The 55,603-nt window shown below is 66.0% G+C and carries 51 protein-coding genes and 1 pseudogene (1 of these 52 only partly in view); 28 read left to right on the top strand and 24 right to left on the bottom strand.

The window, feature by feature from the left end; genetic code table 11:
- Positions 1-1,133 carry the 3' portion of a Gfo/Idh/MocA family protein gene (locus tag NNX35_RS12070; protein ID WP_255867882.1) on the top strand. 67 nt of this gene lie to the left of the window's left edge, so the window shows 1,133 of its 1,200 coding nt (coding positions 68-1,200); its start codon lies off the left edge, out of view; it ends in the stop codon at positions 1,131-1,133.
- Positions 1,134-1,186: 53 nt separating this feature from the next.
- Positions 1,187-2,188 carry a sugar phosphate isomerase/epimerase gene (locus tag NNX35_RS12065; protein WP_255766762.1) on the top strand — a complete coding sequence of 334 codons (1,002 nt, stop codon included), beginning with the start codon at positions 1,187-1,189 and terminating at the stop codon, positions 2,186-2,188.
- 79 nt (positions 2,189-2,267) lie between these two features.
- Here the strand turns inward: NNX35_RS12065 and mmsB are convergent, their stop codons facing one another.
- The 4 genes from mmsB to NNX35_RS12045 form a co-directional block, all read right to left on the bottom strand.
- Positions 2,268-3,470 (bottom strand): multiple monosaccharide ABC transporter permease, encoded by a 1,203-nt coding sequence (gene mmsB / locus NNX35_RS12060; RefSeq protein ID WP_370647042.1) that lies wholly within the window; start codon positions 3,468-3,470, stop codon positions 2,268-2,270.
- Entirely contained in the window at positions 3,467-5,014 is a 1,548-nt protein-coding gene (gene mmsA, locus NNX35_RS12055) for a multiple monosaccharide ABC transporter ATP-binding protein (protein WP_255867881.1), read from the bottom strand. Before mmsA ends, mmsB begins: the two co-directional genes overlap by 4 nt.
- Before the next feature lie 102 nt (positions 5,015-5,116).
- Complete coding sequence (chvE, locus tag NNX35_RS12050) at positions 5,117-6,232, bottom strand: multiple monosaccharide ABC transporter substrate-binding protein (RefSeq protein WP_255766760.1); 1,116 nt, start codon at positions 6,230-6,232, stop codon at positions 5,117-5,119.
- A gap of 422 nt (positions 6,233-6,654) precedes the next feature.
- Positions 6,655-7,461, bottom strand: a complete 807-nt coding sequence (locus NNX35_RS12045) for a helix-turn-helix domain-containing protein (protein WP_255867880.1) — start codon at positions 7,459-7,461, stop codon at positions 6,655-6,657.
- Positions 7,462-7,564: 103 nt separating this feature from the next.
- On the opposite strand from NNX35_RS12045, the gene NNX35_RS12040 reads away from it, so the two are divergent.
- The gene (locus NNX35_RS12040; RefSeq protein WP_255867879.1) at positions 7,565-8,101 is read left to right on the top strand and encodes a glyoxalase/bleomycin resistance/extradiol dioxygenase family protein; all 537 of its coding nucleotides are present in this window, start codon (positions 7,565-7,567) and stop codon (positions 8,099-8,101) included.
- 58 nt (positions 8,102-8,159) lie between these two features.
- On the opposite strand, the gene NNX35_RS12035 is transcribed toward NNX35_RS12040, so the two are convergent.
- Positions 8,160-8,582 (bottom strand): VOC family protein, encoded by a 423-nt coding sequence (locus tag NNX35_RS12035; RefSeq protein ID WP_255766757.1) that lies wholly within the window; start codon positions 8,580-8,582, stop codon positions 8,160-8,162.
- Positions 8,583-8,732: 150 nt separating this feature from the next.
- On the bottom strand, positions 8,733-9,122 hold the full coding sequence (locus NNX35_RS12030; RefSeq protein ID WP_255867878.1) for a hypothetical protein: 390 nt from the start codon (positions 9,120-9,122) through the stop codon (positions 8,733-8,735).
- Between the two features lie 272 nt (positions 9,123-9,394).
- On the opposite strand from NNX35_RS12030, the gene NNX35_RS12025 reads away from it, so the two are divergent.
- Positions 9,395-10,471 carry a thermonuclease family protein gene (locus NNX35_RS12025; RefSeq protein ID WP_255867877.1) on the top strand — a complete coding sequence of 359 codons (1,077 nt, stop codon included), beginning with the start codon at positions 9,395-9,397 and terminating at the stop codon, positions 10,469-10,471.
- 97 nt (positions 10,472-10,568) lie between these two features.
- Here the strand turns inward: NNX35_RS12025 and NNX35_RS12020 are convergent, their stop codons facing one another.
- Positions 10,569-13,337 (bottom strand): glycoside hydrolase family 3 C-terminal domain-containing protein, encoded by a 2,769-nt coding sequence (locus tag NNX35_RS12020; RefSeq protein WP_255867876.1) that lies wholly within the window; start codon positions 13,335-13,337, stop codon positions 10,569-10,571.
- A 381-nt stretch (positions 13,338-13,718) separates the two neighbouring features.
- Here NNX35_RS12020 and NNX35_RS12015 point away from each other — a divergent pair, with 381 nt between their 5' ends.
- The 5 genes from NNX35_RS12015 (at position 13,719) to NNX35_RS11995 (ending at position 17,369) form a co-directional block, all read left to right on the top strand.
- Positions 13,719-15,113 carry an FAD-binding oxidoreductase gene (locus NNX35_RS12015; protein WP_255766753.1) on the top strand — a complete coding sequence of 465 codons (1,395 nt, stop codon included), beginning with the start codon at positions 13,719-13,721 and terminating at the stop codon, positions 15,111-15,113.
- A 443-nt stretch (positions 15,114-15,556) separates the two neighbouring features.
- A complete protein-coding gene (locus NNX35_RS12010) occupies positions 15,557-15,907 on the top strand; it encodes a helix-turn-helix transcriptional regulator (RefSeq protein WP_255767241.1) in 351 nt (116 codons plus the stop codon).
- A 14-nt stretch (positions 15,908-15,921) separates the two neighbouring features.
- Positions 15,922-16,428, top strand: a complete 507-nt coding sequence (locus NNX35_RS12005) for an SRPBCC family protein (RefSeq protein WP_255766752.1) — start codon at positions 15,922-15,924, stop codon at positions 16,426-16,428.
- The gene (locus NNX35_RS12000) at positions 16,428-16,919 is read left to right on the top strand and encodes an SRPBCC family protein (RefSeq protein WP_255766751.1); all 492 of its coding nucleotides are present in this window, start codon (positions 16,428-16,430) and stop codon (positions 16,917-16,919) included. Before NNX35_RS12005 ends, NNX35_RS12000 begins: the two co-directional genes overlap by 1 nt.
- Before the next feature lie 9 nt (positions 16,920-16,928).
- Positions 16,929-17,369 carry a VOC family protein gene (locus NNX35_RS11995; protein ID WP_255766750.1) on the top strand — a complete coding sequence of 147 codons (441 nt, stop codon included), beginning with the start codon at positions 16,929-16,931 and terminating at the stop codon, positions 17,367-17,369.
- An 87-nt stretch (positions 17,370-17,456) separates the two neighbouring features.
- On the opposite strand, the gene NNX35_RS11990 is transcribed toward NNX35_RS11995, so the two are convergent.
- On the bottom strand, positions 17,457-18,326 hold the full coding sequence (locus tag NNX35_RS11990; RefSeq protein ID WP_255766749.1) for a DUF4352 domain-containing protein: 870 nt from the start codon (positions 18,324-18,326) through the stop codon (positions 17,457-17,459).
- 497 nt (positions 18,327-18,823) lie between these two features.
- Between NNX35_RS11990 and NNX35_RS11985 the strand changes: the two genes are divergently transcribed.
- Positions 18,824-20,197, top strand: coding sequence for an amino acid permease (locus tag NNX35_RS11985; RefSeq protein WP_255767240.1), 1,374 nt, complete (start codon positions 18,824-18,826; stop codon positions 20,195-20,197).
- Positions 20,198-20,210: 13 nt separating this feature from the next.
- On the opposite strand, the gene NNX35_RS11980 is transcribed toward NNX35_RS11985, so the two are convergent.
- A complete protein-coding gene (locus tag NNX35_RS11980) occupies positions 20,211-20,519 on the bottom strand; it encodes a hypothetical protein (protein WP_255766748.1) in 309 nt (102 codons plus the stop codon).
- A gap of 77 nt (positions 20,520-20,596) precedes the next feature.
- On the bottom strand, positions 20,597-20,848 hold the full coding sequence (locus NNX35_RS11975; RefSeq protein WP_255766747.1) for a hypothetical protein: 252 nt from the start codon (positions 20,846-20,848) through the stop codon (positions 20,597-20,599).
- A gap of 158 nt (positions 20,849-21,006) precedes the next feature.
- Here NNX35_RS11975 and gluQRS point away from each other — a divergent pair, with 158 nt between their 5' ends.
- Entirely contained in the window at positions 21,007-21,906 is a 900-nt protein-coding gene (gluQRS, locus tag NNX35_RS11970; protein WP_255766746.1) for a tRNA glutamyl-Q(34) synthetase GluQRS, read from the top strand.
- On the opposite strand, the gene NNX35_RS11965 is transcribed toward gluQRS, so the two are convergent.
- Positions 21,903-22,919: a DUF1524 domain-containing protein gene (locus NNX35_RS11965; protein WP_255766745.1), complete on the bottom strand. Its 1,017-nt coding sequence runs from the start codon at positions 22,917-22,919 to the stop codon at positions 21,903-21,905. The genes gluQRS and NNX35_RS11965 overlap by 4 nt on opposite strands.
- A 151-nt stretch (positions 22,920-23,070) precedes the next feature.
- Between NNX35_RS11965 and ppk2 the strand changes: the two genes are divergently transcribed.
- Positions 23,071-24,108 carry a polyphosphate kinase 2 gene (ppk2, locus tag NNX35_RS11960; protein ID WP_255766744.1) on the top strand — a complete coding sequence of 346 codons (1,038 nt, stop codon included), beginning with the start codon at positions 23,071-23,073 and terminating at the stop codon, positions 24,106-24,108.
- A gap of 84 nt (positions 24,109-24,192) precedes the next feature.
- Positions 24,193-25,008, top strand: a complete 816-nt coding sequence (locus tag NNX35_RS11955) for an alpha/beta fold hydrolase (RefSeq protein WP_255766743.1) — start codon at positions 24,193-24,195, stop codon at positions 25,006-25,008.
- Here the strand turns inward: NNX35_RS11955 and NNX35_RS11950 are convergent.
- Positions 25,005-25,577, bottom strand: coding sequence for a GNAT family N-acetyltransferase (locus NNX35_RS11950; protein WP_255766742.1), 573 nt, complete (start codon positions 25,575-25,577; stop codon positions 25,005-25,007). The genes NNX35_RS11955 and NNX35_RS11950 overlap by 4 nt on opposite strands.
- A gap of 263 nt (positions 25,578-25,840) precedes the next feature.
- Here NNX35_RS11950 and NNX35_RS11945 point away from each other — a divergent pair, with 263 nt between their 5' ends.
- The 3 genes from NNX35_RS11945 (at position 25,841) to NNX35_RS11935 (ending at position 30,220) form a co-directional block, all read left to right on the top strand.
- Positions 25,841-29,179 carry a DEAD/DEAH box helicase gene (locus tag NNX35_RS11945; RefSeq protein ID WP_255766741.1) on the top strand — a complete coding sequence of 1,113 codons (3,339 nt, stop codon included), beginning with the start codon at positions 25,841-25,843 and terminating at the stop codon, positions 29,177-29,179.
- 217 nt (positions 29,180-29,396) lie between these two features.
- Positions 29,397-29,657, top strand: coding sequence for a hypothetical protein (locus tag NNX35_RS11940; protein WP_227923117.1), 261 nt, complete (start codon positions 29,397-29,399; stop codon positions 29,655-29,657).
- Positions 29,658-29,767: 110 nt separating this feature from the next.
- Positions 29,768-30,220, top strand: a complete 453-nt coding sequence (locus NNX35_RS11935; RefSeq protein WP_255766740.1) for a MarR family winged helix-turn-helix transcriptional regulator — start codon at positions 29,768-29,770, stop codon at positions 30,218-30,220.
- A 16-nt stretch (positions 30,221-30,236) separates the two neighbouring features.
- Here NNX35_RS11935 and NNX35_RS11930 read toward each other — a convergent pair whose 3' ends face one another.
- Entirely contained in the window at positions 30,237-30,860 is a 624-nt protein-coding gene (locus NNX35_RS11930) for an FMN reductase (protein ID WP_255766739.1), read from the bottom strand.
- 270 nt (positions 30,861-31,130) lie between these two features.
- Between NNX35_RS11930 and NNX35_RS11925 the strand changes: the two genes are divergently transcribed.
- A complete protein-coding gene (locus NNX35_RS11925; RefSeq protein WP_255766738.1) occupies positions 31,131-31,664 on the top strand; it encodes a hypothetical protein in 534 nt (177 codons plus the stop codon).
- Positions 31,665-31,747: 83 nt separating this feature from the next.
- Here NNX35_RS11925 and NNX35_RS11920 read toward each other — a convergent pair whose 3' ends face one another.
- Complete coding sequence (locus NNX35_RS11920; protein WP_255863797.1) at positions 31,748-33,418, bottom strand: FAD-binding dehydrogenase; 1,671 nt, start codon at positions 33,416-33,418, stop codon at positions 31,748-31,750.
- A gap of 187 nt (positions 33,419-33,605) precedes the next feature.
- On the opposite strand from NNX35_RS11920, the gene NNX35_RS11915 reads away from it, so the two are divergent.
- Positions 33,606-33,749, top strand: coding sequence for a hypothetical protein (locus NNX35_RS11915; protein ID WP_255766736.1), 144 nt, complete (start codon positions 33,606-33,608; stop codon positions 33,747-33,749).
- Between the two features lie 123 nt (positions 33,750-33,872).
- Here the strand turns inward: NNX35_RS11915 and NNX35_RS11910 are convergent, their stop codons facing one another.
- On the bottom strand, positions 33,873-34,109 hold the full coding sequence (locus NNX35_RS11910) for a DUF1508 domain-containing protein (RefSeq protein WP_255766735.1): 237 nt from the start codon (positions 34,107-34,109) through the stop codon (positions 33,873-33,875).
- Positions 34,110-34,236: 127 nt separating this feature from the next.
- Here NNX35_RS11910 and NNX35_RS11905 point away from each other — a divergent pair.
- The 3 genes and pseudogenes from NNX35_RS11905 to NNX35_RS11895 all read left to right on the top strand — a co-directional run.
- Positions 34,237-34,650 (top strand): annotated as a pseudogene (locus NNX35_RS11905) (very short patch repair endonuclease); the annotation flags it as partial.
- A gap of 163 nt (positions 34,651-34,813) precedes the next feature.
- Positions 34,814-35,506: an HAD family hydrolase gene (locus NNX35_RS11900; RefSeq protein WP_255766734.1), complete on the top strand. Its 693-nt coding sequence runs from the start codon at positions 34,814-34,816 to the stop codon at positions 35,504-35,506.
- 13 nt (positions 35,507-35,519) lie between these two features.
- On the top strand, positions 35,520-35,738 hold the full coding sequence (locus NNX35_RS11895; protein WP_255766733.1) for a hypothetical protein: 219 nt from the start codon (positions 35,520-35,522) through the stop codon (positions 35,736-35,738).
- Positions 35,739-35,767: 29 nt separating this feature from the next.
- Here NNX35_RS11895 and NNX35_RS11890 read toward each other — a convergent pair whose 3' ends face one another.
- On the bottom strand, positions 35,768-38,278 hold the full coding sequence (locus tag NNX35_RS11890) for a Tex family protein (protein ID WP_255867873.1): 2,511 nt from the start codon (positions 38,276-38,278) through the stop codon (positions 35,768-35,770).
- Between the two features lie 54 nt (positions 38,279-38,332).
- Positions 38,333-38,626 carry a DUF503 domain-containing protein gene (locus tag NNX35_RS11885; RefSeq protein ID WP_255863793.1) on the bottom strand — a complete coding sequence of 98 codons (294 nt, stop codon included), beginning with the start codon at positions 38,624-38,626 and terminating at the stop codon, positions 38,333-38,335.
- A 78-nt stretch (positions 38,627-38,704) separates the two neighbouring features.
- On the opposite strand from NNX35_RS11885, the gene NNX35_RS11880 reads away from it, so the two are divergent.
- The 5 genes from NNX35_RS11880 (at position 38,705) to NNX35_RS11860 (ending at position 43,186) form a co-directional block, all read left to right on the top strand.
- Entirely contained in the window at positions 38,705-39,193 is a 489-nt protein-coding gene (locus NNX35_RS11880; protein WP_255863792.1) for a DUF2243 domain-containing protein, read from the top strand.
- Positions 39,186-39,965 carry a cytochrome c oxidase assembly protein gene (locus NNX35_RS11875; RefSeq protein ID WP_255766729.1) on the top strand — a complete coding sequence of 260 codons (780 nt, stop codon included), beginning with the start codon at positions 39,186-39,188 and terminating at the stop codon, positions 39,963-39,965. The genes NNX35_RS11880 and NNX35_RS11875 overlap by 8 nt, the downstream gene beginning before the upstream one ends.
- 95 nt (positions 39,966-40,060) lie before the next feature.
- Positions 40,061-41,275, top strand: coding sequence for a type III polyketide synthase (locus tag NNX35_RS11870; RefSeq protein WP_255867872.1), 1,215 nt, complete (start codon positions 40,061-40,063; stop codon positions 41,273-41,275).
- Positions 41,272-42,003, top strand: a complete 732-nt coding sequence (locus NNX35_RS11865; protein ID WP_255867871.1) for a class I SAM-dependent methyltransferase — start codon at positions 41,272-41,274, stop codon at positions 42,001-42,003. The genes NNX35_RS11870 and NNX35_RS11865 overlap by 4 nt, the downstream gene beginning before the upstream one ends.
- Positions 41,978-43,186 (top strand): FAD-dependent oxidoreductase, encoded by a 1,209-nt coding sequence (locus NNX35_RS11860; RefSeq protein WP_370647039.1) that lies wholly within the window; start codon positions 41,978-41,980, stop codon positions 43,184-43,186. Before NNX35_RS11865 ends, NNX35_RS11860 begins: the two co-directional genes overlap by 26 nt.
- A 4-nt stretch (positions 43,187-43,190) precedes the next feature.
- Here NNX35_RS11860 and NNX35_RS11855 read toward each other — a convergent pair whose 3' ends face one another.
- The 4 genes from NNX35_RS11855 to speB all read right to left on the bottom strand — a co-directional run bounded on the left by NNX35_RS11855 (position 43,191) and on the right by speB (position 48,171).
- Positions 43,191-44,852, bottom strand: a complete 1,662-nt coding sequence (locus NNX35_RS11855; RefSeq protein WP_370647049.1) for an MDR family MFS transporter — start codon at positions 44,850-44,852, stop codon at positions 43,191-43,193.
- A 41-nt stretch (positions 44,853-44,893) separates the two neighbouring features.
- Entirely contained in the window at positions 44,894-45,406 is a 513-nt protein-coding gene (locus tag NNX35_RS11850) for a MarR family winged helix-turn-helix transcriptional regulator (RefSeq protein ID WP_255867870.1), read from the bottom strand.
- Between the two features lie 117 nt (positions 45,407-45,523).
- The gene (locus NNX35_RS11845) at positions 45,524-47,206 is read right to left on the bottom strand and encodes a thiamine pyrophosphate-binding protein (RefSeq protein WP_255867869.1); all 1,683 of its coding nucleotides are present in this window, start codon (positions 47,204-47,206) and stop codon (positions 45,524-45,526) included.
- Positions 47,203-48,171: an agmatinase gene (gene speB / locus NNX35_RS11840; RefSeq protein ID WP_255766723.1), complete on the bottom strand. Its 969-nt coding sequence runs from the start codon at positions 48,169-48,171 to the stop codon at positions 47,203-47,205. Before speB ends, NNX35_RS11845 begins: the two co-directional genes overlap by 4 nt.
- A 122-nt stretch (positions 48,172-48,293) precedes the next feature.
- Here speB and NNX35_RS11835 point away from each other — a divergent pair, with 122 nt between their 5' ends.
- On the top strand, positions 48,294-49,991 hold the full coding sequence (locus tag NNX35_RS11835; protein ID WP_255867867.1) for an FAD-dependent monooxygenase: 1,698 nt from the start codon (positions 48,294-48,296) through the stop codon (positions 49,989-49,991).
- Between the two features lie 25 nt (positions 49,992-50,016).
- On the opposite strand, the gene NNX35_RS11830 is transcribed toward NNX35_RS11835, so the two are convergent.
- Positions 50,017-50,592 (bottom strand): helix-turn-helix domain-containing protein, encoded by a 576-nt coding sequence (locus NNX35_RS11830; RefSeq protein WP_255766721.1) that lies wholly within the window; start codon positions 50,590-50,592, stop codon positions 50,017-50,019.
- 150 nt (positions 50,593-50,742) lie between these two features.
- On the opposite strand from NNX35_RS11830, the gene NNX35_RS11825 reads away from it, so the two are divergent.
- Positions 50,743-52,275 (top strand): sodium:solute symporter, encoded by a 1,533-nt coding sequence (locus tag NNX35_RS11825; protein ID WP_255867866.1) that lies wholly within the window; start codon positions 50,743-50,745, stop codon positions 52,273-52,275.
- A 7-nt stretch (positions 52,276-52,282) separates the two neighbouring features.
- On the opposite strand, the gene NNX35_RS11820 is transcribed toward NNX35_RS11825, so the two are convergent.
- Both NNX35_RS11820 and NNX35_RS11815 read right to left on the bottom strand, forming a co-directional pair.
- Positions 52,283-53,449 carry an AI-2E family transporter gene (locus NNX35_RS11820; RefSeq protein WP_255766719.1) on the bottom strand — a complete coding sequence of 389 codons (1,167 nt, stop codon included), beginning with the start codon at positions 53,447-53,449 and terminating at the stop codon, positions 52,283-52,285.
- Between the two features lie 16 nt (positions 53,450-53,465).
- Positions 53,466-55,298, bottom strand: coding sequence for a long-chain-fatty-acid--CoA ligase (locus tag NNX35_RS11815; RefSeq protein ID WP_255867864.1), 1,833 nt, complete (start codon positions 55,296-55,298; stop codon positions 53,466-53,468).
- Positions 55,299-55,603: the final 305 nt, after the last annotated feature.

Here is a 55,603-nt window from a genome sequence, read left to right as displayed (position 1 = left end):
AGGCCTGGCGGGTGGCGCCCCGGTTCTTCGACCTGCCCCTGCAGCCGCGGATGGACCTGCTGGTGGGCCGGGACGCGGACCGGACCTCCGCCGCAGCCCGGAAATGGGGCTGGGCCGAGTCCGCCACCGACTGGCGGGAGGCGGTCACCCGGGAGGACATCGACGTCGTGGACATCGTGACGCCCGGTGCTTCCCATGCCGAGATCGCCATCGCAGCGCTCGACGCCGGCAAGCACGTGCTCTGCGAAAAGCCGCTGGCCAACACGGTGGAAGAGGCGCAGGCGATGGCCGACGCCGCCGCCCGCGCCGAGGCCCGGGGCGTTCGGGCGATGGTGGGCTTCACCTATCGGCGGCTGCCCGCCACCACCCACGCCCGGAACCTCGTGGCCGCCGGTGCGATCGGCACGGTCCGGCAGGTGCGGGCCGTGTACCTGCAGGACTGGCTGGTGGACGAGGACTCCCCGCTGACCTGGCGGCTGCAGCAGGACGAAGCCGGGTCCGGTGCCCTCGGGGACCTGGGCGCGCACGCCATTGACCTGGCCCAGTACATCACCGGGGTGCCGCTGGCCGAGGTCAGCGGCACCCTCGCCACCCTGGTCCCCACCCGCCCGGTGCCCGAAACGGACCAGCGGGGCACGGGCCTGGGCGGAGGCAGCGCTGGTTCGGGCAACGACGCCGGCCCCCGCGGACCGGTGACCGTCGACGACGTCGCGCTGTTCCTCGGCCGCTTCGAGGACGGTGTGCTCGGGTCCTTTGAAGCCAGCCGGATGGCCACCGGCCGCAAGAACGCGTTCCGGCTGGAAGTCTCCGGCAGCAAAGGTGCCATCAGCTTCGATCTGGAGGACCTGAACTTCCTGGGCTTTATGGATTACACGGTTCCGCCGGACCGGCAGGGCTTCACCCGCATCATGGTGACCGAACCGGACCACCCCTACGTCTCCGCGTGGTGGCCGGCCGGCCATTCGCTCGGCTACGAACACGGCTTCGTGCACCAGGCGAAGGACTTCGTGGAGGCCATCGCCGCCGGAACCGCGCCCGCGCCGTCGTTCGCCGACGGCCTGCAGGTCCAGGAAGTCCTCGACGCCGTGTCCCGCAGCGCCGCTAAATCCAGCGTCTGGCTGCCCGTGCGCTGACCGTCCCGTCCCGACTCACCATCCCCCCGTCCACGCAGGCAAAGGAGCCCGTCATGTCCCGACCAGTCACTCTGTTTACCGGCCAGTGGGCCGACCTGCCCCTTGAAGAAGTGGCCCGGCTTGCCTCCGGCTGGGGGTACGACGGGTTGGAAATCGCCTGCTGGGGCGACCATTTGGACCCTTGGCGGTGGGATGACGAGGAGTACGTGCAGAGCCGCCGCGACATCCTGGAGAAGTACCGCCTGAAGGTGTTCGCCATTTCCAACCACCTCAAGGGGCAGGCGGTCTGTGACGATCCGATTGATCAGCGGCACCGGGACATGGTGTCCGACGCGGTCTGGGGCGACGGCGATCCGGAGGGCGTCCGGCGCCGAGCCGCAGAGGAAATGAAGCACACCGCACGGCTCGCCGCGGCCCTCGGGGTGGACACCGTGATCGGCTTTACCGGTTCGTCCATCTGGAAATACGTGGCCATGTTCCCGCCGGTCTCGGCGGACGCGATCGACGCCGGGTACCAGGACTTTGCCGACCGGTGGAATCCGATCCTGGACGTCTTTGACGAGGTGGGCGTCCGCTTTGCCCACGAAGTTCATCCCAGCGAAATCGCCTACGACTACTGGACCACTGTCCGGGCGATGGAGGCCATCGGGCACCGGCCGGCGTTCGGCCTGAACTGGGACCCGAGCCACTTTGTCTGGCAGGACCTGGACCCGGTGGCGTTCCTCTGGGACTTTCAGGACCGGATCTACCATGTGGATTGCAAGGACACGAAGAAGCGGATGACCAACGGCCGCAACGGCCGGCTCGGCTCGCACCTGCCTTGGGCCGATCCGCGGCGCGGCTGGGACTTCGTGTCCACCGGCCACGGAGACGTTCCGTGGGAGGACGCCTTCCGGATGCTCAACAGCATCGGCTACGCCGGCCCGATCTCGGTGGAATGGGAGGATGCCGGAATGGACCGGTTGGTCGGAGCCCCGGAGGCACTGGCGTTCGTCCGTTCACTGGCGATGGATCCGCCCGCTGCCGCGTTCGACGCTGCGTTTTCATCGCGGTAGGCCCGGAAACGACGACGGCGGCCTCCTCCTTCGGGAGGTGGCCGCCGTCGTCGTTAGTTGCCGTGAAGCGAGCGGAACCCTACCGGGCGTTGCGCTTACGGCTGAGTCCGAACACGACGGCCGCCAGCAGCACCAGCCCCTTGATGATCTGCTGCCATGCCGCATCGACGGACAGGATGGACAGGCCCTGGTTCAGCACGCCCATCACCAGGCCGCCGATCACGGCACCCACCACGGTGCCCACGCCGCCCTGCACCGAAGCGCCGCCGATGAACACCGCGGCAATGGCGTCCAGCTCAAACCCGCCGCCGGCCGAAGCCACGGCTCCGCCGGCCCGGGCGGTGCTGACCACGGCGGCAAGTCCGGCCAGGAAGCCCATGTTCACGAACACCAGGAAGTTCACCCACTGGGTCTTCACGCCGGACATCATGGCGGCGTTCAGGTTTCCACCCATCGCGTAGATGTGCCGGCCGAACACTGTGCGGCCCAGCAGGAACGAGTAGGCCAGCACCAACCCGGCCAGGATGATCAGGATGATCGGCAGGCCGCGGCTGTAGGCCAGCAGGTAGCAGAGGTACATGATGGCGAACACGGCGACGGCGTTCTTGAACACGAACGAGCCCGTCCGTTCCCGCGGCAGGTCGAGCCGGCGCAGGTCCGCGCGGCCCTTCAGCTGCTGCACCACCAGGGCAATCGACGCCAGCGCGCCGATGCCCAGGGTCAGCAGGTCCGGAGTGCCGGTGGAGGGCAGGGCGCCGGAGCCGATGGCGTTGAACGGCCGCGGCAGGCCGCTGACCGTGCCGCCGGTCAGCAGGACCAGGGCCACGCCGCGGAAGACGAGCATCCCGGCGAGGGTAACGATGAAGGCGGGGATCCCCACAAACGCCACCCAGAAGCCCTGCCAGGCTCCGATCAGCGCACCAGCCACCAGTGAAAGCACTACGGCCGCCCACCAGGGCATCCCCCAGTCGTTCATGGCCAGGGCGGCAATGGCGCCCACCGCGGCCACCACGGAGCCGACGGAGAGGTCAATGTGTCCGGCAATGATCACCATGACCATGCCGATGGCCAGGATCAGCACATACGCGTTTTGCTGGATGAGGTTGCTGACATTGCCCGGGTAGAGCAGCCGGCCGCCGGTGAGCACCTGGAACAGCAGGATGATCACAACAAGTGCGGCCAGGATGCCGTATTGGCGCAGGTCTATCCGGCGGCGCGTCTTCGCGGCTGCGGCTTGCGGCGGCAGCGGTGCCTTCGCCTGTTCTGGGGTCGTGGTGGTCACTGGACTTGTACTCCTTGGGTCCTGGCAGCGGTCATGTGGCGCATCAGTTCTTCCTGGGTGGCGTCGGCGCGGTCCACTTCCGCGGTGAGCCGGCCCTCGGCGATGGTGTAGATGCGGTCGCAGAGCCCGATCAGTTCGGGCAGTTCGCTGGAGATGACGATTACGGCTTTGCCCTGGGCCGCCATCTCGTTGATGATTCCGTAAATTTCGTACTTGGCGCCGACGTCGATCCCGCGGGTGGGTTCGTCAAGGATCAGCACGTCCGGGCCGGAGTAGATCCACTTGCTGAGGACTACTTTCTGCTGGTTTCCGCCCGAGAGGTTGCCGACGGTGGACGTGACGCTGGGCGTGCGGATGTTCATCCGCTGCCGGTACTCGTCCGCCACGGCGTATTCCCGGTGCCGGTCAATCACGCCCAGGCGGGCCAGCTTGCCCAGTGCGGCGGCGGAGACGTTGACGGCCACGTTGCCGATCAGGTTCAAGCCGTAGCGCTTGCGGTCCTCGCTGACGTAGGCAAGGCCGTTGCGGATTGCCTCACCCACGGTACGGGTGCCGATTTCGACGCCGTCCTTGAAGACCCGCCCGGAAATCCCGGTGCCGTAGGAGCGGCCGAAGATGCTCATGGCCAACTCCGTGCGGCCGGCACCCATCAGGCCGGCGAACCCGATAATCTCCCCGGCCCGGACGTTGAAGGACGCGTCCCTCACCACCACGCGGTCCGGATCCACCGGGTGGTGCACCGTCCAGCCTTCCACCCGGAACTTCTCCTCGCCGATGTCCGTTTCGCGGGGCGGGAACTGGTGGTCCAGCGGACGTCCGACCATGGCACGGATGATCCGGGTTTCAATCTCGTCGGTGTCCTCCACCGGGAAATCTTCGATGGTGCGCCCGTCGCGGATCACCGTCACGGTATCGGCGATCGAGCGGATTTCCTTCAGCTTGTGGGAAATGATGATCGAGGTGATCCCCTGGCCGCGCAGCTGGTCGATCAGGCCCAGCAGGTGGGCGGAGTCGTCGTCGTTCAGCGCTGCGGTGGGCTCGTCGAGGATCAGGATCTTCACCTCTTTGGACAGTGCCTTGGCAATCTCCACCAGCTGCTGTTTGCCCACACCGAGTTCAAGGATCTTCGTGGCCGGATTTTCATCCAGGCCCACGCGTTTCAGCAGTGCCGCGGCCTGCAGGTTGGTCTGGTTCCAGTCGATCACCCCGCCGCGGGCCACCTCGTTGCCGAGGAAAATGTTCTCGGCAACGGACAGGAACGGGCTCAGGGCCAGCTCCTGGTGGATGATCACGATGCCGTCGCGCTCGCTGTCGTTGATCGAGCTGTAGTTGACGGGCTTGCCGTCGAGGGTGATGGTCCCGGCAAAGCTGTTGTGCGGATAGACCCCGCTGAGCACCTTCATCAGGGTGGATTTGCCGGCGCCGTTTTCGCCGCAGATCGCGTGCACTTCGCCGCGTTCAACACTGACCGAGACCTCGTCGAGGGCCCGGATGCCGTTGAACTCCTTCACTATGCCGTCCATGGACAGGATGACGTCAGTCATGTGGTTCTCGCTTCAGTAGCTTCAATACAGGCGGCAGCGGCGTGCGGCGGTTTTCCGCCGTCGCACGCCGCTGCTTTCGCCCGTCGAAAGTAACGCCCGGGATCAGAGACCGACGTCGCCGGCTTCCATGAACCCGGAGTCCACCAGGGCGGACTGGACGGTGTCCTTGGTGACCACCTGCGGATCGAGGATGTAGGTGGGGACCACCTTGACCTCGTTGTTGTAGGTCTCGGTGTCGTTGACCTCCACGTCCTCGCCGTCAACGAGGGCCATGATCATGCTCTCCACCTGGGTGCCGAGCTCGCGGGTGTCCTTCCAGACGGTCATGGACTGCTGGTCTGCCAGCATGGCCTTGACGTTTGCGACGTCGGCGTCCTGGCCGGTGATGAGCGGCCAGTCCGAGCCGGGCTCATATCCGGCGGAATTCAGCGAGGCCTCGATGCCCAGCGCCAGGCTGTCATTCGGGGAGAGTACGACGTCGACTTTCTCGCCTCCGGTGTAGAAGGACTGAAGCCGGTTGTCCATTTCCGCCTGTGCATCGGCGGACTGCCAGCCAAGGATGCCGATGGACGTCCACTCGTCATTGCTCGCCGGGGACTTGCCGGAGGGAACCACCAGCTGGCCGCTTTCCACGTAGGGAAGCAGGACGTCCCATGCGCCGGAGAAGAAGAACGAGGCGTTATTGTCGTCGGGGCTGCCGGCGAAGGGCTCGAGGTTGAACGGGCCCTTGCCCTCGGCCAGGCCGAGCTGCTCTTCGATGAACTCGCCCTGGAGCTGGCCCACCTTGTAGTTGTCGAACGTGGCGTAGTAGTCCACGGCGTCGGTGCCGTTGATCAGGCGGTCATAGGCGATGACCTGTACGTCCTGGTCCTTCGCGTCCTCGAGCGCCGGGCCGAGGGTTTCGCCGTCGATGGCCGCGACCACAAGGATCTTGGCGCCGCCGGCGACCTGGTTCTGGATCTGGCTGATCTGCTGGTCGGTCTTGTCATCCGCGTACTGGAGGTCAACGGTGCAGTCCTGGGCTTCAAGTTTTTCCTTGAGCCCCTCGCCGTCATTGATCCAGCGCTCGAGGCTGCGCGTGGGCATGGAGATCCCGACGTTGCAGGAGCTGGCTTCCCCGTCACCGTCTGTATTGGAGCCCGCGGGTGCACAGGCCGACATGCCTGCCGCCAGGCCAACGGCCAGGAAGACGGCCGAGACATTTTTGATTCTGGTCATGCTGCAAAACCTTCGAAAAGGATCCTGCCGGTGCGGAGCCGTTCCGCCCGCTGTCGGCGGAACGGCCACGGGTCCGCTGCAGGCTGGATCGAGCGGATACAACGCTGTAGCGCCCTGTCGACGCATGGCATCAACAATTTGTAGGCGAAGACAACATATCCCGAAGTGGCATCCATCACAATAGAATCTCGAAAAGTTACCGCATCGAATTCCGCGGGATCGGGAACCCGGCTCCGACCGAAATGTTCCCCGCAGGCAGCACCCCGGCCATCCCGTATTGACGCCCGTGCCCCGCACCCATACCGTCCCCCATACACTCGCGCCGCCGCACCGTCACTGGGTGCGGCACACCGCGGACCCCGCCGGCCGGTCGAAGGTGGCCGGCCGGCGTCGTCCGCACCGCCGCACGCCGGGGCGCTCCCTTATTCCTGGGACGCGGAGTGCCGGTACCCGCTGGGCGTGAAGCCCAGGACTTCCCGGAACGCGTTGGCCAGATGTGCATGGTCGGCGTAACCGAGATCGGCGGCAACATCGGCAATGGAGAGTTCGGTGTTGTCGCGCAGCCGTTCCGTAGCCTCCTGCAGCCGGTAGCGGCGGATCATTGCCAGGGGCGGCAGACCCACAAACCGGCGCGCCAGGCGCTGCAGGGTCCGGACGGAGACGCCGAGCTGGTCGGCGGCCTGGTCAACCCGGGTCAGCTCCCGGTCGGATTGGATCAGGTCCTCCAACCGGTTGGCCGCTTCGGCTTCGGCGGTAGGTAGCGGGACCCGGGCCGCCAGCCACTCGGCTACCGCCGCCGCAGCGCGCTCCCGGCAGCAGGCGCCGTCGTCGTCATTATTCGCGGCGCCGCTGCTCATGGCCACCGTCACCGCGGCATGCAGGTCCGGCGCGTGGAACGGGATTTCCGCGTCGCGGAGGCTGCCCGGGTCATCAGTAAAGCCCGGTACGGCGGCCGGCCGCAGCAGCATCCCGACGGCCCAGCCCCGCCCCGCCAAGTCGCGGAACGAACGCCGCGTGGCAGGGCCGGACAGGCTGACACCCTCCGGCTGCACCACCAGGTTCAACGCCGGGAACGGCAGGACCTCCTGCCGGGAGACCTTGCCGGGTGCCAGGTCCCATTCCGGAATCCAGACCCACCGCAAGCGGTCCCGGAGGGCGTCCGGCGGGAGCAGCCGGTGAAAGGTCGGCAGCCGGGCGGGATAAAGCAGCCCGCGCCACTGGTCCTCCATAGCCTGCTCATTTCTCCGGTTATTCGGCTGCTGCCGGCGGTCGTGAATCGTATTGTCGCGAATCTCCAAGCGCCGGCCTACTGCTGCTGCCTAGCTTTGCAGCATGACATTCATAGACAACACCGCTTCAGACGAAACCATCACCGGCCTCACCGGACAACACACCACCGGCGGGATTCCGCACGGTGCCACCAGCCTGACCCCATTCCTGGCTGTACCGGATGCCCGAAACGCCATTGCGTTTTACCGCGACGTGTTCGGGGCCCGGGTAATGGACGTGACCGAGATGGACGGCGTGGTGGTGCACGTCGATCTGGACTTCGGCCTGGGCCGGCTGCAGCTGGGCGAGCCCAATCCCGCTTTCGGGTTGGTGCTTCCCCCGGAAGGGGACAACGACTGCTACTCGCTCGGGCTCTACTGTGCCGATGCGGACCAGACCGTCTCCCGGGCGGTGGCGGCCGGCGCCGTTATCCGCGAACCACTGACGACCTTTGTCTCGGGAGACCGCTTCGCCAGTATCCGTGACCCGTTCGGGGTCCGCTGGTCGGTGATGTCCCGGGTGGAGGACCTTTCCGAAGAGGAGAGCGCCCGCCGGGTCGCGGAGTGGGCGGCGACGCAGTCCGGCGGAGACAGCAGCTGAGCCGCCGCCGTGAAGGCGGCGGCTCAAAGCGCCGGGCGGTCCAGCGGCTAGAGGCAGTTCAGCGGCTAGAGTCCTCAGTCTCAATGCTGATCATCCAGCTGGTTCCGAACCGGTCGGTCAGCATGCCGAACATGTCTCCCCACGGCGCCTTTTCCAGCGGCATGGTCATCTGGCCGCCGTCGAGCAGTTTGTCCCAGTACCCGCGCAGCTCCTCCCCGTTATCCCCGCTGAGGGAGATGGAGTAGCTGCTGCCCTGGTCCATGTTCATGCTGTTCGGCGTGTCCGAAGCCATTAACACCAGGCCGTTGTCAGTGGTCAGGGAGGAGTGCATGATCTTGTTTGCCTCGGACGGATCCTCGGCCATGTTCATGTCACCGAAGGTGGAGCTTTCCAGCGTTCCTCCGAAAACGTCCTGGTAGAACGCCATCGCTTCGGCGGCGTTGTCCCGGAAGCTGAGGTAGGGGTTCATCAGGGTGGACATGGTTGTCTCCTTACGGGTGACGGATCGGACGCTCCCGAGTATGCGCCGACCTCCATCCCTGCGGAACCCGCCGGACCTAATTCCGCAGCGATATTCCGCAGCGAAGCTGCGCGGTCCGGCCCGGAGGATTCCCCGCTTTACTTCCCTGCTTTACTTCCCCGCGGGCCGCCCGCGCACGGCAGACCACTCGCTGCTGAGCACGACGTCGCCCACCGGCTCCCAGTCATTCGTTTCGACCAGGGAAGCCACGGTGTCCCGGTTCAGGTCCGGCGCGCCGCCGTCGACCTCCGCCGTCGGATAGCAGACCCAGAGGGATCCGCCGGGCTCAACGGCGGCGGCCGCCTTGGCCAGTTCATGTGCCAGATCGGCCGCGGAAGCTACGAACAGCAGCACGACGTCGGCCGGGAAGCGCCCGTCATCCTCGGCGAGGAACGCGGAGTCCGGCAGCAGCCCGGCCACCTCGGGAAAGTTCTTCGCACCGTAGACGGTGACGCGGTCCGTTTCGGAAACTTCAAACGGCTGGGCTGATTCGGGTGACACTTGGGGGGCTCCATTCCTGGGCACGAGACTCTGGTGGTACGGGCGGCATCGAACAAGTAACCAGTAAGCCGCCTTCCCTATTGTTTCAGTTACAGCCCCCGGATTGCCCCGGTTTCGGCGATTCGGAAGCACCGAAACTGTAACGACGGCACCTTCCGAAACGCCTGGCACTCGCCGTTCAGGTGACCCAAAACACTTCGGCTCCCCTACCGGGTGAACAGCCCCCGGCCGATAGGTTCTGAGGGATAGTTTCAACAGTTGGGGAAAAATTAATGATCAGCAGCAAAGCAGCGCTGGCCGCAGCCGCGGCCGTCGTCGTTGCAGCTTCGGCGGTGGGATGCTCCTCTGCATCGACCGCGGATAAGTCGAACACAGCGGAAGTCGTCCGCGTCATTGACGGCGACACCCTCGTGGTCGACTTCGAGAACGAGGAACTCACCGTCCGTCTGCTCAACGTGGACACTCCGGAAACCAAGGATCCCGACAAGGCTGTCGAGTGCCTGGGTCCGGAAGCAACAACCTTCCTGGAGGAGGCCCTGCCTCCCGGCAGCACGGTGACTTTGGAGTTCGACGTCGAGCGTGAGGACCGCTACGGACGCACCCTCGCCGGGGTGTACGACGCCGATGACCGCCTTATGAACGCAGAGGTGGCCCGCCACGGTTTCGGTATTCCCGTGACCTACGAGCCGAACGCCAAGTTCCGCCCTCCCGTGGACGCAGCCTACGAAGAAGCGCGGGACAATCAGTCCGGGCTGTTCAGCCCGGAGGTTGAGTGCACTGTGCCTGCCCAGGTCAGCGCGCTTGAAGACGCCGCCGAGGAGGCCGTCTCCAATGGCACCTCGGCAGGGGTCGCTGCGGCCGTAACCGCTGCCTACGCTGTCGCGAAAACCGTAGACGAGGGCTTCGACGCCCTTGAAGCCGCGTCCAAGGCCGGCGAATCGATGGTCTGGGCTGCGCTTTCCGAGACGGAGCGGGCTTCACTTATGGGCCGTGCTGCAGCGGCGAAAACCAAAATCCATTCGCAGCATGAAACGCTGGTTGCCCTGGATGAGGAGCGCCTAGCCGCGGAGGAAGCTCAGCGCCAGGCCGCTGAAGCCGAAGCCCAGCGCGTGGCCGCGGCTGAAGAAGAACGGATCGCGGCGGAACAGGCTGAGGCAAACCGGATAGCGGCCCAGGCCGAAGCGGACCGGCAGGCTGCGGCCCAGGCGGAAGCAAACCGGCGGGCGGCGGCACCGGCACCGGCACCTGCACCGCAGTATGTGGCGCCCCCTGCGGAGACCAACCCGTACCCGGGCTACACCGGACCGCGTTGCTACGCGCCCGGCGGCAAATCCTGGAAGCCCTGCTAGAGGCGCACCGCATTCAAAAGTAAAGGGCCTCCCGGACGACGAATAGTCGTTCCGGGAGGCCCTTTACTTTCCAGTTCGGGTTCAGCGGTAACCGATCCTAGCCGCGGCCTCCCCCGTGCCCTCCGCCGCCCCAGCCAGCGTGGTGGCTCGGATGGCCGTGGTGTCCGTGGTGGCCGTGATGGCCGCCGTGCCTGTCACTGACGTAGAGACTTCCGGCCAGCCGGAGATCCTCCACCGAGCGGCCCACATAGATAGGGACCTCCCCGGTGGGGGTTACCCACGCGCTCTCCGTCTCGTCCCAGTACTGCAGCGACCGCGGATCCAGTTCGATCTCCACCCGGTCCGACTCCCCCGGTGCGAGCGTCACGCTGCCGTACCCGGCGAGCTGCAGGTCCGGCGTCGGAACATCGGTGGGCAGGTTGCCCACGTACACCTGCAGTGTTTCTTCACCGGTGTAGTGTCCCGTGTTCCATACCCGCACCGAAACCGCTGCCTCCGGATCGGAGGCGTCCACCTTGTGCGTGGTCCGCAGTTTCCCGTAGTCGAACTTGGTGTAGGACAGGCCGTGGCCGAAGGGGAACAGTGGTGTCAGCCCCTGCTCGAGGTAGCCCTTGTAGCCCACAAACACACCCTCAACGTAGGGCACCTCGGGGTCCACAATCTCAATGAGTGAGAACGGGTTAGGCGGTGCCACCTGGACGGCCTGCTCATCGCTGGCCGGGAAGGTGACCGGCAGCTTGCCGGACGGGTTCGCGTCGCCGAACAGCAGCGCTGCCGTCGATGTCCCCTGTGCTTGCCCGGGGTACCAGATTTCCATCACCGACGGGACGTCCTCGATCCACGGCATAGTCACCGGACCGCTCGTCGCCAGTACGACGACGGTATTCGGGTTTACTGCCGAGACCGCCGAAATGAGCCGGTCCTGGTCCTGCGGAAGCACCAGCGACCCGCGGTCAGCGGCCTCCCCGGTGTAGTCCCGCGCCACGATCACGGCCACTTCGGATTCGGTGGCGAGAGCCACCGCTTCGGCCATGGCCGGCGGCAGGACGTCCTCCGGCGGCGTCCAGCCGAAACGCATCATAGCCCCGGGCTGGTCGTTGAGTCCGCCGTTGAACTGGTTCGGCGCGTCCGTGGTGTAGTCGATCCGCACGGCCACGTTCTGTCCGGCGGTCAGGTCCACGGTCGCTTCCTGGGTGCCGAAGGGCGCCGCCGGTCCGGTGATGACTTCCTGGTCATCCAGGAACAGCCGGGCGGTGCCCAGATGGGTCAGGGACAGGGTGTAGCTTCCCGTGGTCGGAGCCGCCAGGGTGCCGGTCCAACGGACGGAAATCGGCTGGGATGCCAGCTGCGCCCCGATCCCCGGTACCTGGGAGGTGTTGATGGTATCGGCCGAGATGCCGGTCCGCAGATTCACCTGCAGCTCATCCCGGGCCAGCGCCGGTTCGCCTTCGAAGGTATTGATCCCGGTCCAGTAGCTCGCGGACACGTCCGTCAGCACTCCGCTGGGAACCGGCGGCGGGCCGGGAATCGTGTCGCCCAGGGACACCGGATCCGTACCGGGCGCCCACTCGACGGCTGATCCGGCAGCCCGCGCGGTGATCCCGTCCAGGATGGTGGTCAGCCGGGCGGGGTTGGGAATCGCACCGCTGCCGCCGCCGTCGATGTACCAATCGGCGTCGGAACCGATGACCGCCACGGAGCCGGCGTCGTCGTCCAGCGGCAGGGTCCTGTCCTCGTTCTTCAAAAGCACCGCCGCTTCCAGGGCGGCCTGTTCCGCCACAGCGGCGTGCTCGTCGAGCATTTCCGCGGGCACCGGCGGGTCGGCAGGCTGCGGGTTGATGAAGGAGCCGGCCGGCGGGTCATCCACGATGCCCTTGGCGAACATGGTGCGGGCCACCCGGCGGGCGGCATCGGTCACCCGTTCCTCGGAGACCTGGCCGTTCTGCACCGCCGCCAGGAGCGCGGGCCCGGAGAATTCGAGGCCCGGCCCGGCGACGTCGAGCCCCGCCGCGTAGTCCTCGAAACTGTGGGCGGCGTTGAAGTCCGAGGAGACGAATCCCGGGAAGCCCAGCTGGCCCTTGAGGATCTGGTTGAGCAGCGTGTCATTGCCGCAGGCGAACGGCCCGTTCACCCGGTTGAAAGAGCACATAATGGCGCCGGGATCACCCTCGCTCACCATGGTTTCCCAGGGTCGGGTGTAGGTCTCCTGCAGGGTCCGCTCGTCCACCAGGACATTCACGTGCCCGCGGCGGGTCTCGAAATTGTTCAGGTTGTAGTGCTTGGGAAGCGCCGAGATGTCCGCGCTCTGCTCCCCTTGGACCTGCCCCGCGGCAATGTCGCCGCTCAGCATCGGGTCCTCGCCGAGGTCTTCCCACATCCGCCCGTTGAAGGGCGTCCGGACCAGGTCCATGGTGGGGCCGGCGATGGCGTTGTAGCCGGTCGCCCGGGCTTCTTCCCCGCCCACGGCACCGTAGGCCTGGGCGAGTTCCGGACTGAAGGAGGACGCAAGTCCCACTCCGGCCGGCAGCGCCGTGGTGTCCTGGGTTTCCAGGGCGAGTCCGCAGCAGCCGTCCTTGCTGCGGATGGGCGGCAGGCCCAGTTCCGGCAGTCCCGGCCCGCCGCTTTGGATCAGGTAGGTCACCTTTTGTTCCAAGGTCATCACGGCGACCACCAGGTCCGCCCGCTCATCCGGCGTCAGTTCCGGGTCCATCCACGGCATGCCCGGCGGCGCCTGGGACGGGAGCGCCACCCGGGCTTCGGGTGTTAAAGGTGCCGCAGCGGCACCGGCTGGATAAAGGCTTCCGGCAACCAGCATCGCCGCAAGCGACGCCAGCCCGAGTCGTACTGATTTCTTTCGTTGATGCATGGCGGTTCCCTCATACTGGGCCGCGTTCACCCCCAGGGGCGCAGCGGTGTCAGTTGCCGCATCCGGCAAAGATGCGAGAGTTCGCAGAACGGGTTGGCCCCTCCCCGACGGGCGGCCCGTGTAGCTGACGTGCCGTTCCGGGTGGCGGGACGGCGGTGCGAGTGCAGGAAGGACGCTATGGGGCGGGAGGGGAAGGGACAACCAAGGTTCGCGGTATCGATTGCGGGAGGCGCGAATTAGCCCGGCGACCCTAAGGTTGCGGGCCGCCCTTGATTCCCCGCCGTACCAGGCGAAGAATTCTTCCCAAGCGCGGCAGGAAAACCAAAGGACCGGACACCATCCCGGCGTCCGGCGGTGTGCCGCCCAAAGGTGGTGGGCCGAATGGTCCCCGAACTCTCCCCTGGCGCCGTCGCAGCCCTGCGGACGTCCCTGTCCGGTTCCGTTGTCCTGCCCCAGGACGAGACTTACGACGACGCCCGCCGCGTCTGGAACGGCATGATCGACGTCCTGCCGGCGATGGTGGTGCGCGTTGCTTCCGTCGAGGATATTGCCGCGGTCCTCGCCTTTGCGCAGCAGTGGGACCTGCCGCTGGCGGTCCGCGGCGGAGGGCACAATGTGGCCGGCAACGGCACGGTCGCCGACGGCGTCGTGCTGGATATGGGTGGCCTGCGGGACGTCAGCGTAGACGCGGACAGCGGCACCGTTACGGTGCAGGCGGGAGCCACCATGGGCGATGTCGACGCCGCCACCGAACCCTACGGCCTGGCCGTTCCCATGGGCGTCGTCTCCGGCACGGGGGTGGCCGGGCTGACCCTCGGCGGTGGTGTCGGCTGGCTGACCCGCGTGCATGGACTGAGCATCGACAACCTGGAGGCTGCCGACGTCGTCACCCCCGGCGGCGAAGAGGTCCACGCGTCCGCCGATGATCATTCGGAACTGTTCTGGGGGCTTCGCGGCGGCGGCGGGAACTTCGGTGTCGTGTCGTCTTTTACCTTCCAGGCGCATCCGCTGCCCCCGCAGGTCCTCACCGGGAACCTGGCGTACGGCAATATGCACTGGCGCTCTGCGCTGCGCGCCTATGACGCGTGGGCGGCCGGCCTGCCCGATGAAATGACCACCATCATCAGCTGCCTGGTACCGATCGAGGAATGGGACATGGGAGACCAGCCGCTGATGGTGATCGGACTCGCGTGGGCTGACCCGGATCAGGAGGCCGGCGCCGCGTTGATCCGGCAGCTTACCGCGGCAGCTCCCCCTGACATCGAAGCGGTGGAAGCGGTGCCCTGGTCCGACTGGCAGACGGCCATGGACTCAACCTTCCCGCCAGGCTCACGCGCCTACTGGAAAAACGCCTCCATCGACCGGCTGGATGACGCCGCCATCGACGCCCTGGTCCGCGCCGGCTGCGAGCAGACCTGGCACGGGACCGGCTTTGACATCCACCATCTGGGCGGCGCCTACGGCCGGGTCGCGGACGACGCCACCGCCTTTCCCACCAGGGATGCCCCCTATTGGCTGAACATTTACGGCTTCTGGCAGGACCCGGCGGACGACGCCGCCCGTACGGCTTTTGTCCGAGGGGTGGCGAAGGCAGTGGAGCCGTTCTCCTCCGGCGCGCAGTACGTGAACTTCATGGGCGCCGAGGATCCGGTGGCGCAGGGCACCGTCCCGTCCGTCTACGGCCCGGACAAGCTGGCCCGGCTCACCGCGCTGAAGACCGCCTACGACCCGCAGAACCTCTTCCGGCGGAACCACAACATCGTGCCGACCGGGTAACGACTTAGGGTGCGTTCCGGGAGACGTCGTTCTGCATGGACGGATGGCTGGAGCACTCCCCGTGCAGGGTTATTGCCCGGTGGCCCGTGCTGACGGCATAGTCGACCATCAGCCCGTCCTCCCCTCGTCCGAAGGCGTTCCACGCCGCGCCGTCCGGATACGAAGGATCTCCGAGGACACCGCTGACTACCGCGGCCTGCCGACATCAGCAACAAACCATAGAGGAGGCCTGCGCCCGGATGCCGCTGAGGCGCCTGCGGCACCGGACTCCTCGCCTCCGGGCTCTCCGGACGCCCCTCCTAGCGGTCTTTCCGCCCACCCTAACCGACCGAAATTACCCAAAACCCCTTGACCCGGCCCCGGCGCCGTCGTACGTTCGTAATCAACCGCAAGGTTGAACAACCAGTACCTTGATTACACGTCTACAGAAGCTGACCGACCGCATGGACTCCCACAGCGACGAACCCCTTCTGGACAAGGCCTTCCTGGCCCTGGCCGATCCGGCCCGCCGCCAGATCATCGCCCGGCTTTCCCGGGGCCCTGCCACGGTCAACGAACTGGCGGAACCCTTCGAGATCTCCAAACAGGCCATCTCGAAGCACATCCAGGTCCTCGAACAGGCGCAGCTGGTCACGCGCAGCCGTGACGCCCAGCGCCGGCCCGTTCACCTGAATCCCGCACGGTTGGAGGCACTCACCGCATGGATCGGCCAGTACCGGCTGGTCCGCGAGGAGCAGTTCCGCAGCCTTGACGCCGTGCTCAACGCACAGGCCGCAGCGAAAGGCGGCCCGTAGGCAAAGGATTCATCATGACCAACGCACTGCAGCTCACCGTCCCGGAGGGTGTCCCCTTCATCGATTTCAGCCGCGAGGTGGACTATCCCGTGGAGCAGGTCTTCCGGGCGTACGCCGAACCGGACCTGCTGGTCCAGTGGCTGGGGCCCCGGGGAATGAAGATGGACATCAACCACTACGATTTCCGCACGGGAGGCTCCTACAGCTATATCCATACCGGGCCGGAGGGCGTGCCCTACGAATTCCGCGGCATTTTCCACACCGTGCGGGAAAATGAATCCGCGATCCAGACCTTCGAGTTCTCCGGCTATCCCGACGTCACCAGCTTGGAGTTCATGACGCTCGAGGCGCTCGACGGCGGCCGTACCCGGATCACCGCCCACGCGGTCTACCCCTCGATGGAGGCACGGGACGGCATGGCGGCCTCCGGCATGGAGTCCGGCGTCTCCGAGGGCTTTGACCGGATGGATGAGCTCCTCGCCCAGCTCCAGCCGGAGGCCCTGCAGGGAAGGGGCGCGTGATGAGCAAAAATCCCCTGACCTTGAGTGCCCCCGCGGGGGAACCCTTCCTGGAGTATCAACGCGACTTCGATTTCCCGGTCAGCGCTGTGTTCCAGGGACACACGGATCCGGACCTGTATCTCCAATGGATCGGCCCGGAGGAGCTGACCACTCGGATGGACGTGTTCGAGCCCCGGTCCGGCGGTGCCTACCGAGTAGTCCAGTCCACAGGCGACGGCGAGGAATATGCCTTCCACGGCATGTTCCACACGGTGCGCGAGAACGAGTTTCTGCTGCAGACCTTCGAATTCGAGGGCTATCCGGACGTGGTGACGCTCGAATACAGCACCTTCACCGAACTGCCCGGCGGCAGGAGCCGGGTGAGCGGCCGTTCCCTGTACCCCTCGGTTGAATCCCGGGACGAGTTCCTGGGCAACGGCATCGAAGAGGGCATGTCTGACGGCTACAACCAGCTGGATGATCTGCTCGCCTCCGTCCGGATAGGAAGGTAGGTGCTGAGCATGGACTGGACCCTTGAGGTGATGATCGTCCCGGTCAGTGACCAGGACCGGGCGATCGCTTTCTACCGCGACCAGGTGGGTTTTCGCCTGGATCACCGCACGTCCACCGAGCAGATGGACTTCGCGCAGCTGACACCGCCCGGCTCCGGCTGCTCGATTGTGCTCGGGGATCCGAGCTCCCAGCAGGGCATGGTGCCCGGTTCCCTGCGCGGACTGCAGCTGGTGGTGCCGAATGCGCAGGCGGCCCGGCAGGAACTGCTGGACCGCGGCGTGGAGGTTGGCGACGTCACCGTCTTTGACGAGCGCGACGGCGGAACCTTCTTCAGCTTCGCGGATCCGGACGGCAACGCCTGGACCGTGCAGGAGATGAAGGTCCGGGCGGACAAGCCACTGATTCCGCATGAGGCGCGGATCAGCTATCCGGCGGAGCAGCAGGCCTAAGCCGGGTCTTTTAACCTATGTCGCCGGGGCCTCCATCATGGAAGCCCCGGCGACTAGTACGCGCCGCTGGCGCAGGGAAGGGAAGGTTTACTGCACGGCCCAGTACACGCCGTCGTTGCCCTGCATCGAGAAGGTCGGCTCGACCAAGACCTTTCCACCGGACACCGCGTCAGCCGGGACGTCCATGCAGACCTGGTATTGGGCAGTGCCGCCCTTTTCCAGAGTCGGTACGTCGTAGTCACGCAGCGCTACCACTACCCCGGTCGCCGAGTCGTACTGCTTGGCATCGGTTCCCACGAACTTGGTTTCCAGATCCAGCCAGGGATCTCCTTCCTCATTGCCCACGTACTCAACCGTCAGGTCAACCAGCACATATTGTCCCGCTGGATCATCGTTGAGCGGGTTGACGGCCAAGACCTCCTGGGTGGCGTTGGTGTCCACACCGGTCACGGTGACGTTGTACTCCCCGACCCGTGCTGTTTCTCCCAATGCCTCAGTCTGCCCGGCGTGGCTGGAATCGGCCGCCTCAGCGGTGTCGTCTGCAGCGGGCTGCTCGCTGCCCCCAACGGATTCCGTGACCTCATCGATGACGTGCCCGTAATAGGCCTGTGTTGCCACCACCCCGACCAGGGACAGGACCACGAGGATGAGGCCCGCAATCGACATCCCTTTGGACCGTGACTTGTTCCTGACGGCAATCACCACCGCGGGGATAGCGAATCCCAGTCCGATTAGGCCAAGGAGGAATACGAGGTTATTGACGATGGGAACCCAACACAGCAGCAGGGACACAAGCCCGATGACCAGCGCCGTGATGGCCAGGCCCCGTCCGGCATCCGGGTTGCCGACAGCTTTGCCGGGCTGTTCAGGTCCACCGGAGAGGGGAGCATCAGGAACAGGCCCTTCGTCCTGTTGCCGGTCGGGAGCGGATTGCTTGAACGTGGTGTTGTTGTCCATTTGAATCTCCCCGTGTCGTGAAAACAGTCCCATGAATGCGCCACGTCTGCAGGGGTCCCGCGCTTCGACTCCGGGAAGGACCCAGTGGCGTTGAACTTTCTTGTTTCAAACAGGGGTGGAGGTTGGGGTATCTTCACGGTTCAGCGACGCTGGACAGCTTCATGACGGATAACCGTCGAATACCGTTCATCAGCGCCGAATACACCCAACGTACCCATGTGTGTGCATTTCCGCTTGCACAGTTAAAGATTAATTCTTCAACAATTGAGGCTCCATGAGATCGATCACGCAGACCCGCCACGGAGCTATGAGATGGCTCACCCTGCCCTTTAGTGCCCGGGGCGTGGGACGTAACGCAAAATCCGGGTGGCGCCAGCAGGCGTAATATGGATTGGCCCCTGAACTGGGCCTACCCCCACATTCCAAGGTGCGTTTTCTTGAAGTCCTCCTTTACCCAGGCATTGGCCCGCGGGCTGAATGTCCGGCACATCCGCTTCATGGCGCTCGGCTCGGCCATCGGCACCGGCCTGTTCTACGGGTCCGCATCGGCCATCCAGTCCGCCGGACCGTCCGTCCTGCTGGCCTACATGATCGGTGGCGCCGCTGTCTTCCTGGTTATGCGGGCCCTCGGCGAGATGGCAGTCCGGCATCCGGTAACGGGTTCGTTCGGCCACTACGCCAGCCGCTATCTGGGCCCGTTCGCCGGGTTCATCACGGGCTGGACGTTCGCTTTCGAGATGGCCATCGTCGCGATTGCCGACGTCACCGCCTTCGGCATCTATATGGGCTTCTGGTTTGAAGACGTGCCGCGCTGGATCTGGATCCTCGCCGTCATCCTGCTGATTGCCGCACTGAACCTGATGCGGGTGAAGGTCTTTGGCGAGACCGAGTTCTGGCTCTCACTGATCAAGGTCTCGGCGATCATCGCGATGATCGTCGGCGGTGCGGCCATCGTAGTCTTCGGGTTCGGACTGCCCGACGCCGCGAACCCCGGCCTGGATACGATGCTGGGTTCCGGAGGGTTCTTCGCCAACGGATTCTGGGGCCTGCTGGCGTCCTTCTCGATTGTGATGTTCGCCTTCGGCGGCATTGAAACCATCGGCATCACCGCAGGCGAAGCGGACAACCCCAAGAAGGCCATCCCCGCGGCAGTGAACACCGTTCCGGTCCGCATCCTGCTCTTCTACGTATGCGCCCTGGGCATCCTGATGATGATCTTCCCGTGGCAGGACATCAACGGCGAAACCAGTCCGTTTGTGCAGATCTTCGACACCCTGGGCATCCCGGCCGCGGCGCACATCCTCAACGCCGTGGTCATCACCGCAGCGATCTCGGCCATCAATTCCGACATCTTCGGTGCCGGCCGCGTCCTTTACGGCCTCGCACAGGAAGGCCAGGCGCCGGCGTCGTTCGCCCGGATTTCCCGGAACGGGGTGCCGTGGATGACCGTAGCGACCATGGCGGTGGTGCTGCTCGTCGGCGTCGTGCTGAACGCCCTGCTGCCCGAATCGCTGTTCACGATCATCGCGTCCATCGCCACCTTCGCGACCGTGTGGGTATGGCTGATGATCCTGCTCTCGCACATCGCCATGAAGCGGGAAATCAAGCGCCGGAACCTGCCGGCCTCGGAATTCGGTGTGCCGTTCTGGCCGGCCGCGTCCTATGCGGCACTGGCTTTCATGGTGTTCATCGTGGTGCTGCTCGGCATCATGCCGGACACGCGGGTGGCCTTGATTGTGGGCGCAGTATGGATCGCGCTCCTGTTCGGCGCCTACCGCCTGTGGGTCCGCGGCGACGGCCTGGTCCGTGCGGAACTGGCGGATGAAACGTACGACGACGGAACGCAGGGAGCAGCGGAAAGCCGGGTCTGATCTGCCCGCTGCCCTATCCCCAGTGGATCGCCGTCGCGATCACCGAGGCGAGCAGCCCTGCAACAGCGAGGATGCCTCCGAGCACCCGGTTCGGCAGGTCCAGCCAGGACGGCCGGTTGGTCAGGACCGTGTACAGCCCGGTGCACAGAGCGATCAGGCCGGCCGACCCCAACAGGCCGGTGAACCCGGTGGCCACCCCTTGGGCAATGATGAGCAGCAGCATCACCAGCCCAACAACCAGGATGGTCCACCGGGACCCGCCCACCGTCGTCGTGCGCTTCCTGCCCGAGTTTGCGCTGTGTCCCGCGTAACCACCAGTCATGTGATCTCCAGCCGGGGCCGCCGTTCCGCCCAGCACGGAATGCGGCGGTAGCCTCTTCGCTCAAAACGCTACTCCCGCTACCCCGGAAGAAGTCTGGACGCCCCGTGTGAATGGTGGACCCGTCCGGACGGCAGCCAGACGGTACGGAGCAGAGCCACCTGGAAACGCCCGAAGCGCAGTGTGATCAGCGGCCAGTCGGTCTGGACACGCCCCGGTCCGTCCGCTTGTTCCCGCTCCTGCAGGATTCGCCGGAGGCGGTGCCGCTGTTCCATCTCGGCTGCCCGCAGGCGGTGTTCCATCTGGGCAACCTCGATCTCCATGAGTCCCATGCGTGCAACGCTAGGCACCTTCCCGGGGTGCGGCCACAGCCTTGCGGACACCCTCGGTCCGCAGCCGAAAACCCTTCTGCAGCCCGGGCAATAAAACTCCCAACGCCCGGAGAACGAAGGCCACCGCGGACAACACCTCACCCGAATAGACTGGTCTTGTGCCTCATTCCTCCGCCGCCGGCCGCTTCGCTCCCAGTCCCACCGGTGAGCTCCACGTAGGAAACCTGCGCACCGCCCTGCTGGCCTGGCTCTTCGCCCGCAGCACCGGCCGCCGGTTCCTGCTGCGGATGGAGGACCTTGACCGGGTGCGCTCCGGCGCCGAAGCGGCCCAGCTGCGCGACCTAACCGCCGTCGGACTGGACTGGGACGGCGAGATCATCCGGCAGACCGAACGCACTGAAATCTATCTGGACGCCATCGACCGGCTGCGCAGTGCCGGACTCGTGTATGAATGCTTCTGCACCCGGCGCGAGGTGGCGGAAGCGGCGTCCGCCCCGCATGCGCCGCCCGGGGCCTACCCCGGTACCTGCCGGAACCTCACCGAAGAGCAGCGTGCCCGACGACGGCGCGAACGTCCCGCCGCCCTGCGCCTGCGGACGGAGGTAAACGAGTTCACCGTGACCGATGAGCTGCACGGCAGCTACACCTCCGCGGTGGACGACCTGGTGCTGCTGCGCAACGACGGCGTCCCCTCCTACAACCTTGCGGTGGTCCTCGACGATGCACTGCAGGGCATTGACCAGGTAGTGCGCGGGGATGACCTGCTGAGTTCGGCGCCCCGCCAGGCGTACCTCGGTTCCCTCCTCGGGCTGCCTCCGGTCAGCTACGCCCATGTTCCGCTGGCGCTGAACACTTCTGGCCAGCGGCTGGCCAAGCGCGACGGCGCCGTCACCCTCACCGACCTTGCCGCAGCGGGGCTGGATGCGGATGCCGTCCGGGCCCTGATCCTCGGGTCCCTGGGCCTGCCCGGGAACCTCAGCGAAGCACTGGCCGAATTCTCTCCCGCGCGGATCCCGCTGGAGCCGTGGATCTTTGAGGCCAAGGCCTACGTGCCCTAGGACGTGCAGCCCACGCCGTCGCCGTCCCGGTCAAACTTGGGATCCCAGCCGGCGTCGCCCGGTCGGATCGGCGCCACACCCGCGGCCTTCACTGCCGTGCAGTTGGCATAGACGGTTCCGGCGGGTGCGGCGGGTGCAGGTTCCACCGCGGGTGCGGCAGGTGCGGGTGCGGCGGGTGCAGGAGCGGCAGGTGCAGGCTGCGCGGCGTCGGCTGCAGCAACCGCTGCGGCAGGCACGGTGCCGTCCCGCGCGGGAACCGGCTCGTCCGGGCAGCCGGACAGGACGGCAGCGATCGCGTCATGCTCTGCCTGCGTCATCCACAGCCGGTATTCGGCTTTGACTGCAGTCTGGCGGGCTACATATTCGCAGCGGAAGTCCTTGTTGGCGGGCAGCCAGGTGGCGGCGTCGCCGTCGGACTTGGAGCCGTTGGCGGGCCCGTCGGCGGCCATGAGGTTCAACGGATCATTGGCCAGCTGCCGGCGTTCCTCGGCGGACAGCTGCTGCGCCCCCTTCTGCCAGGCATCGGAAAGGGCCACCACATGGTCGATCTGGACGGCGGTGCTGGTGGTGTTGCCGCGGACAAACGCAATGGTGGTTCCCGTGTAGGGATCCAGGAAGGTGCCCGAGGCAACCACGCATTCCCGGGTTCCATCCTTGTACACAATGTCCACGAGGTCGCGGGCGAGGATGTCGTTGCGGGTGTCGCAGCCGTTGTGATCCGTATCGGCCCAGGCCGGACCGAACTGCTCGCGGTCGTACCCGGTCTTCGGTGCGCGGCCCTTGATCGGGATGCCGGCCAACTGGTCCAGCGCGGTGCCTGCTGCGGCGGGCTCGGCAGGGGCGGCGGGCTCGGCAGGAGCGGACGGGCCCGCGGGTTCGGTGGACCCCGTCGCGGGTTGGGTCGCGGAGGACGGGGCTGGTTCGGAGCCGGTGTCGGTGGCGGGGGTGCAGCCGACTACGCCGAGGGCGAGCAGGGCAACGAGCGACAGAGCTTTGGTGCGTAGTGAAGTCATCGCCAACCATTATCTGCGGCATGGCACCGCCTGCCGCTCAGGCGCGCCGACCATGCTGCCCGCCGCCGTCGTACACAGAGACCCGTTCCCTCTTCCAATCAGTAGGCAGTGCCGCGTAAGTTCGGATAACCCAACCGGCAGTGGAGATGTCATGGCAACCAGTAAGAACGGCACCAAGGAAGTTTCGGCCCGGCAACCGTCAGCAGCCAACGGACTCGCGGCGGATGAACAAAGCCTGGACGGTCAGCGCGTGGCGGTCGCGGAGGACTATGCGCAGGAACTCGACGAGCTGCAGGAACTGAAAACGAAGGGCAAAAAGCTCAAGATCAAGGTCGACGACGACGCCTGGCGCCAGAACTACCCCTACGACACCAAGCTCAGCCGGCGCACCTATGACCGGCAGAAACGCCGGCTCCAGATTGAACTGCTGAAGATGCAGCTCTGGGTCAAGGAAACCGGGCAGAAAATGCTCATCATCTTCGAAGGCCGCGATGCCGCCGGAAAAGGCGGGGCGATCAAGCGGTTCGACGAGCACCTGAATCCCCGCGGTGCACGGGTGGTGGCATTGGAGAAGCCCACCTCCGAGGAGCAGACCCAGTGGTACTTCCAACGGTATATCCGCACCCTGCCCAGCGGCGGAGAGATCGTGATGATGGACCGCTCCTGGTACAACCGGGCCGGCGTCGAACGCGTGATGGGGTATTGCACCCCGGCGCAGTACCTGGAGTTTATGCGGGAGGTTCCGGAGCTCGAACGGATGCTCGTCAATTCCGGCACCCTGCTGCACAAGCTGTGGTTCTCGGTAGGCCGGGCGGAGCAGCTGGCCCGGTTCGCTGCCCGGGAAACGGATCCCGTGAAGCAGTGGAAGCTCTCCCCCACCGACTTGGCCAGCCTGGATAAGTGGGACGCGTACACCGAGGCGAAGGAAGCCATGTTCTTTTACACGGACACCGGAGATGCGCCCTGGACCGCAGTGAAGTCCAATGACAAGAAACGCGCCCGGCTCGAAGCGATGCGCCATGTGCTCAGCACAGTGGAATATCCGAACAAGGACAGCTCCATTGCGCATGCACCGGATCCGCTGATTGTCGGAAGGGCCTACAACCATTTTGAAGAGGACGATGAACCGCACGGCAGTTTCCCGGTGGTGAAGCCGCAGGGAAACGCTACGACGCAGGCCGCGGGGTAGCTGCAGCGGAGCCGTGCCGCTCACGGTTCAGACTCCGGCCAGTCGTTCCGCCCGTGCGGGCAGGGGCGCGCATAGGATCGCGGGGTGATTGCCCGCGAAATAGGAAACGGCCAACCCCTGGTGCTCATACACGGGTTTGGCGTGGACCACCGGATCATGCTGCCCCTGGAAGGCGCCCTTGGCGACCTTGCCTGGCGGCGCATCTATCTTGACCTTCCCTGGGCCGAGCACGGTTCGCGGACGCCGGCTGCCGGCGCCCAAGAGGTGGCAGACGGCGTCGTCGAGGAGATCAGGAACCGGCTGGGCGACGAGCCGTTTGCCCTGATCGGGAATTCCTTCGGCGGCATGGTGGCCCGGCACGTGGCCCATACCCTGAAGGACCAGGTGCTCGGGTTGGCAACCCTGGCGTCGGTGTTCACGGCGATCCACGAAGACCGGGTCCTGCCGCCCCGGCAAATCATTCACCGGGACCCGGCCCTGATTGAGGCCGGGGCAGATGGCTCGGCCGACTTCGAGGACGAGGCGGTCCTGCAGACAGCCGACGCTTTTGCGGGCTTCTCCGAGTACGTGCTCCCGGGCCTCCGGGGCGCGGATCAGGCACTTATGGAACAGATTGCCGCTGACTACGCGCTGGACACGGAGCCCGAGCTCGCCCACGCGCAGCCGTTCGAAGCGCCGTCCCTGCACATTTTCGGCCGTCAGGACCATGTCACCGGATACGAAGACGGCTGGGCAGTGCGGGAGAATTACCCGCGTGGCACCTTCACCGTGCTGGACGCCGCCGGGCACAACCTCCACCTCGAACGTCCCGCGCTGGTCTCAGCTTTGATGCGGGATTGGATCGAACGCGTCGAAATCCATGTCGGCTCCGGGTCACCGGCGTCCGCCGGACTGCCCTAGCCCTCGGCCCGGTATTCCTCCTCCAGCATTCCGAGCAGCATCTGGTCGTGGAACTCTCCGCGGTGGAACACAGCGGCGCGGCGGCGTCCTTCCTCACGGAACCCCAGCGACCGATACAGATGAATGGCCCGCTGGTTATAGGACCACGTCTGCAGTTCGGCCTTATGCGCACCCATTTCCTCAAAGACAATCCGCAGTCCGAGCTGCAGGGATTCCCTCCCCAGGCCCTGGTCCTGGAATTCCGGGCTGATGATAATTGCCATGGTGGCAATCCGTTCCGGAACGGATATACCCCAGACGCTGATATGTCCGATCAGCTTTTCGGCCGGATTGACAATGCTGTAGCCGAAACCGGACGGTGACTCGTTCTTGCTCCAGGTCCGAAACAGTGCCGCCGCGGCCTCCTGCGGGCGGACGGTGACCCGGTCCTGCTGCAGGATCGCCTGGGACGGGTCATTCCACCACTCGGCCAGGTGTGCGAGGTCAGGTTCACGAAGCTCGCGGAAGCGGACCCGCTCGCCGGTGAGCATTGAAGATGACCATTCCTGAAGACCCGCAGAATCATTCATGCGGCGATAATAGCGCACGGGTATTTGGGAGCCGGGACTGCACCGGAGGTTCAGGCGGAGGAGGGCGGACGACGACGACGGGGCCACCCCGACGCGTGAAACGGCGGTTCCATGCCGGTACCCGACCAGAAAGAAGTGAAACGCAGATCACGCCATTGTGATCCGCGCTACTAACATCCTAAACAGGGCACCCCGGACCCTGCCAAATTCCCCGAAGGAAGCCGGCGGCGGAAACCGTCAGTACTGCGTGAGACGATAAAACCATGCTCGAAACCCCTCCGCTCGTAGACGTTACCGACGTCATCCGCGTGGTCGGCGGATCGGCGTTTCAGCGGGGCCAGACCTACGCCAAGGGCGGCGCCGTGGAGACCCTGGAGTGGGATGCGCAAGGCGAGGTGCTGCGCGCGTCTGTTCGCGGCAGCGCGTCGGTCCCCTACCGGACCATGCTGCAGCTCGGCGCTAAACGCCAGGGTGATTACCGTCTGCTGGATAACCACTGCAGCTGCCCCCTCGGCTTCGACTGCAAGCATGTTGCCGCGGCAGCGCTGCAGAGCAACACCGAGCATTTGATTTCCCGGCAGGAACTCTCCGCCCCCGCCCTACGGCCATCCGTGCCGGCCTGGCAGCAGTCGCTGCAGACCCTGATCGATGCGGATCTGGCAGACAGCACCAAGCCCACGGAAACCACTCCCCTGGCACTGCAGTTCGAACTGCGGAACTTTGCCGCGGCAGCTGCGCCCCGCTGGGGCGCTCCCGCCCCGCGCAGCCGGCACCGGGCCACCCCCTTCCGCCTGGGGGTGCGTCCCGTGGTGCGAAACTCCAAGGGCAACTGGGTCAAGAACAACCTGGCGTGGAGCAACATCAGCTACCAGACCTACGGGCTGCGGCTGGATCCGGACCAGCACCGCTGGTTCTCCCAGTTCCCTGCCCTGCACCGCTCCAACGGGGTGAGCTACTTCGGGCAGAACGACTCCTGGCTGTACCTCGACGACTTCGCCAATCCCCTGCTCTGGCAACTGCTGGATGAAGCGGTGCGGCTGGGCATCCCGTTTGTCGGCACCAAGAAGGACGCCGCCGTCCGCGTCGGGAAACTCGCCACCCTGTCCCTGGATGTCCGGGCCGCCGGCGGGGACACTCCGGCGCCGCTGCAGCTGCTGCCGACGCTCGAAGTGGACGGCTCGCCGGTCCCGCTGGAAGATGCCGGGATTATCGGCAGCCACGGTATTTACCTCCGGTCTCCGCAGAACACCATCACGCTGGCACCCACGGCCAAGACCCTGACGGAACAGGACAAGGGCCTGCTGCTCCAAGGCGCCCCGGTAATGGTGCCGAAGGCAGACGCCGCGGTATTCCTCGAGAAGTTCTACCCGCGGCTGCGGCAGGTCCTGCCGGTCACCAGCAGCGACGACTCCGTGGAGTTCCCCGAGATCGAGCCGCCCGCACTGCTCCTCACCGCCGCCTTCGGCCCTGAGGACCAGTTGACCCTGACCTGGAGCTGGGTCTATCAGCACGGCAGTTCCCAGACCCGGCTGCCGCTCACCCGCACACCCCAGAGCGGCAAGGCAGGGGCAGCGGACGACGGCGATACCTCCTACCGCGACATCCCCGCCGAAGCTGCGCTACTGGCCGCCGCGGGGAAAACCCTGCACGCGGTACCCCGCAACCGGATCCTGCGCGAAATAGAGGCCGCCGAATTCACCGAGCATGTCCTGCCGGAGCTGGAGAAGCTCGACGGGGTGCGGGTGGAGATCGAGGGAACCCGGCCCGATTACCGGGAGCTGCTCGAGGCGCCGAAGCTGAAGATCACCACGGTGGAAACCGAACGCCGCGACTGGTTCGACCTCGCCGTGATGGTCACGGTGGAGGGCCGGCTGGTGCCGTTCGCGGACATCTTCAAGGCCATAGCGCAGGGCAAAACCAAGCTGCTGCTCGTGGACCGGACCTACCTTTCCCTGGACCGTCCCGAGTTTGAACATCTCCACGCCCTGATCAATGAGGCACAGGGCCTGCAGGAATGGGACACCGGAGAACTGTCCATCAGCCGTTACCAGGCCGGACTGTGGTCCGAACTGGAGGAACTGGCGGAGGAAACCGAGGAAGCCGTCGCCTGGCGGGAGTCCGTCTCGGCCCTGCTGGATCTGGAGTCCGTGGACCCGGTGCCGCTTCCCGCCGGGCTCCAGGCCAGCCTGCGGCCGTATCAGCAGGACGGCTTCAACTGGCTGGCGTTCCTCTGGGACCACGGCCTGGGCGGGATCCTGGCCGACGATATGGGGCTCGGCAAGACCCTGCAGACCCTCGCCCTGCTTGCCCACGCCCGGGAACGGCAGGCACAGGAAGAATCTTCCGCGGTAGCTCAACCCCGCCGGCCCTTCCTGGTGGTTGCCCCCACCTCGGTGGTTCCCAACTGGGCGTCCGAAGCCGCACGCTTCACACCGGGGCTGAAGGTGGTGACGGTCTCCGACACCAGCGGCAAGTCCCGCGTACCGCTGGCCGAGGTGGTGGCAGGGGCCGACGTCGTCCTCACCTCCTACGCGGTGTTCCGACTGGACTTCGCCTCCTACCGGAAGCAGGAGTGGGACGGCCTGATTCTCGATGAGGCGCAGTTCGTCAAGAACCGGGTGACCCGGGTGCATCAGTGCGCCCGGGACCTACCCGCGCCGTTCAAACTGGCCATCACGGGCACCCCGATGGAAAACAACCTGATGGAGCTCTGGGGGTTGTTCGCCATTGTGGCTCCCGGCCTGTTCCCTTCCGCCCGGAAGTTCGCCGACGAATACCAGCGGCCCATTGAACGCGGCGACAGCCCGGAGCTGCTGGCACGGCTGCGCCGGCGCATCCGGCCGCTGCTGATGCGCCGGACCAAGGAAGCCGTGGCCAAGGACCTGCCGGAGAAGCAGGAGCAGATCCTGGAGGTGGAACTGCATCCCAAGCACCGCAAGATTTACGAGACGCATCTGCAGCGCGAACGGCAGAAACTCATGGGCCTGATCCAGGACATGGACCGGAACCGCATGATCGTCTTCCGTTCCCTGACCCTGCTGCGCATGCTCAGCCTGGACGCTTCACTCGTTGAGCCGGAGGAGTACGACGGCGTGCCCTCGGCGAAGCTGGACGTGCTCTTTGAGCAGCTCGAAGACATTACCGCCGAAGGCCACCGGGCACTGATCTTCAGCCAGTTCACGTCCTTCCTGAAAAAGGCCGCCCAGCGCCTCGACGAGCAGGGCATCAAGTACGCCTACCTCGACGGCTCCACCCGCAACCGGGCCGAGGTCATTGCCTCGTTCAAGGACGGCGTTGTTCCGGTGTTCCTGATCAGCCTCAAGGCCGGCGGATTCGGGTTGAACCTGACGGAGGCGGATTACGTCTTCCTGCTGGATCCGTGGTGGAACCCGGCAGCGGAATCCCAGGCGGTGGACCGTACGCACCGGATCGGGCAGAAAAACAACGTCATGGTGTACCGCATGGTGGCCCGCGACACGATCGAGGAAAAGGTCATGGCGCTGAAGGAGCAAAAGGCGAAGCTGTTCTCCTCCGTAATGGACGACGACGCCGTCTTCAGTTCCGCGCTCACCGCCGACGACATCCGGTCGCTGCTCCAGTAGCGGAACTGCGTTGGGACTGCTGCAGTAACGGGCCTGTATCAGCAGCGGATCCCGACGTGAATTCGGCCACCCTGCATCTGGGGACAGCCGCTCAATCCCGCGCCGGCGCCGGATCGGCCGGATTCTACGGCGCGTGGAACCGATTACCTTGGAAACAGGGCCCGCTTCCGCCGTCGGACGGCGTCGGGCCGAGCAACATGCGTACCAAGGAAAGGCAATGAGCGTCCAGGAATCAACGCTGGTCCGGCCGGTCGAGACTCGCCCCAAGGATGAAGACGATCTGGTGCACATTTTCTGCACCCCCTGCAAGCGGCGGGCACGCAGCCGTGCACGCCGCCCGGTCCCCTACTGCGGCAAACAGATGCCCAACCGTCCGCTGCAGGACGATACCGGCGACCTTCCCGTGTGCGCGGTGTGCCTGGACCTGGCCCGGTCCGCCCCCTGTCCCCGGTGCGGCACCCAAGCCCGCTTCGACTGAGCCGAACCCTGGTGCTTGGTCCGGCGTGGCGTCCAAGCCCGCTTCGACGGCGGCCTACTGCCTGCACCACTGCCATTCCCTGCACGGGGTTTGATTTGTACAGTGGAGTGATGGCGAATCAGGAGCGTCCCATCGGATTCTGGCTCAAGCTCGTCGACCAGCTGGTCGACGACCAATTTGGTGCCAGCTTCGAAGAACATGGCGTGACCCGCCGGCAGTGGCAAATGATGAACCTGCTGGTTGAGGGCCCCGCTACCCAAAAAGAGTTGTCGGACGGCCTGCGCCCCTACTTTCCCGCAGTGGAGACCGGCACCTCCGCGGAGCTGATCGAGGAGCTGCGGGAATCCGGTTGGGTGCTGCTGGAAGACGGCCAGTACCAGCTCACCGACCTTGGCAGCCGAAGCCTGGAGAACCTCCGCGGTGCGGTGGACCGGATTCGGCAGCTGATGACAGACAACATCACCGAAGAGGAATACACCGCCCTGCTTGCCGTCCTGCAGCGGATGGCCGGCAATCTGGGGTGGGACGGCGACGTCGGGTCCGGCCCCCGCGTGGACACGTAGGTTTAGCGGTCCGTAACTACTTGCGCTGTGTCTGGGCGAGCAGTTCCTCGAAGGGCAGCGACTGCGCCGGATCCCGGCGCTTCTGCACCGGGGCATCCCCCAACAGCGCCACCAGTTCTCCGGCAGCACGGCGAACCCGCTGATCCAAAGTGCCCGTACCCGTTTCACCCGTCCCCCAGTCCCCCGGTGCGGCGTAGACAGCGGTGGGGGCCACCCGCGCACGGAGGTAGCTGAACATCGGCCGCAGGGAGTAGTCCAGGACCATGGAGTGCCGGGCACTGCCGCCGGTGGCACCAAGCAGTACCGGTTTCCCGTCCAGTGCGGTGTTGTCGATGACATCGAAGAAGGACTTAAACAGTCCGCTCATAGACGCGGTGAAGACCGGCGTGACCGCCACCAGGGCATCAGCGGCAATCAGTTCATTAATCGCCGCGTCCAGCCGCGGCGCCGCGTAACCCGTCACCATGTTGTTGGCAATGTCCACGGCGTATTCGCGCAGTTCGAAGGTGCTGACGCCGGCGCTCAGCCCAAGTCCCTCGATTTCAGTCTTGGTCGCCGCTGCCAGGGCGTCGGCAAGCATCCGGGACGACGACGGGACACCCAGTCCGCCCGACACCACGACAATCCTGCGATCCACCATGTTCGACTCCTCTTCATGCGTTTGCATGTTCATCTCAACTGCGGCGGGGACGGCATTATTCCGGTTCGGAAACCGAATCGGATGCAGCGCTGGAGCCGGCGGTTCCCGGGTAATCCTTCCGGCGGACCCGGGCATGGGTGCATCCGGATGAAAACACGATGAATCTCCCCCGGAGTGGGGAGGCGCAGATGGGGAGATCTTGGCTACGCTGGGCCGAAACGACCGTTTGTCATTTCCGCAAACCGTAGCCCAAAGCACCTAAGGGGAAAAATGAGTACGCCTTCGAACTACAACTACAACGCCTTCAGCGGGGGACAACCTGCTGCCACTCCTGCCGCGCCGCAGCGTCCGGCTGCAGTGGAGCGTGGCTTTTGGCTCCTGATCGCTTCTGCCGTTGTCAGCCTCATTGCCGGAATCCTTTCCATTGTCACCTTGATGTCGGATGAGGGCCGCAGCGAACTTGCCCGGGTCAGCGGGCTCAGCGCCGCTGAAGCGGACACGGCAGTAACCATCGGGATTGTTACCGGCGTCGTGATCGGCGTTATCAGTGTTGCGGTCAGCGTCCTGTTCGCCGTGTTTGCACGGAAGGGCCACAACTGGGCACGCATCGTCATCACCGTGTTCGCCGGGCTTTCCCTCTTCGGCCTGATCGGAATCAACGGCTCCCTCGAAGGTATCCTCAGCCTTGTTTCCATCCTGCTGGTCGTTGCCGGCGTGGTGATGCTCTTTACCGCCCCGGCCAGTGCCTACTTCAACCAGATGAAGCAGTACCGCCAGGCGAAGTCCCTGGGCTACGCCGGCTAGGCCGCTACACCGCAAAACCGTTTCTCCGCTGGCCGGGCCACCTACAAGGTGTCCCGGCCAGCGGCCTTTGGCGGACCCGTTGCCTAGCCGGCCGCAGCCCGGCCGGCAGCTCGTCCGCTGAACAGGCATCCGCCGAGGAACGTCCCTTCCAGCGAGCGGTACCCGTGCATTCCGCCGCCGCCGAACCCGGCGGCCTCCCCGGCTGCGAAGAGACCGGGAACCGGTGTGCCGTCGTCGGCCAGGACCCGGGACTGCAGGTCCGTTTCCAGCCCACCGAGGGTCTTGCGGGTCAGTACGGACAAGCGCACTGCGATCAGCGGTCCGGCCTTCGGATCCAGGATGCGGTGCGGTGCGGCGGTGCGGATCAGCCTGTCCCCCAGATAGGTGCGTGCCCCGCGGATGGCGGTCACCTGCGAATCCTTCGTGAACGGGTTGCGGATTTCCCGGTCCCTGGATTCCAGTTCATGCCGCACCGATTCCGCCGACAGTTCCGGCGCGTCGCCATGCACGGACGAGCCTTTGGCCAGCAGGTTCATGCCGGCGACGAGCTCCTCGACCGAATTGGCGGTAATGAAATCCTCGCCGTGGTCCAGGAACGCCTGGACGGGGGCAGGCACTCCGGCCGTGGCCCGTTTCAGGACGTCGCGGACTGATTTTCCGGTGAGGTCCGGATTCTGTTCGGACCCGGAAAGCGCAAATTCCTTGCGGATGATCGCCTTGTTCAAAATGAACCAGCTGTAGTCGGAGCCGCTGCGGCGCAGGTGCTCCAGGGTCCCCAGGGTGTCGAAACCCGGAAACAACGGCACCGGCAGGCGGTTTCCGGCCGCATCCAACCACAGCGAGGACGGACCGGGCAGGATGCGGATTCCGTGGTTCTTCCAGACCGGGTCCCAGTTCCGGATTCCTTCCACGTAATGCCACATGCGGTCCGGGTTGATCACCCGCCCGCCGGCAGCCTGGGCAATTCCGATGCCCCGCCCATCCACATGCTCGGGCACCCCGCTGAGCATGTTCGCGGGCGCAGGTCCCATTCTCCGGGGCCACGCTGCCCGGACGGCGTCATGGTCTCCGCCGATGCCTCCGGTGGTTATCACCACGGCGGAGGCACTGAATTCGAAGTCCCCGACTACGGTACGGCTGGAAGCGGTGCCGCGAGGCGCCGTCGTCGGCTCCAGGACGCTGCCGCGCACGCCGGTCACGGCTCCCCCGGTCAGGACCAGGTCATCGAGGCGATGGCGGAAGGCGAAACGCACCAGGCCGCGTTCGACGCCGTCGCGCACCTTGGCCTCGAAAGGCGCGGTGATCCCCGGCCCCGTGCCCCAGGTGATGTGGAAGCGCGGAACGGAGTTCCCTGGTCCGTTGGCGCCGTATCCGCCGCGCTCGGCCCAGCCCACCACCGGGAAGATCCGGTGCCCCATCTGCTGCAGCCAGGCCCGCTTCTCCCCTGCAGCGAAATGCACGTACGCTTCGGCCCACTTCCGCGGCCAATGGTCCTCCTCGCGGTCAAAACCCGCGGTGCCCAGCCAGTCCTGCCAGGCAAGCTCCACGGAGTCCTTCACCCGGAGCCTGCGCTGTTCAGGCGAATCCACCAGGAAAAGCCCGCCAAAGGACCACCACGCCTGGCCGCCCAGCCCCTGGGATCCCTCCTGCTCAAGCAGGATCACCGAGCGTCCGGCGTCCACGAGTTCGGCTGTGGCTACCAGGCCGGCGAGCCCGGCTCCAACAACAATGACGTCCGCGTCTTTTGGCTGCATCCGGCTCACGCTACCGGCGACGACGGGTACTGGCCAGCAGCGTGGTGCAGGCGTGTCCGCAGCCGCTCCTCGAGTCCGAGTGTGTCCCTAAGGGGTTCTAGGTTAGGGCAGAGGTTTCTAGACTGGAGGTAGGGCCGCTAGAGCCGGCGGATGCCGGTGTCGGCTGGACATGAATCGGAGAAACCGCATGAGCGAACAGAGCGCCAACAAGGAAAAGGACTCCAACCGGACGCATTCGCAGGAGCCGTCCGAAGGTGAGACCAACGAGCAGGAAAACGAGCAGCGCGAGCACACCCAGGAGCCGGCCGAAGGTGGCGAAGACCAGAGCTGAGTAGGGCAGATCCGCGCGGGCCTGGAGCATGCGCCCGGCAGTAAGGAAGCGCTGCGACAACGGAACAGGCCTCCGGTTCCCGGTTAGGGAGCCGAAGGCCTGGTTTGTATGTTCGTCGTCTCGTCAGCTGGCTGCTGCCTTGGGGGCCGAGTTCTTGGCTTCGCCCAGCACATCCGAATCCCGGCTCTGGTCGACTACAGGACCTGTTCCTGCAATCTCCCGCAGCTGCGCGATCCCGGCCGCTGCTTCCCGCTTGGTTTCAAAAGTCGTGGACACTGCCATCAGCGTTCCGTCGCCGGCAATGAGCTTAATGCGGAAACTTCCCTCGTGGGCGTCCACCAGCTTGAAGTAGCCCGACATCGCTTACCTCCTTGTAAGGGGTGTATCAGTGCCTTCAATGCTAAGTCACCTTATGAGTTTGCGGATCCCCCGCCGCAAGAATCGAGTAGTGCGAAATGCAATTGTGATCTGTTCCTAGACTGGACCCATGGCCGATACCGTCAGTCCGGAGCAGCGCAGCCGCAACATGTCGCGCATCCGGGGCAAGAACACCAAGCCTGAACTCCTGATCCGCGGCATCCTCCACGCCGCGGGTTACCGGTTCCGGTTGCACGGCTCCTTCGGTAAGACCAGCCTTCCGGGCAAGCCTGACCTGGTTTTCGCCGGGCGCAGGAAAGTCCTCTTCGTCAACGGTTGTTTCTGGCACTTCCACTCCTGCCGGGCCGGGCAGCACGCCCCAAAGACCAATAGCGAGTTCTGGGCCGCGAAACGCAAACGCACGGTCGAGCGGGATGCGGCGGCCCAGGAACGGCTGGCGGCCGGAGGTTGGGACGTCCTGGTGGTCTGGGAATGCGAACTTCGGGACCGCAGCATCCTCGAAGAACAACTGCGTACCTTCCTGGGCCCGCCCGGACAGGTTCGCGCGACGCCGGCAGCCACCGGTGCGCCGGCAGCCACCGGTGCCAACGGATCGACGTCGGCGGAGGCGTCGTCGTCGGCGGCACGGCCACTAGACTTCGAACCAGACGAACCAGACAGGCTCCAAGGAAACTGAGGCACACACCATGAGTAATTCGGACAACGGCAAGCGCGGCGTTCTTTTCGACGTAGACGGAACCCTGGTGGATTCAAACTATCTGCACGCCGTCGCGTGGTGGCAGGCCTTCCGCCGGATGGAACATGACGTTCCGATGTCCGCCATCCACCGCGCCATTGGCATGGGCGGCGACAAGCTCGTGGAGCATCTGCTGGGTGAAGACCGCAACAAGGACGAGGATGAGCAGCTCGATGCCACACACGGTGCCATCTTCTCCACCTGGTGGCCCTCGCTTCGGTCTTTCGACGGCGCCAGCGAACTCCTGAAGGCCTGCTCGAAGAAAGACCTCACCGTGGTCTTGGCATCCTCCGCTTCCGGAGCCGAACTCGAGTACCTGCGCACCGTCATCGACGCCGACTCCGCGATCACCGATGCCACCAGCTCCGCAGACGCCGAAGCCAGCAAACCCTCCCCGGACATCCTCGAAGCTGCCCTGGAGGCCGGTGGCCTGGAAGCCGCGAACACCGTGTTCGTGGGCGATTCGGTGTGGGACGTCAAGGCAGCCGGGAAGCTCTCCATTCCCACCATCGGCCTGACCTGCGGCGGCACGAGCGAAGCCGAACTGCGCGAGGCAGGCGCCCGCGAAGTCTACGAAAATCCGCGGGCACTTCTTGCTGCCCTGGACACCAGCCTGCTGGGCGAACTCCTCGCCCAGGGCTAACCGAGAGGACATTGTGACTACTGAACCCACCGGCCCCGCAAACGACGCCGAGGACCCGCTCGGTCCCAGCGCCCCGCAACCCGGCCCCACCGGCGAACCCCGGAGACCAGGCAGCGCCTCGCATTCGGCCGGCAACATCCGCGACGATCAGGGAACCTCACCTGCCGGCGCGGTCCCTGCCGCACAGGACAAGGCCGACGAAGCAGCCGAGGCCGAGGGTCCCGCAGAGTAAGCAGCAGGCTGCAAGAGGCGACGGTCGGGCTATTTCAGCAGCCCGGCCGCCCGAAGCGCATCCGCCATGGCCCCGGTGGGCGCGCTGGCCTTCGGTGAGCTGGTTTTCGGGGCGCTGGCCTTCGGGATGCCGGCGGCACCTTGAGCCTTGGCCTGGTTGGACCTGCCCGGATTGGTCCTGCCCGTGCCGGGTTTCTCGGCCCTGGACCTGGCGGTGCCCGACTGGGTAATGCCGGGCTTCGCGCTGCCCGGCTTGGTGCTGCTCGGCTTGGTGCCCTCGGCTTTGCGGCTTCCCTGCGGAGGGCGTCCGGACCGCCCGCCGGGCTCCGCGGCGTCGTCGTCAAGCCGCAGCGTCAGCGAAATCCGTTTCCGCTCCGGGTCCGCCTCCATCACCTTGACCTTCACCACCTGTCCGGACCGGACCACCTCCCGTGGGTCCGAAATGAAGGTGTGCGACATCGCGGAGATGTGGACCAGCCCGTCCTGGTGGACTCCCACGTCCACGAAGGCGCCGAAGGCAGCCACGTTGGTGACCACGCCGTCGAGGACCATTCCCGGACGCAGGTCCGAGATCTTCTCGATTCCCTCCGAGAAGCTGGCTGTTTCAAAAGCGGGCCGCGGGTCCCGCCCCGGCTTCCGCAGCTCGGCGATGATGTCCAAAACGGTCGGAAGGCCTACCTGGTCATCCACGAACGCTGCGGGGTCCACACCCTCCAGGGCCGCTCCCGACGCGCTCATGGTCGCCCCGGACGCAGCCAGGACCTTCCGGGCAATCGGGTAGGACTCCGGGTGGACGCTGGTCCCGTCCAGCGGTTCCTTTCCGCCGCTGACGCGCAGGAACCCGGCACACTGTTCAAAGGCCTTCGCCCCGAGCCGAGGCACCTTCATCAGGTCCTGCCGGCGGGCAAACGGCCCGTTCGCATTGCGGTAAGCCACGATGTTTTCGCTGAGCAGCGGACCGACGCCGGCCACCCGGGTCAGCAGCGACGGGGAGGCTGTGTTCACGTCCACCCCCACGGCGTTCACGCAGTCCTCAATCACCGCATCCAGCGAACGCTCCAGCTTCGCCGGCGTCACGTCGTGCTGGTACTGGCCCACCCCGATGGACTTCGGATCGATCTTCACCAGTTCCGCCAACGGATCCTGCAGCCGCCGGGCAATCGAGACGGCGCCGCGCAGGGACACATCCATGCCGGGCAGCTCGGCCGAGGCAAGGGCGGACGCTGAGTACACGGACGCACCGGCCTCGGACACCACCAGCTTGCCCAGCGACCCGCCCGGGACCAGCTTCATCAACTCGGCAGCGAGCTTATCCGTTTCCCTGGAAGCGGTGCCGTTGCCGATGGCAATCAGTTCCACCCCGTGCTGCTTCACCAGACCGGCCAGCGTGGCCAGGGCGTCATCCCAGCGGCGCACAGGCGCATGGGGATACACCGTATCGGTGGCAACCACCTTGCCGGTGCCGTCCACCACGGCAACCTTCACGCCGGTACGCAGCCCGGGATCGAGTCCCAGAGTGGTCCGGTTTCCGGCGGGTGCGGCCAGCAGCACATCCCGCAGGTTGGCCGCAAATACCCGCACCGCCTCGGTTTCCGCCTCCGTAAAGAGGCGGACACGCAGATCCACCGAGAGCTTGGCGAGGATCCGCCGCCAGGCCAGCTGCACGGTGGTCATCAGCCACGGGTCAGCGGGACGCCCGCGGTCCGCCACCCCCAGACGGGCCGCCACGGAGCGTTCGTATCGGGCGCGGGCCGCAGCCAGGACTTCGGCATCGGCCGGATCCCCCTCCGTCAGGGCCAGTTCCAGCATGCCTTCCTTCTCGCCGCGGAACAGGGCGAGGACGCGGTGTGACGGCATCCCGGAGGGAGACTGGGAAAAGTCGTAGTAGTCGGTGAATTTCCGCCCTTCGGCTTCCTTGCCGGGACGCACCTGCGAGCGCATCCGGCCCTGGCGCCAGAGCTTCTCGCGCTGTTCGGTCAACAGGTCCGCGTCCTGGGAAACCCGTTCGATCAGGATGGCGCGTGCCCCGGCGAGCGCCTCGGCCGCATCCGGGATCCCCTCGCGCACGTACCGCGCGGCCTCAGCGTCCGGGGAACGCCGGGGATCGGCCAGCAGCGCATCCGCCAGCGGTTCCAGTCCCGCTTCCCTGGCTATCTGGGCCTTGGTCCGCCGCTTGCTGCGGTAAGGAAGGTAGATGTCTTCCAGGCGGGACTTGGTCTCGGCGCCGACGACGGCCTCCCGCAGTTCGTCCGTCAGCTTCCCCTGGGCAGCGATGGCCTCGAGGATGGCCCGCCGCCGGTCCTCCAGTTCGCGCAGGTACCGCAGCCGCTCGTCCAGGTCCCGCAGCTGGGCGTCATCCAGCGTGCCGGTGGCCTCCTTGCGGTACCGGGCGATGAACGGAACCGTGGCGCCGCCGTCGAGCAGGCCCACCGCCGCCCGGACCTGCCAGGGCGCTACCCCCAGCTCGGCGGCCAGTTGGGCAATCACCTGCTCATCGGTGGATCCGGAAACATTGACTGGTTCTACGGTGCTAAGACTCACCCGGCCAATTGTTCCCCATTTATCCGGCGGATGGGCGGATGCGGAGCGCGGTGGCTAGTCCTGCTCGGTGAACAATTGACGCCGGGCGCTCAGCAACTCCACTTCCGGCCGGCCCGCCACCAGCCGTTCCGCGGCATCCAGCACATCCACCACGTGGGCACGGTCCGCCGCCACAATGCCCACGCCTATCCCTGACCGGCGGTGCAGGTCCAGGGAGCTGACCTCTGCGGCGGAGACATCGAATTTGCGCCGCAGTTCCGCAAGGATGGGCCGGACGACCGACCGTTTCCCCTTGAGGGAATGCACGTCCCCCAGCAACAGGTCCAGCTCCAGCGCCCCTATCCACATGGCTCCCATCCTTGCCGCAGACGCCGTGCATGTCACGCACCCCTGCGGCCGGCGCCGTGCCGGTGTTATGTTCGAATCATGAGTTCTCCCCTCCGCGAGCGCCGCTCTCCGCGGCGGCGCAACCTGGTTTCCGGCTTGCTTTTCGGGATCGGACTGGCTGCCTTCGTCGACGAAGTGATATTCCACCAGCTCCTGCAGTGGCATCATTTCTACGACCGCTCCACTACGTCTGCGGGGCTGTTTTCGGACGGGCTGTTCCATGCCTTCGGCTGGTTCGCCGTTGTAGCCGGCCTCTTCCTGTTCGCCGATCTGCGCCGGTGGCATGAGGCTCTCCTGCAGCGGTGGACCGGCGGCGTCCTGCTGGGTGCCGGCATGTTCCAGCTCTATGACGGCACGGTGCAGCACAAGCTCATGGGGCTTCACCAGATTCGCTACGAGGTGGATCTGCTTGTGTACGACACGGTTTGGAACGTCATCGCGGTGCTGTTGATCATTGCCGGCGCGTTCCTTACCTACCGCACCCGCGCTGCCGTCCCGCGGGAATCGACAGCCTCAGCCGATGCATAACCACGGCAGCGGCTTTCCCGTAGAGTCGCTGTTCTTCATTCCCGCCGTAGTTGCCCTGGTTGTCTACTGGGCGGGCGCGCGTTCGCCGCGCTCCGGCCGCTGGCCCTGGTACCGGACGGTTTTCTTCACGCTGGGTGTGGCCGCCGTGCTGGTTACGGTCCTGAACCCGTTGGCCGAACTGGCGCATCGGGATTTCGCTGTACTGAGCTTTTCGCATCTCCTGGCCGGGATGCTCTCGCCCCTGCTGCTGGTGCTCTCCCGGCCGTTCACCCTGGCACTACGCACCCTCGATGTTTTTCCGGCCCGCCGGCTCTCCCGGGTGCTGCGCAGCCGGTTCGCCCGGTTCCTGTCCTTCCCGGTCACCGCCGCGCTGCTCAACACCGGCGGCATGATCCTGATGTTCCGCACCGGGCTGCTGCAGGCAATGCAGGAGTCGATGCCGGTGCACTGGCTGGTGACCTTCCACCTGCTGGCCGCCGGCTACCTGTTCACGGCTTCCATCGTGGGACGGGATCCCTCCCCGCACCGGGCCGGTTATCGGCTGCGGGCAATCGTCCTGGTGCTTTCCATCGCTGCGCACAATATCCTCGCCAAGGGCATCTACGCCGACCCGCCTCCCGGGATCCCGGCCACGGCCGCGGAACACGGGGCGCTGGTGATGTACTACGGCGGTGGAATCCTCGAACTGGTGCTGATCGTGCTGTTGTGCCGCCAGTGGTACGCGTCAGCGCGGCCACGCGGCAAGGTCGCGTCCGCCGTCCACCCTCAGTAGCGTGAACTGCTCAAGCCGCGAAACCAGTAGCCGGGGCTGATCGTTCAGTAACCCCAACCATTGTGCAGAGCATCACCATCCCTTAACAATGGACTATGACGGTTACCCTCAGGTCCCTGGAAACTGCGATCCCGCCCACTGTCCTGGTGCAGTCCGAAGTCCGCGACACGTTCGCAGCCCAGCCCGGCCTGACCCGGCTGGGTGAGCGTCTGGTGCGTACCTGCTTCGATTCGGCGGCCATCGACACCCGCCGTACGGCACTGGCGGAACTCTCGCTCACCGACACCTCGGAAAATCCCAAGTTCTACGATGCCCGCAGCGGCCTGCTGCTGCGGCCCAGCACCAAGACCAGGAATGACATCTTCGCGGTGGAGGCCACGAAACTCTTCATCGAAGCCGCCTCCAAGGCACTGGACGCCTGTGCCGGTATCGCCCCGTCGGATATCACCCACGTCGTCACCGTGTCCTGCACGGGCTTCTTCAACCCCGGCCCGGATTACAAGGTGACCCGGGCGCTGGGGTTGAATCCGTCCGTGCAGCGCTACCACCTGGGCTTTATGGGCTGCTACGGAGCCTTCCCGGCCATGCGCGCCGCCAAATCCTTCTGCGAGTCGGATCCCGACGCCGTGGTGCTGGTGGTCAGTGCGGAGCTGTGCTCCCTGCACGTCCGCACGTCGAATGATCCGGACGCCATCATGGGGTCCTCACTATTCGCCGACGGTGCAGCAGCGGCCATCATCACCGCCCGCGAAGACCTTCCGGACTCGGGACCGGCCATCCAGCTGGACCACTTCGAAACCATCCTGACCCCGGTGGGTGAGGAGGCCATGGCCTGGAACATCGGCGACGAAGGCTTCGAGATGGTGCTGGGCACCTACGTCCCGCACATCATCGACGACCACATTGTCGGCGCACTGGAACCCCTGCTGGCGCACGTCGCATCGGTCAGCGCCCGGCCCTACCGGGAGATCGAGCACTGGGCCATCCACCCCGGCGGCCGCAGCATCCTGGATAAAGTCGAGGCGAAACTCGAACTGAGCGAACAGCAGCTGGTGCCGGCCCGGGAGACCCTGCGCACCGTGGGCAACATGAGCAGCGCCACCGTACTGTTCGTGCTCAAGTACATCCTGGAACAGCCCTTCAGCGGCGGGAACGAACGGATCTGCTCCATGGCCTTCGGCCCGGGCCTCACCGTGGAGACCGGATTGTTCACCCGGGTCGGCGGACCGGTGCAGCCTTCGGCAGCGGTGTCTGCGGAACTGGCAGAGCCGGCGGGGGCAGTGCCGGCGGAGGTCCCCGCCGCAGTATGATCGCCGTTTTTCCCTCCCTGGCCACCCGGGCAGTAGACGCGGTGGAGGAAATGGACCGGCCCGACGCCGACCTGCAGCGCCTCGAGCGCACCTACGCCCAGTTCTGGCTGGTCAATGCGGTGGTCTCGGGGTGGCGGCGCAACTATGTCCGGTACCTTCGTCCGATCTTCGCGGCAAGCGGCGGTGGCACGCTGCTGGACATCGGCTCCGGCGGCGGGGACGTTCCCCGCTGTATTGCGCGCTGGGCCCGCAGGGACGGGTTGGCCGTGGAAATCACCGCCATCGACCCGGATCCGAGGGCGCACGCGTTCGCCTCCGCGCTGCCGCCGCTGCCGGGATTGTCCTTCCGCCAGGCGTACAGCAGTGAGCTGGTTGCGGAGGGGCGTTCCTACGACGTCGTGATTTCCAACCACATGCTCCACCATCTGGCACCGGCGGAACTGCAGGCGCTGCTGGCGGACTCGAGGCGGCTGGGCCGAAGGCTCTGCCTGCACAGCGACATTGAGCGCAGCCGCTGGGCCTACGCCCTGTTCTCCGTCGGAACCTTGCCGTTTTTCCCCGGCTCGTTCATCCGGCCCGACGGGCTGACCTCCATCCGCCGCAGTTTCACCGCGGCGGAGATCGCCGAGGTGGCGCCCCTGGGCTGGCAGAGCCTGCAGCAGCGGCCGTGGCAGAACCTGCTGCTTCATTCACCGCACTCCTGTGGAGCTGACCACCGTGCGGGTTGACCTGCCGGCCGTCGCCGCGGAAGAAGCCGCCTCGTCCGTTCCCCGCCGCTCTTCCGAAGTGGTTGTGGTGGGCGGCGGGCCGGTGGGGATGTATCTGGCCGTCCTGCTGCTCCAGGAGGGGGTGTCCGTCCAGGTATTGGAACAACGGCTGAACCGCAGCAGGCATTCGCGGGCCATCGGGGTGCATCCTCCGGCCCTGGCGTCACTGGCACAGGCAGGCATCGCCGGCACCATGACGCGGGAAGGGACCCGGATCACGCAGGGGGAAGCCCGCAGCGCCGGGCGGACCGTGGCCCGGCTGGACTTCGCCGCGGCGTCGGCCCGGTACCCCTTTGTGCTGACCCTGCCGCAGGTGAGAACCGAGCAGCTGCTGGAGGAACGCCTCAGAGCCCTCGACCCGGGAGCACTGGTCCGCGGCGCCCGGGTTGAGACCTTCAGTGACAACGGCGCCGCCGTCCGGGTGCACGGGATCCACGGTGAAGAACCCTTCACCACACAGGCGTGCCTCCTCGTGGCGGCCGACGGCGCCCGGTCACCGGTCCGGTCCGCACTGGGCAGCGGCTGGGCTTCGCGTGAACTGCCGGACACCTATCTGATGGGCGACTTCCCGGACGGCACCGGTGACGGGACGCTGGCCGTGCTGTATCTCGAGCCGGACGGGATTGTGGAGTCTTTTCCACTGCCCGGCGGCCTGCGTCGCTGGGTGGTCCATACCGACGCACTGCAGCAGGATCCCACCGTCTCCGGTCTCGCGGAGCTGGTGCGGCAGCGGACCGGGCACCGCCTGGAGGTGGCCGGAAACTCCATGCTGAGTGCTTTCGGCGTACAGATCGGACGGGCGCACCGGTTGGTTTCCGGACGCACGGTCCTGATCGGGGACGCGGCACACCAGATCAGCCCGATCGGCGGACAGGGGATGAACCTGGGCTGGCTGGACGCCGCTGCCGTTGCGCCGATCATCGCGGCATCCCTGCAGGGTAAACCGGTGGGCAGGGAACTGCGGGAGTTCGAACGTCGGCGCCGCCGGGACGCCGTCGTCGCCTCCGCCCAGGCACAGATCAATATGGTGCTGGGCCGGCCGCTGCCTGCGGGGGTGATGGCCCTGCGCAACGCCGGGCTGGAACGGATGTTCCAGGTCCCGGCGCTGGGCGGGGCCGTTGCACGGCGTTTCACCATGCAGTAGGTGCTTACGGCGCGGTGGTGCCGGCCTTTTCCGTGCCGTCGGTCCGCGGTGCGGACTCCCGGCGGCCGGCATCCGGCACGGTAGCCGGTTCGACGGCGGACATGGCACCGGTGTGCAGCATCTCCGCACCGCCGGCCAGGCCCGGTTCGACCGGGTTGGAGGAGGTGGGCTTGATGTCGAGGGTCCGGCGCAGGGCCTTCTCCTTGATGAACAGCACCGCAACCAGCGCGATGATAGCCACCGCGGCGGCGATCTTGAAGATATCCGCAGTGCCCTCCGCATACGCAATCCGGAAGAACATCTGGACCTCCGGCGGGAGCCCGCCCAGGTCCAGCGTGGCGGTGGTGCCGCCGCCGTTGGTCGGCATGCCGGCCTTGTCCAGTTCCTCTGTTACTCGCCGGCTGACGGAGCTGGAAAGGACAGCGCCCAGTACCGAGACGCCGATGGCGCCGCCCACGGTGCGGAAGAAGGCAACGGACGCGCTGGCGGAGCCGACGTCGCTGACCTTGACCGTGTTCTGCACGGCCAGCACCAGGTTCTGCATCAGCAGGCCCATGCCCACACCGAGGACGAAGATGAACAGGCTGACGAGGATCATGTCGGTTTCATGGTTGATGAAGCCGGCCAGCGCCGTCCCGAGGATCACCAGGACCGTGCCGATGATCAGGAACCGCTTCCACTTGCCGAAGCGGGTGATCAGCATGCCGGACCCTACGGACCCGAGGAGGTTGCCGGCAATCATCGGCAGCATCAGCAATCCGGCCTCGGTGGGCGTGAAGCCGCGTGCCAGCTGGAAGTACTGGCCCAGGAACGTGGTGGAACCGAACATGGCGATACCTACCGCAACCGAGGCGATGATCGCGAGGGCGGTGGTCCGCTGGCTGATGATCTTCAGCGGAATGATCGGCTCGGCGACCTTGGACTCCACCAGCACCAGCAGGGCCAGCAGGATGACGGATCCGCCCACCATGGCGGCCGTTTCCCATGACCACCATTCGTAGTAGTCGGGCTTGCCGGCGAAAGAGACCCAGATCAGGAGCAGGGAGACGCCTGCGGTAAGCAGGATCGAGCCGAGCCAGTCGATCTTGGCGGGACGGCGTACATGCTGCAGGTGCAGCGTGACCTGCAGCAGGAAGAGGGCGACGACGGCGAGCGGAACGCAGAGGAAGAAGGTCCAGCGCCAGCCGAGCGGGCTGTCCACGATGAAGCCGCCCAGCAGCGGGCCGCCGGCGGTGGCCACCGCCATCACGGCGCCCATGTAACCGGAGTACCTGCCGCGTTCCCGCGGCGGAATGATGGAACCGATGATTGCCTGGGCCAGTGCCGTCAGGCCGCCCATGCCCAGGCCCTGGATGACGCGTGCGGTCAGCAGCAGGTCCATGGAATGGGAGAAGCCTGCGAGGACGGACCCCGCAACAAAGATGACGATGCTCAGCTGCACCAGCAGCTTCTTGTTGAACAGGTCCGCAAGCTTGCCCCAGATCGGGGTGCTTACGGCGTTGGCCAGCAGGGCGGCCGTGACCACCCAGGCGAAGTCGGTCTGCGTTCCGTGCAGGTCGGCCATGATGGTGGGCAGCGCGTTGGCCACGATGGTGGTGCTCAGCATTGCCGTGAACAGCGCGGCCAGCAGGCCGGTAAGGGCCTGCAGGATCTGTCGGTGGCTCATGTCACCGGGGACGTGTTTCTTCCGGGCGGTCTTGGAATCGGTCACTTAGTTGTTAGCTCCTGCGGATCGGATACGGGGGTTTCCAGCGTCGGCTCGGCGGCTCCGGGCGCTCGGCGGATGGAGGTGAAGAGCGCATCTGAGAGCGCTCCAAGGGTGTCGGACGCGAGCTGCGCCTGGTCCTCGGACCAGGCGGCAAGGGCTTCCTGCAGCAGGACGGCCCGGGCCTTGAGTGCTTCGCGGAGGACTGACTCCCCCAGCTCGGTCAGGCTGATCAGGTAGGCGCGGCGGTCCTGCGGATGCGGGCGACGCCGGACGTAACCGAGTTCTTCCAGTTCTGCGACGTGGCGGCTGAGTCCGGCAGGGCCGACACCGAGTTTGGCGGCAAGCTCGGTCGCCCGCAGCTCGCCGTCTTCGCCGATCATCCGCATGACGCCCTGCAGCGCCACGCCGGGTCCGCCGATGTCGGCGCTGTGCTGGGTCACGCACCGCAACGTACGTTGCAGGGCGAAGATCTTCCGGATCAGGTCATCCGCCGTTTCCTGTTGCATAGGCATGGGGATGGGTCTCCGGGAGGTTGGTACTGATAGTTGACCTAGGCAACTATACGCGGAAATTTGCCTAGGTCAACTAACTAACCGGGCCCCGCTCCCCGGATCCGGCGGCCTGCAGGACTAGGCCAGGTGGGTGGGAGCAAAGAGTCCTATCCGCGCTTCAACCACAACTACGTTGGGGCCTTCTCCGGCAAAGGCCTCTTCCAATGCCGTGCGTATGTCGGCGGGAGCGCAGCGGCGGGCCGGAACGCCGAAGGATTCCGCGAGCTTCACGAAATCCGGGCGTGCCAGTTCCGTAGCCGTGGCCTTGCCGAACGCATCCTCCATGTATTCGCGCAGGATGCCGTAGCCGCCGTCGTCGACAATCAGCCAGGTGACGGGAAGGTTATGCTGCCGGGCCGTGGCCAGTTCGGAAATGGAGTACATGGCCGAACCGTCGCCGGACACGGCAAGCACCCGCTCCCCCAGGCCCACAGCACCGCCGATTGCGCCCGGGTAGCCGTAGCCCAATCCGCCGGCACCCTGGGCGGAGTGGAACTGGCCGGACTTCGCATCCCAGCAGCTCCAGGCCCAGTAGGCGGAAATGGTCATGTCCCAGTAGGTCTGCATGTCATCGGGGACAGCGGCGCGGATGTCCGCCATGAAGCGGCGTTCCATGTCGAGGCCCTGGGTATCCAGCCGGGCCTGTACCCGGGCCAGGGCGCCGGCCACCAGCTCCTCGGCGCTTTGTCCGTGCCAGTCGGGAACGTGTTCCGCGGCCGGAAGGGCGGCGTCCAGCGCGTCCAGGGCCTGCCGGGCGTCGGCGCGGATACCCAGCGCCGGCCGGTTGGACTCCAGGACCCGGGGTTCGGCGTCGATCTGGATGATCCGGCCGCGGGGTGCCATGGTGAAGTAATTGGACGTCACTTCGCCGAGCGAGGAGCCGATGACCACCAGTACGTCGGCGTCCTCGAGCACCTCCGTCATGTGCCGGTCCTCCATCCAGGACTGCAGGGAGAGCGGATGGTTCCAGGGGAAGGCTCCGTTGCCGCCGGGGGTGCAGATCACCGGGGCATGCAGCTTCTGGGCAATGGAAAGCACCGCAGCCTCGGCACCGCTGCGGCGCACTCCGCCGCCGGCGATGACGGCGGGCCGGCGGGCGTCGGAGAGCCAGCGCACGGCTTCCTTGACCAGTTCGCTGCGCGGGGGGTTGTCAAACGGTTCCGCCAACGCGTCTTCCACGGCAGGCACCATGACCGGGTTGAGCAGTACGTTCTGCGGGATCTCCATCCATACCGGCCCTGCCGGGGAGGAGATGGCTTCCGTCCAGGCGTCCTGGATGGCGGACGGGATGCCGGAGGCATGCTGGATCAGCCGCTGGCTCTTGGTGACGTTGGCTGCGGAGGCCTTCTGGTCATCGAGCTGGTGCAGCATTCCCCGGCGCCGGGCCCCGAGCCCGTCAATGGGGATCTGGCTGGCCACCACGATCATCGGCACTCCCGTGGCATAGGCCTCCTGCAGCCCGGCCAGCGAGGTCAGGGCGCCGGGACCGGTGGACAGGAACAGCACCCCCACCTGCCCGGTGGCCCGGGAGAAACCGTCGGCCGCAAATGCGGAGTTGTTTTCCACCCGCGAGGAGATGAATTCCAGCCGCGAGCGGGAGAGGGCGTCGAACAGTCCCAGGGCATGCTGGCCGGGGATGCCGAACACCTTGCTGGCACCGAGGGCTTCGAGGGTTTCCACCACCAGGTCGCCGCCGTTGCGGACGGGTCCGGCTCCGGGGACGGCCTCGCCTGGACCCGGGACAGTGGAATCGGCGCTCATGCGGACAGTCCCATCAAGGTGATCAGGTCGTAGGCCACGTGTGAGGCGGCCACGGCGGTGATGTCCGCATGGTCGTAGGCAGGGGCGACTTCGACGACGTCGGCGCCCACCAGGTTCAGTCCGCGCAGCCCGCGCAGGATCTCCAGCAGTTCGCGGCTGGTGATGCCGCCCGCCTCGGGGGTGCCGGTCCCCGGGGCGTGGGCCGGGTCCAGGACGTCGATGTCCACTGATACATACAACGGACGGTTGCCGATCCGGTCCCGCAGCTTTGCCACAACCTCATCCACGCCCTGGCGGTAGACATCGGAGGAGGTCAGGATGCCGAAGCCGAAGCGGCGGTCATCCTCAAGGTCCTTCTTGCCGTACAGCGGCCCTCGGGTGCCCACATGGGAAATGGCCTCGGTGTCCAGGATGCCTTCCTCGACGGCGCGGCGGAACGGGGTGCCGTGCGTGTACTCGGCGCCGAAATAGGTGTCCCAGGTGTCCAGGTGTGCGTCGAAGTGCAGCATGGCCACCGGAGAACCGGCACGCTCAGCGGCGGCGCGCAGCAGCGGCAGGGCGATGGTGTGGTCTCCGCCCAGGGTCAAGAGCTTGGTGCCATGCTCCGTGAGGTCCAGGGCGTTCTGCTGGACCGTCTCGATGGCTTCATTGATATTGAAGGGGTTCACGGCCATATCGCCGGCATCGGCCACCTGCAGGTTTTCGAACGGGGAGGCATCCAGGGCCGGGTTATACGGACGCAGCAGCCGGCTGGCCTCGCGGACATGGTTGCCGCCGAACCGGGCGCCGGGCCGGTAGGAAACCCCGCTGTCGAAGGGCACTCCCACCACCGCGACCTCGGCCTGCTCCACCTGGTCCAGGCGGGGCAGCCGGGCGAAGGTGGCAGCCCCTGCATAGCGCGGGACCTGCGCCGCGTCCACGGGTCCGATGCGGCCGTTCGCGTTCACACGGGGAAGGTTGTCCATAGGTAGTCTCCGGTTCCGGGATGGGCGTCGTCGCCCGGTGTGCTGGGTTACCTGAGGGTAACCAAAAGTTTACCCAAAAGCTAAAGTGGAACTGCGGTTGGGGTCAAGACTAGGCTGAGGACATGGCGGCTCACGATAACAGCGAAGACCCTAACTACGACGTCGATGTCCTAATTGTGGGCGCCGGGCCTACGGGCCTTGCACTGGCTGCCCAGCTGGCCGCCTTCGGCGCCAGTTTCCGCATCATTGACCGGCGCCAGGCCCCGGGAACCGAATCGCGGGCCATTGCCATCCAGCCGCGCACCTTGGAAGCACTGCGGCCCTTCGGTGTCAGCGGCGAGCTGGTTGCCGCCGGACGTCCCGCCCGCGAACTGCACCTCCACCTGCCGGAGGAAACGCTGGAAGTGGACCTGTTCGACACGGGGCTGGAGGATTCGGCGTTCCAGCAGTTGCTGTTCCTGCCCCAAACGGAAACCGAGCGCATCCTGACCCAGCACCTGCTGTCCCGCCGGGTACGCATTGAGCGCGGCGCGGAGCTCCAGGACCTGGAGCGCCTGGACCCCGAGGACCCGTTTGCCGGCATGGAAGCCAAGATCCAGCGGATGGACCGCGGCATCGAGCGCATCCGTGCCCGTTACGTGGTTGGTGCCGACGGCGCCGGGAGCACGGTCCGCGCCAAGGCAGGCATGGACTGGCGCGGCGGAGCCTACCCGGACACCTTCATCCTGGCCGACGTCGAAATTGACGGCGCGGAACAGGATGCCGTGCATTCCTACCCCACCGAGGACGGGTTCCTCTTCCTGTTCCCGCTCGGCGGATCCGCCACATGGCGGATGATCGCAATCAAGCCGCCGCATCGCCCTGCCACCCTTGAAACAATGCAGGAGCTGGCCGATACCTTTACGCATGGCGCCCTGCATGTGCGGGATCCGAAGTGGATCAGCGCCTTCCGCCTTTCGCACCAGATGGCCGAGTACTTCCAGCGGGGTTCGGTGTTCCTGGCCGGTGACGCCGCCCACGTCCACTCCCCCGTTGCCGCCCAGGGTATGAATACCGGCATCCAGGATGCACTGAACCTGGGCTGGAAACTCGCCCTCGGTGCCCGCGGGCTCGCCAGCGATGAGCTGATTGACAGCTATCACGCCGAGCGCCGGCCCGTGGGGCAGGAAGTCATGTCCACGACGGACCGGATCTTCAAGCTCGCCACCAGCCGCAACGGCCTCAAGAAGCTGCCCCGCACCAAGCTCCTGCCCGCGCTGGCCCCGAAGGCCATGGGCTGGGACGGGCTCCGCTCGCAGCTCTTCCGGACGATGGCCCAGTTGAACATCAACTACCGCGGCAGCAGCATGGTCGACGCCGGAGATTCCCGCCGGCCGGCGCTCCTGGCCCGCGGCGTCCGCCCCGGCGACCGCCTGCCCGACGCCGACGTCATCCACCAGGACCGGGAACGGCGCCTGCAGGATCTCGTGGCCACGCCCGGCTTCTCCATCCTCCTCAGCGGACCCGGCTGGCCGCAGGACGCACCGCACCAGCTCCGGGCGGCACTGCCCCACCTGGCCGGACTGCTGAATATCCAGCAGCTGACCGTCGGCAGCAGCCTCATTGCGAATTCTCCCGGCATCATCAAGGACGTCAGCGGCCTGGCCTTCCACCGCCTGGGCCTGAGCTCGCGCCGGCCTGAACTGCTGGTCATCCGCCCCGACGGCTATGTCGGCTACCGGTCCTCCGGCCGGGACATCACCGGCGCGGTGGAGTACCTGCAGCGCCTGACCGGTGAATCGGTGGCCGAGCCTGCGGCCGGCGAAACCCTGTCAGCCTAGGCACCGCTGCGCCTGGCTCCGCGGCCTAGGCGCCGCCCGGGCTGACGAGGGTCCAGAGCACAATCGTTTCCTCGTCGGACGGGTTGTGCCAGGAGTGCGGCTCCCGGCCGGGGAAGGTGACCGTGTCACCGGTCATAAGTTCGATCCGCTCGTTGCCCAGGATGAGTTCGAAGCTGCCCTTGGCAACGTGCAGCACCTCCACTTCGCAGTCCACCGAATAAAGATCCGCTTCGCCGGACCCGCCGGGGGCTATCACGGAGCGGACCATTTGGACGCGCCGTTCCGTCCGGGCTGTGACCAGCCGTTCCACGATTCCCTCGCCGCCCAGGCTGATACGTGGGGCATCCGCCAGGCGCGTCACATTGGTTTCCGGTGCGGCAAAGAGGTCGCCGATGGAAATGGAAAGCACCTGGCACAGGGTCAGCAGGGACGCCACTGACGGAGAAGTCAGGTCCCGCTCCACCCGGCTGAGGAAACCCTTGGTGAGGCCGGTGGCTTCAGCCACCTGCTCAATGGTCAAATGCCGGGCCTGGCGTGCGGAGCGGATCCGCACCCCAATCGCCACCGGAGCGTTGGTCGGTTCTACGGGCAAGGCCTTCATGCTTATGAGCATACCGAGGGAAACATGCACGTAATGCGATGGTATTGCGGGGCGGCTAAATTGACGGCGTGACTGAAAGCACACTAACTTCAGTAAACACTTGTTGCCTGCCAGGCAATTCGACGCCGGTTTCCTAGCTCGAGGACTGCAATGGAATACATCAACGGGACCATCGTGGTCCTTTACCTGCTGGCAATGTTGGGTTTCGGATGGTGGGGCAAGTCCCGCACCAAGAACGTGAGCGACTATCTGGTGGCCGGCCGCCGGCTGGGGCCGCTCTTTTACACCGGCACCATGGCCGCCGTCGTGCTCGGCGGCGCCTCCACGGTCGGCGGGGTGGGGCTTGGTTACAAGTACGGCATCTCCGGCATGTGGCTGGTGGTCGCCATCGGCACCGGAGTCCTGCTCCTCAGCCTGCTCTTCGCCTCCACATTGCAGAAGCTGCGGATCTACACGGTGTCGCAGATGCTGTCCCTGCGTTACGGGACCGAATCCACGAAGGTCTCCTCGATCGTGATGCTGGCCTACACGCTGATGCTCTGCGCCACCTCCACCGGCGCCTATGCCACCATTTTCGTGGTCCTCTTCGGCTTTGAGCGGTGGCTCGCCATTGCGGTGGGCGGCGCCGTCGTCCTCGTCTACTCCACCATCGGCGGAATGTGGTCCATCACGCTCGCCGACATGGCGCAGTTCGTCATCAAGACCATCGGCGTCTTTGCCCTGATGCTGCCCTTTACGCTCTCCGCCGCCGGAGGCCTTGACGGCATCCGGGAGCGGGCGGGAGCGGAATTCTTCAGCATCACCGGTATCGGCGCGCAGAGCATCATTACCTATTTCGTGGTCTACACGCTGGGCCTGCTGATCGGCCAGGATATCTGGCAGCGGGTCTTCACGGCACGCACCCCGCTTGTAGCCCGCTGGGGCGGCACCGCGGCCGGGATCTACTGCATCCTCTACGGCGTGGCAGGGGCACTGATCGGCATGGGTGCCAGCGTCGCTCTTTCCGCGGTGGAGTCCCAGGATGACGTCTACGCCGATGTCGCCATGAACCTGCTGCCCGTCGGCCTCGGCGGACTCGTCCTGGCCGCTGCGGTTGCCGCCATGATGTCCACGGCCTCGGGGGCGCTGATTGCTGCGGCCACCGTCGCGCGGACCGACGTCGTCCCCTTCGTCCGCGGATGGTTCCGCCGGGGTTCCGACAGTTCCACCGCCCGGAGCGCCGCCACCAACCCGGAGACCGGGGACGACGCCGGCGAAGACATCGCCTCCAACCGTTACTGGGTACTCGGGCTGGGCGTCGTCGCGATCATCGTGGCCATAGTGGTCCAGGACGTGGTCGCTGCGCTGACGATTGCGTACGACATTCTGGTGGGTGGACTGCTGGTCAGCATCCTGGGCGGCCTGGTGTGGAAGCGCGGCACCGGACTGGGTGCCGCCGTGTCCATGGCTGCCGGAACCGTGGTGACCCTGGGAACCATGATCTATCTTGAGATCCGGGGGGCTGCCCCGTACGACGGCGTGTACGCCAATGAACCGATCTACTTCGGGCTCGCTGCGTCGGCCGTTGCCTACTGCGTGGTTTCGCTGCTCTCCCGGCCCACGGACCCCGAGGTCCGTGCCGCCTGGGACAAGCGGGTGGCCGGCACCTCCACCGCCGAGGCGGAAGAAGTGCCGGCCGTCTAAGCCGCGACTACTTTTCCATGGATTCCATTTCCGGCTGCTCCTCCGGATCCGGGATCTCCTTCGCGTCGAGATCCTCGCCGTCGTCTTCGCCGGTCCAGACTTTGATCACGGCCCAGCCCACTGCCGCGATCGGGACGGCCAGGATGGCGCCGATAATGCCGGCCAGGATGGTTCCTGCGGTCAGGGCCAGCAGGATCACCAGGGCATGGATGCTCAATGACTTGCCCATCACCACCGGCTGCAGGAAGTTGCCCTCCAGCTGGTTCACCGCAATGATCACCACGACGACGATCAGGGCAACAACCGGTCCATTGGCCACCAGTGCGATCAGGGCTGCGAAGACACCGGCTGCGGTGGCCCCGACCAGCGGGATGAACGAGCCGACAAAGACAATCACGGTCAGGGGCAGGGCCAGCGGAACCTGGAGGATGAACAGCGCCGCGCCAATGCACACCGAATCCACCAACGCCACAATGGCGGTGCCGCGGATGTACCCGCCGAGGACCTCCATCACCCGGAAGCCGGAGAGCCGGGCCTTGTCCCGGCGGTCACCCTCCGGGAACATGCGCAGGAAGAACGCCCAGATGCGGTCACCGTCCTTGAGGAAGTAGAACAGCACCACGGCCATCAGCAGGAACCCGGTGGCAAAAGTCGTGGCCGCGGAGATACCCGCAATGGCGCCGCTGCTTACCGTGCTGCTGGTAGCAAAATCGATCACCGCGTCCCGCCCGTTGGCGAGCATCTCCTGGTCGATCGGAAGCGGGCCATTAAGGACAAAGTCGTAGAGCTGGTCGAAGCCTGCAACGGCCTGGTCCACCAGGTCGCTCCATTCGCTGCGGATAGCGAACACAATCCCGGTCACCAGCCCGCCGAAAATGCCGAGCAGCAAGAGGAACGACAGGCCTGTCGCCAGCGCGCTGGGCCATCCCTTGCGGCGGAGCCAGTTCACGAACGGAGCGATCGCCGCGCCCAGAATCAGCGCCAGCAGCACCGGAATCACCACCAGCGTGACCTGCAGCAACCCGTAAACCGTCACCGAAACCAAAAGCAGGATCAACAGGATCTGGGCGGAGCGCTGCCCGGCGTGGCCGAGGGGGCCGCTCCAGTACCGTCCGGGCCTGGTGTGATCCGGCTGGGTATCCCGTTCAACCCTGTTGGGGCTTGATGCGCTCATGTTCGCTACTTCCTGGTCAGGGCTTGTTCTGGAGATCGGTGGGGGAATTCGTTTCTACGGTGCCGTTGGCGGTGGCGGAATCTGCGGTGGCGGAATCTGCGGTGGCGGAATCTGCGGTGGCGGAAACGACGCTGCCGTCCTGCAGGCTGTCGCGGACGTGCCTGCGAAGGACTTTGCCGATCATGGACTTCGGAAGCTCCTGGATCTCAACGATCCGTCGCGGCACCTTGTAGGCGGCCAGCTCCTTGCGCACGAAGGTCCGCAGCTCCTCGGCACTAAACCGGGCGCCTGCCTTCCGCACCACGGCCGCCACAACGTCCTCCCCGCCGCCGGAGCGGAGCAGGCCGACGACGGCGACGTCGTCGACGGATTCGTGGCGCTTCAGGGCGTCTTCCACTTCCGAGGGTGAGACGTTGAAGCCGCCGGTAATGATCAGCTCCTTGATCCGGTCCACGATGGTCACAAAGTGGTCCTCGTCCACGGTGACAATGTCCCCGGTACGGAACCAGCCGCCGTCGAGCAGTACCGCTTCGGTTTCCCGCGGCTTGTTCCAGTAGCCGGCAAAGACCTGGGGGCCCTTGATCAGCAGTTCGCCCCGCTGGCCCTGGGGAACGTCGACAGTAGGATGCTCGGGATCCACAACCCGAATGTCGGTCAGGGGGAAGGGGACACCGACTGTTCCCGGTTTCCGCGACTTGGCGAAGGGGTTGCCCAGCGCGATGGGAGACGTTTCGGTCAGGCCGTAGCCTTCGATCAGGAGTCCGCCGGTGGCTTCTTCCCAGATTTCTACCGTTCGAGGCGGGAGGTTCATGGCACCGGAAATGGCGGACCGGACGCCCTTGAGCGAAATGTTCTGTTCCTTGGCTCCCGCGGCCAGCCGCTCGTAAATCGGCGGTACGGCCGGGAGGAAGGTGGCCGGGGTCTTTTTCATGGCCTTGAGCGTCATGTCGACGTCGAACTTGGGGAACAGCACCACCCGGGCCCCCAGGCTCATGGCGGTGGTGAGGCACAGGGTCAGCCCGTAGGCATGGAACATGGGCAGGACGGCGTAGAAGGTTTCATTGCCGGGCTTCAACCCGGGAACCCAGGCGCGTCCCTGTGCCGCGTTGGCCACGAGGTTGGCGTGCGTCAGCATCGCACCCTTGGGATCTGCGGTGGTTCCGCTGGTGTACTGGATCGCTGCCAGGTCCGACGGCTCCGGACGCGGATGGCGTTTGCGCAGCGGGCGGTTGTCCAGCAGCTCATTCCACCTCACCACTCGCCGCGGCCCACGGGGCGGACGCTTGGACGGGGAAAGGGCGGCCCGTGCCTCGCGCAGGGCGGGAACGGGGAGCTTCAACGCCAGCCGGTTGATCAGCGGCATGGCCGGGATCAGGTCGACCGAAACAATGCTGCGTACCGGAATATCCGCCGGCAGCTTCTGGACGTTCTCCACAACCTTGTCCCACACCACGGCCACGGTGGCGCCGTGATCCTCGAACTGGTGCCGCAGCTCCCGGTCCGTATAGAGGGGGTTGTGTTCCACCACCACGGCTCCCAAGCGGAGGACCGCGTAGAACGCCACCACGTGCTGCGGCGAGTTGGGCAGCACAAGCGCCACCCGGTCGCCCTTGCGCACGCCGAGTTTCATCAGGCCCGTCGCCGCACGACGGATCTGGTCCCCCAGTTCCTCGTAGGAAGTGGTGGCACCGAAGAACTGCAGGGCGGTCTTGGATCGGTATTTGCGGACCGAGCTCTCCACCACGTCAACGAGGGACTCATCCGGGAGGCTGAAGCCTTCCAGGACTCCCTCGCTGTAGTGGCGGGTCCAGGGGCGGGCAGGATCCGTAAGAGGGAAGTTTTTGCTCACAATCTGACTCTAGCGCCTGCCCGTCACGGACAAAAAGTCAGGGTGCTTAGGGACAAAACCGGGGTCGGGCGTATCGCGGAGTTCCGACCGGTACAGCCGGTGGATTCGACTACACTTGGACACGCGAAGGGGAGTAGCTCCGGTGAGGGCCTTCTGGTTCATTCCAGCTGGTTCATTTTCCGCCGAGGCCTGTCGACATACTGGACGCCGCGGCGTCCCGGCAGTCCACCCGCCGGCATCCGGCCGCGGGCGAGCGAGACCTTCGGTCAGAAGAGTTGCCTTTTACTTTAAACTGACCGGATCCC

The sequence above is a fragment of the Arthrobacter sp. zg-Y844 genome (assembly GCF_024385465.1).
GTDB lineage: Bacteria > Actinomycetota > Actinomycetes > Actinomycetales > Micrococcaceae > Arthrobacter_B.
The sequence above is the reverse complement of the archived record's forward strand: the minus strand, read 5'-3'. Positions and strand labels throughout refer to the sequence as shown.

What these genes read in the sequence shown, in the direction of transcription:
- NNX35_RS12065 (WP_255766762.1), top strand. Translation starts at nt 1,187, where the DNA reads ATGTCCCGACCAGTCACTCTGTTTACCGGCCAGTGGGCCGACCTGCCC.
- mmsA (WP_255867881.1), bottom strand. Translation starts at nt 5,014, where the DNA reads ATGACTGACGTCATCCTGTCCATGGACGGCATAGTGAAGGAGTTCAAC.
- chvE (WP_255766760.1), bottom strand. Translation starts at nt 6,232, where the DNA reads ATGACCAGAATCAAAAATGTCTCGGCCGTCTTCCTGGCCGTTGGCCTG.
- NNX35_RS12045 (WP_255867880.1), bottom strand. Translation starts at nt 7,461, where the DNA reads ATGGAGGACCAGTGGCGCGGGCTGCTTTATCCCGCCCGGCTGCCGACC.
- NNX35_RS12040 (WP_255867879.1), top strand. Translation starts at nt 7,565, where the DNA reads ATGACATTCATAGACAACACCGCTTCAGACGAAACCATCACCGGCCTC.
- NNX35_RS12035 (WP_255766757.1), bottom strand. Translation starts at nt 8,582, where the DNA reads ATGTCCACCCTGATGAACCCCTACCTCAGCTTCCGGGACAACGCCGCC.
- NNX35_RS12025 (WP_255867877.1), top strand. Translation starts at nt 9,395, where the DNA reads ATGATCAGCAGCAAAGCAGCGCTGGCCGCAGCCGCGGCCGTCGTCGTT.
- NNX35_RS12020 (WP_255867876.1), bottom strand. Translation starts at nt 13,337, where the DNA reads ATGCATCAACGAAAGAAATCAGTACGACTCGGGCTGGCGTCGCTTGCG.
- NNX35_RS12015 (WP_255766753.1), top strand. Translation starts at nt 13,719, where the DNA reads ATGGTCCCCGAACTCTCCCCTGGCGCCGTCGCAGCCCTGCGGACGTCC.
- NNX35_RS12010 (WP_255767241.1), top strand. Translation starts at nt 15,557, where the DNA reads ATGGACTCCCACAGCGACGAACCCCTTCTGGACAAGGCCTTCCTGGCC.
- NNX35_RS12005 (WP_255766752.1), top strand. Translation starts at nt 15,922, where the DNA reads ATGACCAACGCACTGCAGCTCACCGTCCCGGAGGGTGTCCCCTTCATC.
- NNX35_RS12000 (WP_255766751.1), top strand. Translation starts at nt 16,428, where the DNA reads ATGAGCAAAAATCCCCTGACCTTGAGTGCCCCCGCGGGGGAACCCTTC.
- NNX35_RS11995 (WP_255766750.1), top strand. Translation starts at nt 16,929, where the DNA reads ATGGACTGGACCCTTGAGGTGATGATCGTCCCGGTCAGTGACCAGGAC.
- NNX35_RS11990 (WP_255766749.1), bottom strand. Translation starts at nt 18,326, where the DNA reads ATGGACAACAACACCACGTTCAAGCAATCCGCTCCCGACCGGCAACAG.
- NNX35_RS11985 (WP_255767240.1), top strand. Translation starts at nt 18,824, where the DNA reads ATGGCGCTCGGCTCGGCCATCGGCACCGGCCTGTTCTACGGGTCCGCA.
- NNX35_RS11980 (WP_255766748.1), bottom strand. Translation starts at nt 20,519, where the DNA reads ATGACTGGTGGTTACGCGGGACACAGCGCAAACTCGGGCAGGAAGCGC.
- NNX35_RS11975 (WP_255766747.1), bottom strand. Translation starts at nt 20,848, where the DNA reads ATGGGACTCATGGAGATCGAGGTTGCCCAGATGGAACACCGCCTGCGG.
- NNX35_RS11965 (WP_255766745.1), bottom strand. Translation starts at nt 22,919, where the DNA reads ATGACTTCACTACGCACCAAAGCTCTGTCGCTCGTTGCCCTGCTCGCC.
- ppk2 (WP_255766744.1), top strand. Translation starts at nt 23,071, where the DNA reads ATGGCAACCAGTAAGAACGGCACCAAGGAAGTTTCGGCCCGGCAACCG.
- NNX35_RS11950 (WP_255766742.1), bottom strand. Translation starts at nt 25,577, where the DNA reads ATGAATGATTCTGCGGGTCTTCAGGAATGGTCATCTTCAATGCTCACC.
- NNX35_RS11945 (WP_255766741.1), top strand. Translation starts at nt 25,841, where the DNA reads ATGCTCGAAACCCCTCCGCTCGTAGACGTTACCGACGTCATCCGCGTG.
- NNX35_RS11940 (WP_227923117.1), top strand. Translation starts at nt 29,397, where the DNA reads ATGAGCGTCCAGGAATCAACGCTGGTCCGGCCGGTCGAGACTCGCCCC.
- NNX35_RS11935 (WP_255766740.1), top strand. Translation starts at nt 29,768, where the DNA reads ATGGCGAATCAGGAGCGTCCCATCGGATTCTGGCTCAAGCTCGTCGAC.
- NNX35_RS11930 (WP_255766739.1), bottom strand. Translation starts at nt 30,860, where the DNA reads ATGGTGGATCGCAGGATTGTCGTGGTGTCGGGCGGACTGGGTGTCCCG.
- NNX35_RS11925 (WP_255766738.1), top strand. Translation starts at nt 31,131, where the DNA reads ATGAGTACGCCTTCGAACTACAACTACAACGCCTTCAGCGGGGGACAA.
- NNX35_RS11920 (WP_255863797.1), bottom strand. Translation starts at nt 33,418, where the DNA reads ATGCAGCCAAAAGACGCGGACGTCATTGTTGTTGGAGCCGGGCTCGCC.
- NNX35_RS11915 (WP_255766736.1), top strand. Translation starts at nt 33,606, where the DNA reads ATGAGCGAACAGAGCGCCAACAAGGAAAAGGACTCCAACCGGACGCAT.
- NNX35_RS11910 (WP_255766735.1), bottom strand. Translation starts at nt 34,109, where the DNA reads ATGTCGGGCTACTTCAAGCTGGTGGACGCCCACGAGGGAAGTTTCCGC.
- NNX35_RS11900 (WP_255766734.1), top strand. Translation starts at nt 34,814, where the DNA reads ATGAGTAATTCGGACAACGGCAAGCGCGGCGTTCTTTTCGACGTAGAC.
- NNX35_RS11885 (WP_255863793.1), bottom strand. Translation starts at nt 38,626, where the DNA reads ATGTGGATAGGGGCGCTGGAGCTGGACCTGTTGCTGGGGGACGTGCAT.
- NNX35_RS11880 (WP_255863792.1), top strand. Translation starts at nt 38,705, where the DNA reads ATGAGTTCTCCCCTCCGCGAGCGCCGCTCTCCGCGGCGGCGCAACCTG.
- NNX35_RS11875 (WP_255766729.1), top strand. Translation starts at nt 39,186, where the DNA reads ATGCATAACCACGGCAGCGGCTTTCCCGTAGAGTCGCTGTTCTTCATT.
- NNX35_RS11870 (WP_255867872.1), top strand. Translation starts at nt 40,061, where the DNA reads ATGACGGTTACCCTCAGGTCCCTGGAAACTGCGATCCCGCCCACTGTC.
- NNX35_RS11865 (WP_255867871.1), top strand. Translation starts at nt 41,272, where the DNA reads ATGATCGCCGTTTTTCCCTCCCTGGCCACCCGGGCAGTAGACGCGGTG.
- NNX35_RS11855 (WP_370647049.1), bottom strand. Translation starts at nt 44,852, where the DNA reads ATGAGCCACCGACAGATCCTGCAGGCCCTTACCGGCCTGCTGGCCGCG.
- NNX35_RS11850 (WP_255867870.1), bottom strand. Translation starts at nt 45,406, where the DNA reads ATGCCTATGCAACAGGAAACGGCGGATGACCTGATCCGGAAGATCTTC.
- NNX35_RS11845 (WP_255867869.1), bottom strand. Translation starts at nt 47,206, where the DNA reads ATGAGCGCCGATTCCACTGTCCCGGGTCCAGGCGAGGCCGTCCCCGGA.
- speB (WP_255766723.1), bottom strand. Translation starts at nt 48,171, where the DNA reads ATGGACAACCTTCCCCGTGTGAACGCGAACGGCCGCATCGGACCCGTG.
- NNX35_RS11835 (WP_255867867.1), top strand. Translation starts at nt 48,294, where the DNA reads ATGGCGGCTCACGATAACAGCGAAGACCCTAACTACGACGTCGATGTC.
- NNX35_RS11830 (WP_255766721.1), bottom strand. Translation starts at nt 50,592, where the DNA reads ATGAAGGCCTTGCCCGTAGAACCGACCAACGCTCCGGTGGCGATTGGG.
- NNX35_RS11825 (WP_255867866.1), top strand. Translation starts at nt 50,743, where the DNA reads ATGGAATACATCAACGGGACCATCGTGGTCCTTTACCTGCTGGCAATG.
- NNX35_RS11820 (WP_255766719.1), bottom strand. Translation starts at nt 53,449, where the DNA reads ATGAGCGCATCAAGCCCCAACAGGGTTGAACGGGATACCCAGCCGGAT.